The sequence below is a fragment of the Nitrosomonas sp. ANs5 genome (assembly GCF_050584665.1).
Lineage (GTDB): Bacteria > Pseudomonadota > Gammaproteobacteria > Burkholderiales > Nitrosomonadaceae > Nitrosomonas.
Map to the genome: position 1 here is coordinate 57,672 of NZ_JBEUDO010000002.1, position 57,671 is coordinate 115,342.

Genomic DNA, 57,671 nt, shown 5'->3' on the forward strand with positions numbered 1-57,671 from the left:
CGAACCGTTGAACTACTGCCCTGATTTAAAAGGGATTGAGACGAAAATGAGTTCGTTAAAGAGATTAATGAGAGTTGAACTACTGCCCTGATTTAAAAGGGATTGAGACATCAACAAAACGCGCTAACGAGCGATATAGTGCGTTGAACTACTGCCCTGATTTAAAAGGGATTGAGACTAGTTTTTTCATGTTTTTATTTCCTTAATAAATTGTTGAACTACTGCCCTGATTTAAAAGGGATTGAGACCTCGTTTTATTTTAAAAGCCTCATCAGTACGCCTGTTGAACTACTGCCCTGATTTAAAAGGGATTGAGACGAAGCAACTCCAGAGCATGTTCACATATCCTTAGTTGAACTACTGCCCTGATTTAAAAGGGATTGAGACTTGCAGCACCAATTGTTATATCGCGAGCCGTGGAGTTGAACTACTGCCCTGATTTAAAAGGGATTGAGACACCGTGTCGTTGTATTGCCTCTTCCAGCCTTTGTTGAACTACTGCCCTGATTTAAAAGGGATTGAGACTCATCTTCCTCGCTTAACTGAACACTCACTCTGGTTGAACTACTGCCCTGATTTAAAAGGGATTGAGACCTCCTCTCTCGTGTTCATATCAAGCCACCTGGTCGTTGAACTACTGCCCTGATTTAAAAGGGATTGAGACTTTCATCTGATCTTATTCCTACAAGACATGCGGTTGAACTACTGCCCTGATTTAAAAGGGATTGAGACTTTTTCCTTTTGTTTTTTATCTTAATTGGGTTGTGTTGAACTACTGCCCTGATTTAAAAGGGATTGAGACAAATAATACGCCTGCCCCATCTCCACATAACGTTGAACTACTGCCCTGATTTAAAAGGGATTGAGACTCGTCAGCGGCTTGAAGTCGCATTCGTAGTATGGTTGAACTACTGCCCTGATTTAAAAGGGATTGAGACTTATATTTTGTGGCGCATTAATCGGTCGGCTATGGTTGAACTACTGCCCTGATTTAAAAGGGATTGAGACTTCATTAAGCGCGTCGATGTCATCATGCTTGATCGGTTGAACTACTGCCCTGATTTAAAAGGGATTGAGACATCAATGGCGCAGCTACCTGGCGTAGCGTATTTGTTGAACTACTGCCCTGATTTAAAAGGGATTGAGACAATGCCAATAATGATGCTAATGCGATCGTGCTAGCGTTGAACTACTGCCCTGATTTAAAAGGGACCAAAATTCCGTCATCAGAATCGGTCAGAGCCATTGATGACGGTATTGCTCTGACTAAGGGCTCATTAATAACGAGCCCTTAGAAATGGGCGGTTATCCAAGAACGGATAGCCGGCAATTGGCAAGCTTGTCAGCCAGCAGACTGCGCCAGTATTTCTCTATACTCCCCTACTCTGCAGACAGGCCCATGGCGCCAACCAAATGGGTTGCCTCGCAAAGACGGCTGTCTGACTGTTACCCCCCATCCTGCCCAGAAGGGATTGGGATCTCAAAACCGGTCGCTTTTATTTCCATTTTTCAAACTATGAGAAAAAAACAGCAAAGGGATCCCGTATTGACAGCCATTAAATGGCTCTTCTTTCTGTGGCTCGTGATGCGCGTGACTACTGTTATCTTGATAATTATAGTATTGGGCAGAATTTATTTTGGTTGGCGCGCCATATTTCGGTAACTGCTGATCTGGTCCTGGCAGTCAAAACCAATATTTCTCTTGTAATTTCTTGGAGCAGGCATGCTGTGTCTGTATCTGATTTTTATCCGCTTGCCAGTGATGATAGTGACGGCCTGCATTTGCCTCGCCCTGATTTACCATTGATTATCAAGGCATTTCCTGGCAAAAAAAACGGCCGGACGGCTATCCGATGAGAGCGCACACCCGGCAAAATTGACAAGCTTGCCAGTCAACAGATAGCGCCAGCGTTTCTCTATACTTCCTTTCCATGCAGGCAGACAGCACCCAGCCACGCGAGAGCAACACAGAAGCAATTGCGCTGCTTACTTATTGCATGACTGGACTGATTGAAAAATGGGAGAGGAACGAAAGGGCGGACAGCAACCCGGCTTTCTTCCGCGCAACAGGTTCATAACGCAATAGCTGAACAAACCGAAATCGCTAAAGCACGCATCCTGGTCAGAATGGTTTGAAGGTCCGACTACAGCTATTGCAGCCAAATTTACGGAGAAAATTTTATGTTGCTTCTAGTATTGATTGTTGTTGTGGGTGTTTATGGTTTCATCTTCGGGTTCGACTCTGATGACGAGTAGTATCACGGGCCGGATCATGCCCCGGAGCTGATACCGGGCTGCCTTCTGAATGTTCGATATCATCAAGGCTGCCCGCAAAGAGCCGTATGAAGCAGTGTCTTGGCTTGCAAGAAGCGGCTAGGAGGCTGTCCGAGAATAGCGATCGTAGCGAGGGCGAAGCTGGCTGAGCGGGATTTTTAGATCATTTGAGGCGAATAGTTGTTCTATTCAACGAAAAGGATCGAAAAATCCAGCCTGGCAGGTTCGTCCACAGTAGATCAGTCTATTTTCGGACAGCCTCCTAAATGATCCTGTGGCAGGCAACATACCAGGCTATTGGCAAACTTGCCGGAAAAACCGCAAGCAATAAGATTCTGCTGCTGTAGCAGAAACCCGGTCAATTCATTCGAGCATATCGCCCATGAGTGCACGTACGGTGTATTTGATTTGTTATGACATATGCTGCCCGCGCCGGCTAAGAAAGGTGCATCGGTTCCTGCTCGGTTATAAAACCGGTGGTCAGAAATCATTTTATGAATGCTGGCTGACTCGGCAGGAATTACAGGCCGTGAGGGCGCATCTGGCTGAATTAATCGATGAGACAGAAGACCGCGTACATATCTTTCAGCTCGATCCGCGCATGAAGCCAGACTGCTTTGGTATCGCAGAGACCATGGCGGTAAACGCACCATTTATTGTGATATAGGAGATCCCCATGACCAGCCTTTATGTTGACAGACGCGGTGTCGAACTCGAACTTGATGGCGATGCGCTGGTTTTTCGCGAACAGGGCACCCGGACCGGAACTGTACCCATTGCACCGCTTTCCCGGGTATTTCTGAGGGGAGATGTGCGCTTGCAGACCAGTGTGCTGGGCAAGCTGGGCGAACGCGGGATTGGGGTCATCATTTTATCCGGGCGCAAGGCGGAACCTACCATGCTGCTGGCCAGGCCGCACAATGATGCAGCCAGGCGTGTGGCGCAGTATCGATTATCGGACGATGCGGCATTTTGTCTGGCCTTCTCGCGCTCGCTGGTGTTCGACAAGGTCAGCGCTCAGCGCGATTACGCGCAGGGCCTGCGGGAAATCGCGCTCGCGCACCGGTACGAGCTGACACTGGTTTTACGCACGCTGGACCAGATTTTGCCACGCATTGCGCAAATGCCCACCATTGCAGCCCTGAGAGGCATTGAAGGTGCCGCATCGGCTGCACATTTCAAGGGAATTGCCGCCATCGCCGCACCCCGGTTGAATTTCAGCCAGCGCAACCGCCGGCCACCCCGCGATCCACTGAATGCAGTGCTCTCGCTGGGCTATACCTTGCTGCACACAGAAGCTGTCCTGGCACTCCATGGCGCGGGACTCGATCCTTTTATCGGTTTTTATCACCAGCTTGATTTTGGCCGCGAGTCATTGGCCTGCGACCTTGTGGAGCCCATCAGGATCGAGGTGGATAGCTTTGCATTGCAACTCTTCCGCAAGGAAATATTAAAGCCGGAGTTTTTTACGACCTCCGAGAAAGGGTGTTTTATGGGCAAAAATGGGCGTGCGGCATTCTATGCCGAATGGGAACGCCAGGCGGAACGCCTCCGAAAAATACTGACAGCGCATATCACCAAACTGACGGAGAGGCTGACGCCCGCGCCATCCGGCATAACCCGCGACAACGGAGATATCTGAGCATGCTGTACTGGGTCATTGGCTACGACATCACCGATTCCATTCGCTTGCAGCGGGTTCACCGCGCTGTGCGCCGCCATGCCATCCCGCTGGAACTGAGTGTATTCCTGCTCACAGGCAGCGCAGCCGACAAGCAGCGCTGCATGCAAGAGATCAGCGCACTGATCGACCCGCGGCAGGATGACCTGCGCTGCTATCCTCTGCCCGCCCGTGGCCTCCAGGAACGCATCGGCAAAGCGACTTTACCTGCCGGCATACACTGGAGCGGGTTGCCAGCCGGGCAAAACAATCTGTGATCGCCTGAGAGTGCCTTTCCATATGCATCACAACAATATTATTGGAGAAAATATGAAATTCGATAGTCATCTCTGCTTGGTCTCCGCACAAGCGGCACCCAATCTCACGCCCGCGCTCGACCCGGCTTTTCGGCCCGCCAGTATCACACTGGCTGTCAGTACCGATATGCAGGAAAAGGCACGCTGGCTGGAAAGCGTACTCAAAGAACAAGGGGTGAAGGTGGAAAAACTGGATATCCAGAATCCATATGACTACTTCGAGTGCTGGGATAATTTTGCTGAATGGCTCGGTAACCAAACCAATGAAGCCGCCTTGAATGTGACCGGCGGCACCAAGGTCATGGCAATGGCCGCACAAGATGTTTTTCACGAAGAAAAGAAACCGGTTTTTTACGTCAATATCGAGAATGATGAAGTGATTCGTCTCGATAAACGGGGGGCGGGCTTTATATTGTCGAGCAAGATCAAGCTCAAGCACTATCTTGAAGCGCATGGTTACACCGTTTCACAATTATGCAAACCCGATATCAAGGGGAATATCCGCGATCTCGTTGACCGCCTTGCCTATGAAAGTGAACGGCTTGGCAGGGCATTGGGCAAGCTGAACTGGCTGGCCAGTCAGGCTGAAGAAGGCAGCCGGACCGGCACTTTCGTCACACCTGCACTGGATAGATATGACCAGGATAGCAAGGCATTTGACAGTCTGATTTCGATGTTCAAGGAAGAAAACATGCTCTCATTGGAAAAGAACAGGCTCGTGTTTCCTGATGATGCTGCGCGGCGATTCGTGAATGGAGGGTGGCTGGAATATCTATTCGCTCAATCGATCGCCAGCATCGCCCCCGCCGCTGACATCGTCGACTGGGGAATGAACATTGACGTATGCGCGCCCAATGGTAGCACCCGCAATGAACTCGATATTGCCTGCCTGGTAAAAAATACCCTGCATATTATCGAATGCAAATCCGCCAATCTGGCCGCCGATGGCAGAACCGGCGACAGCAGTGGCACAGATGCCATTTACAAGCTGGATGCCCTGCGCAGAATGGGTGGATTGCGCACCAAGGCGATGCTGGTCGATTTCCGCGGCAGTCTGAGCGAAAGCGATAAAAAAAGAGCGCGTCAAATGAATCTCGATATTCTCTCGGGCGCGCAGCTCCGGGATCTGAAAGGTGCATTGAAAACATGGTTAAAATGATGGCAACACCAGTACATTACCCGCGCCGCATTCTTCTGATCGTAACTGGCCTGACACCCCAGGTGGTCACTGAAACGCTGTATGCGCTTGCGGTCCAGGCGCAGGAAAAATTCATCCCGACCGAGATTCACGTCATCTCCACCGGGGAAGGCGTGGAACGCGCGCGACTTTCCCTGCTCGATCCCGCTACCGGTTTTTTCTTTGCATTGTGCAAGGATTACGGTTTACAGGGCATACATTTTACGCCCGAGAATCTGCATATTATCGAGGACGCTGCGGGCAGGCCGCTCTCAGATATCCGCACACCGGAGGATAACTTGCGTGCGGCCGATTTCATCATGCATTTTGTGCGCAATTTCTGCAGTGATGCGTCTTCCATGGTACATGTCTCCATCGCAGGCGGACGAAAGAGCATGGGATTTTTTGCCGGCTACGCGCTTTCCTTGTTTGGCAGATCCCAGGATCGTCTATCCCATGTACTGGTTAACGATCCTTTCGAATCCCTGCCCGATTTTTATTTTCCACCTCTCCAGGGAAAAGTGCTGTATTCGCGTCATAACAACAAACCCGTGCATACCACGGCCGCGCGCATCATGCTGGCCGATATTCCTTTTGTCAGGCTGCGTAACGGCATGCCGAGCAAGTTGCAGGAGAGACAAATATCTTTTCATGAAACTGTTGAAGAAGTGCAGTCCAATCTTCATTTTGTTTCGCTTTCGTTCGATTTACCCAATCAATCGGTTTGTTGCGGCGGAAAATCATTCAAGCTTCCTCCCTTGCTGCTGGCTTTCTATCTCTGGCTCGCACGCAGGCATGTCGCGGCATCCGGTCAAGGCGCCATTCATTGGCAGGAAGCCGATCCGCAAGAATTTCTGACGGTCTATACCGAAGTTGTCGGCCCCATGTCTGGATCCCTGGACAGAGTCAGGCAAGTGCTGAGCAACGGATTTGACAGACAGTACCTAGAGGAAAAAAAGGCCAAAATCAACCATAGGCTAGAAAAGGAATTGCCTCTGGAAGCAAGCTTCTATCAAATTGCGACATTTGGCGATAAACCCTTTACAAAATATGGCTTGCGACTATCGCCGGACAAGATTGCACTCTGACCATTTCCAGGCACAGCTTGGACAGACAATGCCCATCGGATTTTATGGTGCGCAAGCACACCCTTGCTCTTAATCCGTGCCAGGAGAGCATGCAAACTACGGATAACGGTTTGGGGACGCAGCAATCTAGCTCGGGTTGACAAGCAGCCGCGACAATCGATTCATAGCCCCTGGCTCACGATGGCTGCTGTCATTTCGGAGCGTGCGAACAGAAGTGCATAGTGCGGCCCGTAGTGACTGATCATGCGGCTGGCGGTCAGGCCGACCGCACTTGCCATGGCCTGCAGGGTGGTCAGGGTTTCAGGGTAGTCATGCGCATGGACATGTGTGCAGGCTTCTTCCAGCTGGCCTGCCGGTATCTCGATCCAGTTCTCACGCATCGATCGCAAGTAATCCCGCAGATAATTTTCCCTGCTTTGCTGTTCTTCCCGCACGACATCCACCATTATTAGCCAGCCATTTTCTGACAGGCAGCGTGCGGCCGCCTCGAAAAACCGCGCTTTTTCCTGTGGCATGAGATGATGCACGGCAAAACCGGTAAAAATCACATCCCAGGTTTTATCGGCCACCTCGATTGCGTCCAGCAGATCGCCCTGGGTCAACGCCACGGCAGTCTTGCATGCAGCCAGATAGCGGCTGGCCTCGGCCAGCGCGGCTTCGGATAAATCAATCCCCTGATACGAGGCAGGGGGAAATTGTTTCAGGCAGGAGGCAAGATAGCGGGCATTGCCACAACCCAAATCCAGCAGGCGGTATCGCCCGTGGTCCTGGCGCAGCCCTAGGAGTCTACCCACATCCTGATAAATCTCTTGGTGGAACATGTAATTATGTTCCGTGATCAGGTCATACAATGACCAGGTCTGTGTGAATAGCGTGGATGATTCGGTGGCTGTCATGGGAATTGATGGTGAAGAGACTGATAATACATTTGCGCCATGGCAAATGATCAACTGCCGGCTGCATGCATGCTTTCGGTGCCTCACGCTTTCTCCAGCAAAATGCGCAACGCCCCTTGCACGAGAAAATACGCGCTCGGATATTTCGGGCTATCGCCATGCGTGTATTGCTATATGATGTGAGCTGATCAGTCAAGTATTTTTGATCACTTTGTTTGTTGCCGCCCGCTGGGTGGGTTAAGCAGGCAGGACAACCCGAAGCGAACACCGCGGCAAGCCAACCGGCACGCGAAGTGAAGAGCGACATAATCACTGCGGTCAGCCGAACTCAAGTGGCATACCGATCTTCCTTCCGGCATATTGTGCGATGTGATTCTGGAGAAAGGAGAAACCTGATGAAACTCCGACTTGATTTGCCTAAACCCATCTTGGGCCTGGCCATTCTGATTACGTTCTCATTCCATACCCATTCGTTATGGGCAGAAAAGGCGCAGTGTGCCGATGTTTGGGATCGAGGTCATCTCAATGTGGTCACCATTAACCTGGCATTCTTTGAGATCGCACGGCGAGATGAGCGCCTGGAGCGCCTCGCCGATTTTGCTGACGCCAAAGCGCAGAGCGGGGAGCCGATTGATATATTCCTGCTTCAGGAAGGCACGGCCGGCAAGCTGATGGGGACCGGCGGCAGTCCGAAAGATCTGCAGGACAAGCTGCAAGCACGCGGGTTGCTTTACGATCAGCGCACGGCAGTAAGCACCGGTGTTCCCGGCATTTTGACCGTCGGTAATGCCATACTGAGCCGCTGCGAAATTGACTTCAGTGCCTCCAAGCTACTGCCCACCACATTCGAGCAAATCGAGATCGAGCAAGTTGGGCGCCTGGCCATGCCCATCACCCGGAACGTAATGATGGTGCGTCTGAAAATTCCTGGCGCCTCCCGGGATTACCGCAGAATCAATGTCTACAATACTCATCTGTGCACCGGTGGCAGCAGCAGTATTGTTTACGAGGGTGTCAGTATCAGTGCCAGTGGCTGTAGCGTCGATCAACGTCAGCACCAGCTGGCGAGCCTGTTGAAATTTGTCACGGCTGTGGAACGTGTCTTCTCCTTCTTTGGCGAGAAACCGCATATTTTGGGTGGGGATTTCAACATCGACAATTTCAGAGGTGGCGAGCCGGGCCAATTTGGTAACGAGAAGCCGCTCTATGACAGCGTGACCGGCGCGGGTTTTATCGATGCCTACGCCCAATCTCAAATGGATAAAGGCATTCCGCTGCAGGCGCTTTGCGTCCGAACCACGGATCCGTTTGCACCCTTACCAGATCATCCCGATCTCTATCAGGCATGGGAACCGGATGAGCACTGCACGACTGGTGTATCCTTCTTGGACCAGAGTGGGCCTTTCCCGGAGTTCTTCGACAGCACGCCAAGACGTATCGACTATGTTTTCACAAAGGGCTTCGGTGTGGAACAGGGTGAGGTCATCTTCAATCCCAATGCCAGCCCACCCAGACCGCTCGAACCCATAGTATCCGACCATGCCGGTGTCAGCGTCAGGCTATCGCTTCAGTAGCACGCGTCCATCGCTCCGATGCCGCAGACAAACCTGTACAGCCGGCCTTTATCACCACGCTTGGCATCGGAGCAAATGGATCAGCACTCACCCTGTACATGCCTGAAGCAGCATTACAATCAGCCTGGATACTTGCCCGCTATTCAACGGCCAACCCTGCCGCCTTCCAGCCCTGGATGCCGTCCCGGTAATAAAAGATGTGCCGCCAGCCCCACTCGACCGCTTTCTGGCTGGCCTTGGAACTGCCCAGGCAATGGGCGCCATTGCAGTAGAAAACGAGGGCCTCATGTTTGCTGATGATGGCCTGCAAATTGCTGGCGGTGAAATCCTCGCTGTTGACAGACAAGTGCTGCGCGCCCGGAATATGTGCGCTGTGGTAGTCTTCCGGTTTACGGACATCGACAAAGACATAACCGCGCGCCAGCAGCAGCCTGGCAGTGTCGGTATTGATGGTGGTTGCGCCCATGATATGCCGGGGGGCGATGTCTTCTGCCGCCGCCACTAAATTTGCCCACGAAACGACAATTATGGACAGGGTGATCAACAGGTATTTTTTCATCGTCTCGCTCCTGATCAGAGTGGATTAAATTAGACGTTGTTCAAGTACGGATGTGGCATTGACTTTCCGCTACTTTACCCCAAATCACGCGATGTGCGTACAGCCACCGACAAACCTGGCCCATCGACCCGCCCAACCGGCGATGGCTGGTTTAAGGTAGAATGCTGCTTGATTTTTGTATCCGCTATACCGGTGTATTAAGCCTCATCCCAGGAGCCTGCTCTCATGAAAATTCAAGAACTCTTGCAACAACGCGGCAAGGAAAATTTTTCGTTGCATGACCGTTATCTCAACAGCCAGATGGTCAGGGTGCTTAAAACCATCGGTTTTGACCGCCATTATGTCAGAGCCGAGGGCGCCTATTTATATGATGACAAGGATAACCGCTATCTGGATCTGCTGAGTGGTTTCGGTGTATTTGCGTTGGGACGGAATCACCCGGAAATTGTGGAGGCGCTCAAGGATGTATTGGAGGCGGAAGCGCCCAATCTGGTGCAACTGGATGTATCGTTGCTGGCCGGGGTGCTGGCAGAAAAGCTAGTAAAACTGGCGCCGCCTGGCTTGAATCGGGTATTTTTCGCCAATTCGGGAACGGAAACAATCGAGGCTGCCATCAAATTCAGCCGTTATGCGACCGGCAAATCGAAAATCATTTTCTGCCGGGGCTGCTATCACGGCCTGAGCCTCGGTTCGCTGTCCGCCACCGGGGATGATCACTACAAGAAGGGTTTCGGGCCGCTGGTACCAGATTTCATCGAGATTCCCTTCAACGACCTGGCCGCTCTGGAAGCAGCGCTGGCGCAAAACGATGTGGCGGCATTCATTACCGAACCAATCCAGGGACATGGCGTCTGGATACCGGATGATGATTATCTGCCGGGCGCGGCCGCGTTGGCTCGCAAATATGGTGCGCTGTTCATTGCCGATGAGGTACAGACCGGACTTGGACGCACCGGCAAGTGGTGGGCAGTCGAGCACTGGTCGGTCGAGCCCGACATTCTCTGCATGGCCAAGGCTCTTTCGGGCGGGTTTGTCCCGGTTGGCGCACTGGTCTGCAAGGAATGGATTTTTGACAAGGTTTTCAATCGCATGGATCGCGCTGTGGTGCACGGCAGCACTTTCGGCAAAAACAATCTGGCCATGGCGGCAGGCTTGGCGACGCTCGAGGTGATGGAGTCCGGAAATCTGATCGAACACGCGGCCCAGGCCGGCAAAACCATTCTCGATCGGCTGCAGCCCATGGTTGATGAATACGAATGCCTCAGCGAAGTACGCGGTCTGGGCATGATGATCGCGCTCGAATTCACCGAACCCAAAAGCCTGTCGTTGCGGCTGTCCTGGAAAATGCTGGAAGCTGCCAACAAGGGGCTATTCTCGCAAATGATCACGGTACCGCTATTCAGGCGGCACCGGATTCTGTCGCAAGTGGCGGGTCATGGGATGAATATCGTCAAGTTCATTCCGCCGCTGATTCTGACGGAATCGGATATTGAATGGCTGGTGGGCGCGGTCAGAAACGTCGTGACGGATGCGCACCGTGGCCCCATTGCAGTCTGGGACCTGGGCAAGACCCTGGCTACTCAGGCCATGCGGTTCAAGGCAGGCACATAAACCTCAAAGCGCGCCGTGCTTTCACTCCCGCCCGGTGCCCGCCGGGTCGCTGTGCGCCCATAAGCAATTGTCACGGCTTTCGCTTTTGATGCGTTCAAGCAGTTGCTGATGCGACTCGAGCTCCTGGTCGCTCGCGGGCGGCACGACCAGCGTCAGTTTCTGCAGATCAATCGCCATATCGGCAGCCGACTGCGGCGATGCATCCAGCTCCAACAGCAGGCTTTCCTGCCCCCGCGTCATGGCCAGATAGACTTCAGCTAGCAATTCGGCGTCGAGCAAGGCTCCGTGTAGGGTTCGCCTGGCATTATCGATTTGATAGCGCTCGCACAATGCATCCAGATTGTTACGCTTGCCCGGATGCAACTCCTTGGCCAACACCAGCGTATCGCTCACTTCGGCACAGTAATGCGACAGTGGCTGAAAATTGATCAGATTGAGTTCATGATCGATAAAGCCCACGTCGAATGGTGCGTTGTGAATGAGGATTTCGGCATCACCAATAAATGCCAGGAACGTCTCACAGATACCCTGGAACTTGGGTTTATCGCTCAGAAACGCCCGGGTCAGGCCATGGACCTGGAGCGCACCTTCATCGCTGTCCCGCCCCGGATTGAGATAGTGGTGAAAATGACGGCCAGTCAGGCGCCGGTTGTACATTTCAACCGCCGCAATTTCAACGATGCGGTGGCCCAGCGCCGGTTCGAGACCGGTGGTCTCGGTATCAAGAAATATCTGTCGCATAGTAGAGTCCCTAGGTAATGGAATGGACGCCCACTACCCAAAACGGCATCAAAGTGCCAAAGTAGTGGTGCAATAACCACTCAACTAGATAGGAGCGTCCGACATGAAGATTACAACAATAGGTATTGATTTGGCAAAAGAGGTGTTTCAGATCCACGGTGTGGATAAGCATGGCAAGACTGTGCTGCGTAAGCAGTTACGCCGCAGTAAGATGGCGGAGTTCTTTGCTAATCTGGAGCCTTGCTTGATTGGTTTAGAAGCGTGCGGTAGTTCCCATCACTGGGCGAGGAAGCTGGGTAGCTTTGGGCATACTGTCAAGCTGATGTCTCCACAGTTTGTCAAACCTTATGTAAAGACTAACAAGCATGATATGGCCGATGCAGAAGCGATTTGTGAAGCAGTTACTCGGCCCAATATGCGCTTTGTCCCGATCAAGAATGTTGAGCAACAGGCCATTCTATCAGTGCATCGCGCCCGACAGGGGTTCGTTAAGGCAAGAACCGCCCAGGCAAATCAGATACGTGGCCTACTTTCTGAGTTTGGTATCGTTATTCCTCAGGGCATCCAATCGATTGGCAAACGCATACCTGACATTCTGGAAGATGCCGAAAATGATTTGCCAGGAACAATGCGCCGATTGCTGGAAAGATTGAATGACCACCTGAAGGAACTGGATCGGCAAGTGAACGAATTAGAGTTGCAAATCAATCTTTGGCACAAGGAGAACGAAGCCAGCCAAAGATTGGAAGCCATTCCTGGTGTTGGCCCGATCACGGCGAGTGCAATTGTGGCAACCGTGGGAAATGCGACGGAGTTTAAGAACAGCAGACAATTAGCGGCATGGCTAGGATTGGTGCCCAAGCAACATTCCAGCGGTGGTAAGCAAACATTACTTGGTATCAGCAAACGCGGCGATACTTATCTTCGCACTTTGCTGATCCACGGAGTGCGAGCAGTCATCCGCTTTGCCGAGAAGAAGACTGGGTCAGGAAGTTGGCTGTACAAGCTGATAGCGCGGCGCAATAAGAACATTGCTGCTGTTGCCTTGGCAAATAAGAACGCCCGTATCATATGGGCATTGCTCACCAAAAAAGCGACATTTCATCCCGATCATGCTACGGTAGTAACTGCTGCAACTCATTGATCATGATGGATGAATAGAAGCTTATTGGTTATGTTGCATTAAAGCGAGTTTAAAGAAGAAGATTACCACCAATTGCACAGGCAATCATGACATGATGGCGAGTTTGGTCAGACCGTGAGTAGTTGAACCTGAAACAGCCTCAGTGCATAAAGCACGTCTAGGTGATAAGGTGCTACTCAGCAAATTCCATCAGGGACAAAGGTGATTTACCTTACTTAAAGTCCGGATGTATGGCTGCAATCTTTACCTTCTTGAAATCATAGATTGAAGGCTTTGCAAAAAAGTGGGCGTCCATGTAAGGCTGTCCGAGAATAGCGATTACCCGGAACCATGGCGCATAGATTGCACCCCGTCCGGGACGAGATCAGCTTCATCACTGCGTCCTGCCGGTTTACCCGGCGCAGCTCCCCGCTTCGGCCAGAACCGATTCCACGCCACGATTGGCCAGCCGGTCAGCTCGTTCGTTGCCATCATGCCCATTGTGCCCCCTTACCCAGAACCACTCGACTTGATAGCGTTCGGACAATTGATCGAGCTCCTTCCATAGGGCCTCATTCTTGACCGGCTTCTTGTCGGCAGTTCGCCAGCCGCGCTTTTTCCAGCCATGAATCCATTCACTGATTCCTTTCTGCACATATTGCGAATCCGTGTGCAGCTGCACCCGCCAGGGCTGCCCGGCCGATGGCAATGATTCCAGTGCCTGCAGGGCACGAATCGCGGCCAGCAACTCCATGCGATTATTGGTTGTCATGGCCTCGCCCCCGGAAAATTCCTGGGCATCGCCATTGAAACGCAGCACAACCCCCCAGCCGCCTACGCCTGGATTACCTTTGCACGCGCCGTCGGTAAAAATCTCCACCAGTCCCGCGCTGTTTGTCTCTTGCACGCTTACACTCCTGTTTGTCTGTTGCATGATTGCTATTTTGAAAGTTTGGCCTGAACACTGGATCGGCCGTACCCGGGGCAAATCCCGATATCCGTTTCAGCCAATTCTACTGGGCTTAAGGCCATCATGACCGGGGCATTGATTTCACCGCCGCACCAGCTGTCAGCATGGCCCGACTCACCTTCCGTTGCAAGCATCTCATTGCTGGCAGCCTGGCGGATTCTTGGGATTATGAATCTTGCCGCCCTTTTCTATTTGCGCGACGGGTGCAGCGCGCTTCTTGGTTTTGGGGACATTTTCCCAGCAGGGTTTAATAATGCGCATGCCACACTCATGCTTGACCGCTTGCAAATAATAAACGCCACCCGCAATCGGCCACCAGCGATCGCCGGCATCCTCCATGAAACGAAGTCGGGAGAGCCACGTCTCCCGCTCGCATGGAGGCACATAACACCCCAACCGGCCTGCTATGGTTTCAAAATTGAGCAATTCCAGCCAGTCCTTCAAGCGCGGCAATGCGATAAAACGGCCGCACCATGGAAAATCGGTCTTGGATGAGGTCATCCGCTGATGCAGCCCCCATAAACTGAATGGGTTGAAGCCGCTGATGACCACATGCCCCTCTGGAATCAGGATGCGGTGCACTTCGCGCAGAATCTGATGCGGACAGGTATTGAATTCAAGTGTATGCGGCAATATCACCAAGTCGGTACTGCCGCTGCCTATCGGCAGCGAGTGCGGCATGGCATAAGCAGAACAACCTTGCTCGAGGCCCATCACGAACTTGAAAGGCATTCGATTGTTGCGCAGAAAATCATATTGGGGAAATCCAATCTGGGCAGCGTTGTAGCCAAAAACATCCGCCACCACCTGATCGAAATAACGCTGCTCCTGGTCCAAAACATATTGACCAAGAGAAGATTCCAACCATTGCTGCATACTTTGTTGCCGTGCAGAATTAAGCATAATGTTAGGATGGTTGTTATGATGATTCATCAATCTACCGCCATGCGCTAAAGGAGAAGAAATGATCGACGTTTTCCCCGTGCGGGCCTTCAAGGATAACTATATCTGGGTCATCCACAACCAACGCTTTGCAGCCATAGTAGACCCTGGCGACGAAGCGCCTGTCATCGCTTTTTTAAGACAACAAAAACTGCAGCCCGTTGCCATACTGTGCACTCATCATCACCATGACCATACGGGCGGGAACGTTGCGTTGCAGCAGATGTTCTCCGTTCCGATCTATGGCCCTGCCAATGAAACCATACCAGGGCTGACCCATCCCCTCAAGGAAGAAGACACCCTTCAGCTTGAGGAGTTGGCAATCGAATTGACTGTTCTTGAGGTGCCTGGACACACTGCAGGCCATATAGCCTATTACGGTCATGGCCGGCTGTTCTGCGGCGATACATTGTTTGCATGCGGTTGCGGACGGGTTTTCGAGGGCAGCGCGCAGCAGATGCATCACTCACTCAGCAAGCTGGCTGCCTTGCCAGATGATACGCTGGTTTATTGCGCGCATGAATATACATGGACCAATATTCGTTTTGCCAAGGCAGTCGATCCCGGCAACCCTGCCTTGAACGAGCTTGAGGCCGAAGCAGAGAAACGGCTTGCACGGCATATGCCTACCCTGCCTACTCACATGGCGATAGAGAAAGCGGTCAACCCTTTCTTACGCTGTAGCCAGCCAGCCATTATCCACAGTGCCAGCCAATATGTACGACAGCAGCTGAGCGATCCAGTCAGTGTCTTTACGGTGATCCGGAACTGGAAAAACCATTTTTAATCTTCACGACTGCGCCAAGCCGGGTACCTAGGAGGCTGTCCGAGAATAGCGATCGTAGCGAGGGCGCGGCGGGTTGAGTTGGATTTTTCGATCATTTGAGGCGAATAGTCGTTCTATTTAACGAAAAGGATCGTAAAATCCGGCCAATCAGGCTCGTCCGCAGTAGATCAGTCTATTCTCGGACAGCCTCCTAGTAGCGGCATCAGGTCCGGCAACCCTCGGCGTCACAGCCTGTCTGTGTGGCTGCCCCATCCTTTTCGGTAATTGTTGTTGCGCCCGCCTGCGCCGCCTGTCCAGGGATTTCCTCAGCCAGCAGCGTCCCGATCGATACCCCCAAATGCAGATCGCTCACATGACCAAACTGATGCAGCCGCAGATACCCTGCTTTATCGATTAGAAGCGTGGTCGGCGTGCCTTGCATGCGATAAGTCATCATCGTATGTGGCACAACTTGCTGCGGATTGGGTTTATCAATGCCGATCGGGAAACGCAGGCGGTATTCATAAGCAAACACTTCCAATGCCTCGCGCCCCATCACAGCATGATGTTCGAAAACGGTGTGCAGGCCAAGCACCGCTACCCGCTCGGAATCGAACTCATCGAAAATCCGTTGTGTTTGTGGAATCCCCTGCTGCACGCATCCCGGGCACAACATTTGAAAAGCATGCACTAGCACCACTTTTCCGCGTAAGGAAGCAAGCGTAATGGGTTCCAGCGTATTCAGCCAACCAGAAGTCTGCAACTCTGGCGCCTTGATTTTTTCTACAGCATCGTTGGTTGTCATTGCTAGGTTTGTGCTCATAACAAATAAAGAAAAGGGCAATTCATTTTGCGCAAACGATCATGCGCAAAACAAAATGCCCCAGAGTAGTCAACGCAAGGCTTTTCCTCGCATCAACTTGTCATCTTGCTTGGTTTATTTGCCAGGTTTGGCAGCACGCAGTACTGGGTAGTGCTGGGTGAAGACATTATCCTCAGCGGCATTGTCTTTATGGCAAACGTTGCAAGCTTCTTCTGGCTGTTTCGCGCCACTTTTGCTTTCATAGCTTTCAAAACCGAAATAGGCCCAGTTATTGTGGCTATCGGCAAAGCGCTTGGAATCCTTGACGGTTGCAGCGATACCCAGGAATTCTCCCTGGAAATAACCGTGGCCACTCGCAGATTCTTTGGTTCCTACGCTGACCAACTCCTTGACGATAATCGTGCCGTCACGGAATTTGCCGGTTTTTTTCCAGTGTGCAAAGCTGACGGGATCAATGTAGACATTGTGGAATTCAGGAAATGCAGGGTTACCGTCATTCATGTCTTTTGGCGTAACGGGCGCACCCACGAAAATCCATTCACGATAGTTTCTTGGCGTGAGCAGATCACCGTCTTTATTGAAATGTGCGTATGACTTAGCGTGTTTATCATGCTCACCGGCAACCGCAGCAGTTGTTACCTGCGCAGCCAGCATGCCCGACAACAATAATGGCGCAAAGCCACCTAACAACGTTCTTTTTAACTGTGCCATAAGTGAATCCCTTAAGTAGTTAAGTTAAATTGCATAGAAAACAGTCAACACAAAGCCAACCATTTTCGCGCCTAATCTTAGTCAGCGCGCCCCATTCCGTCAAGGCAAGAATACTCTAGGAGGCTGTCCGAGAATAGACTGATCTACTGCGGACGAGCCTGATTGGCCGGATTTTACGATCCTTTTCGTTAAATAGAATGACTATTCGCCTAAAATGATCGAAAAATCCAACTCAAACAGCCTCGCCCTCGCTACGATCGCTATTCTCGGACAGCCTACTAGTACTCCGTTCCGTCAATTAGCTTACAAATGAAATCGATGGATTAGCCTGCCAGGCTAGGCGCAAACCGCAGTCATAGCCGTAGCTATGGCGAGGATTTGCAACAACGCATGACAGGCGAAGACGCGATTTCATGTAAGCGGTTTGGCGGAACGGAGTACTAGCACACCATACTGCCCAAAGTGCCGGTCGCCGGCAACCCGGCACCATATGCCAGATAGGCGCAAATGCACTGCGACAATACCGGCCACAGACCTCAAGGGGATGAGACGAGTTTTTGATCATACTTGTCCCACGTGACATTTAGATGATACTTGTCCAGCATGACACCTGACATTCAAAATCTGATACTTTAGACAGCTCTACATGCGGATTCTGTCATTCCCAACCAGACACCATCAAAATCATACTAACCAAGGAAGCTGAGAATGAAACTTGAAACATTGGCCCTGCATGCCGGCTACCAACCAGACCCCACCACCAAGGCCGTTGCCGTTCCCGTTTATCAGACGACTTCTTACGCCTTTGACGATGCGCAGCATGGCGCGGATTTGTTCGATCTCAAAGTCGCCGGCAATATCTATACCCGCATCATGAACCCCACCACGGATGTATTGGAGCAACGCATGGCGGCGATGGAAGGTGGGGTGGCGGCACTGGCAGTCGCCTCCGGCATGGCCGCAATCACTTACACCATCCAAACGCTGGCGGAAACCGGCGACAACATCGTTTCAACCAGCGAGCTGTACGGCGGCACCTATAACCTGTTCGCTCACACACTGCCGCGCCAGGGGATCGAAGTCCGCTTTGCCAACAAAGAGGATTTCGCTGCGATCGAAAGCAGAATCGATACCCGCACCAAACTCATATTCTGCGAATCCATCGGCAATCCGTCCGGCAGTATCGTCGATTTGGAAGCACTGGCCAAGCTGGCCCACCGCCATGGCATTCCGCTGGTAGTCGACAATACCGTACCCAGCCCAGCCCTGTGGCGGCCAATCGAACAAGGTGCCGATATTATCGTCACCGCCGCGACCAAATATATTGGCGGTCACGGCAACTCCATAGGCGGCGTGATTATCGACTCGGGCCAATTTCCCTGGGCCGATCACCAAGAACGCTTTCCACTCCTCAACACCCCCGATGTCTCCTACCATGGCGTCGTCTACACCGAAGCTTTCGGTCCCGCCGCTTTTATAGGCCGCTGCCGTGTCGTGCCGCTGCGCAACATGGGGGCTGCCCTGTCCCCGATGAACGCCTTCCTGCTTTTGCAGGGACTGGAAACCCTCACCTTGCGCATGGAACGCATCTGCCAGAATGCACGCAAGGTTGCAGAATACCTGCAGACTCATGATGCCGTGTCCTGGGTCAATTATGCGGGCCTGCCCGGCCATAAGGACCATGCGCTAGCACAGAAATATATGCAAGGCCAGGCATCGGGCATTCTCAGTTTTGGCTTGAAGGCAGGACGTGAAGCGACACGCCGTTTCTATGATGCCTTGCAGATTTTTCTGCGGCTGGTCAACATCGGTGATTGCAAATCACTGGCCTCTATTCCAGCAGAAACCACCCATCGCCAGTTGAACGATGAAGAGTTGAAATCGGCAGGGGTTCTGCCCGAGATGGTGCGTTTATCGATTGGCATCGAGCACATCGATGATCTGATTGCTGATCTGGATCAGGCCTTGCGCAAGATCTGATCAATCCAAGCGTTTTGATCAGATCGATGCAAAAAGCGATCGTCAGGATGGGCAATGGAGGTATACGGCCATGCTGCAGCATTTTTTGCCGCGCCACGCGATCATACAGCCAAACAGGCAGATTCAGCCAAACGATATTGCCACACAGGGATATCGCTTGCATGAATGCCGGATTTACTTGTTATACTGCATAGTTCTGAAAATAAAAACTGTTAACCAAATTCCTAGTGGAGGACTTGAATGGATGTTTCAAGCATAGCGGTCGGATTCCTGGCAGGCGCCGCAACGACCTATCTTGCAAGCTACTTCTTGAAATCTAAAACAGCAGCGACAGCGACAACCCAAACCGCTTTCGCCAGCTCAGTCAACTTGCCAGACCAATTATGGCAAGCGCATGAAAAACTGCTAACGGAAATGAAACAGGATCTGGACAATCCGGAATTTCAGTTCCATCGCGAATTCTACGTGATGAAAAAAGGCTGGGGGTGGAGCCGTTGGGGATTCCATCGCAAGGGTCCCTGCCTGGCCTATTTCCTGGATGATCACGACAATCTATTGCAACAGCTCGATACTCTCGCTGCGCATGGCCTGATCAGCAACCAAGGCGAAACCGACAAAAATACGATCAAATTCCGCTTGAATGATAAATTCGTGGAATTGCTGCGTGGCAGGAAAGACTGAAAGCACTCTGCAATTTCCACGAATTACCGGACCTACAGCAATAAATTTTCCAGCGTCAACCGGTATATTCTGGACAATCGCTCGATATCTGCAATGTCTACACATTCATTGAGTTTGTGTATCGTCGCATTGCGTGGACCAAACTCCACCACCTGACGGCAAATATCAGCAATGAAGCGGCCATCGGATGTGCCGCCAGAAGTCGAAAGTGCGGGTTCAACTGAAGTCACGGTTCGAACCGCGGCACTGAGTGCTTCGGCCAGTTCTGCTCTGGGCGTGAGATATGGCTTTCCGGAAAGTGACCAGGTCAGTGCATACTCCAAACTATGTCGGTCGAGGATTTCATGTACGCGCGCCTTGAGCGATTCAACTGTACTAGCGGTAGAAAAGCGGAAATTGAACAACAAATTCATTTCACCCGGAATGACATTGGTTGCGCCGGTACCGCCATGGATATTGGAAACATGCCAGGTGGTCGGGGGAAAATATTCATTGCCTTCATCCCATGCGGTTTGGGCAAGCTCGGCGATGGCTGGCGCAGCCAGATGGATGGGATTTTTAGCCAGATGGGGATAGGCGATATGGCCTTGCACACCCTTGATAGTCAGATTCCCGGACAGACTGCCACGACGGCCATTTTTGATAGTGTCTCCCAGGGTATCGGTGCAAGTGGGTTCTCCAACAATGCAGTAATCTATCTGCTCTCCCCTTGCCTGAAGCGCTTCCACAACCTTGACAGTACCATCGATTGCCGGACCTTCCTCGTCTGAAGTGATCAAGAGCGCAATCGACCCTTTATGGTCGGGATGCGCCTCGACAAATGCTTCGATAGCGGTAACGAAAGCGGCAAGCGAGGTTTTCATGTCGGCGGCACCGCGTCCGAAAAGCTTGCCATCGCGAATCGTCGGCGTGAACGGATCGCTATCCCACTGGGCAAGCGGCCCTGTCGGGACAACATCGGTATGCCCGGCAAAACATACCACCGGTCCGTCAGTCCCGCGGCGCGCCCACAGATTATCAACCTCCCCATGGCGCATCGGCTCGATATGAAACTCAAGGTCAGCAAGGCGGTTCATCAGGATTTTCTGACAGCCATCATCGTCAGGCGTCAGCGAGCGGCGCGCAATCAACATTTGCGCAAGTGTCAGAGTGTCATTAGACATATAGGATTTCCTCGATTTGAATTCCCGATCGAAATGTTCGGCAATGTAGGGATTAATTCTTCTGGAGCATGCGCAAAGCGTTACGGCCACGCGCTCCCAGAAAAAAACTTTCAATGAATGGATGCTCAACAGCAATCACGGCAGGAATGGATCCCAGGGCAATGATGCGGCGCTCTGCCAGCACTGCGACCCGGTCGGATATCGCCACCAGTGTATCCAGATCATGGGTCACCATGACGATGGTCAAAGTGAGCTCCTTGCGCAACGTTTGAATGAGATCGACAAAGCTTTCGCTCAACGCGGGATCAAGGCCTGCAGTCGGCTCATCCAGAAACAAGAGTTCGGGATCAAGCGCCAGGGCCCGCGCCAGCGCCACTCGCTTGATCATGCCGCCTGAAAGTTCTGCCGGCATTTTATAGGCGTGCCGGGCTTCGACCCCCACCATATCGAGCTTCAGCATAACCAGATCGCGAATCAGGCTCTCGCGCAGATTGCGCAGCTCCCGCAGCGGTAGAGCAATATTGTCATACACGTTCAACGCGCTGAACAAAGCGCCCCGCTGAAACAGTACCCCAAGACGGACTCGTAATTTTTTTTGGTCCTCATGGCTGCAATCATAGCGCGAAGCGCCAAGCACCCGCACGCTGCCTTGTGCGGGCGCCTCGAGGCCAAGCATCTGACGCAGCAAGGTGGTCTTGCCACTGCCGGATCCACCCACCAACGCCAGCACTTCTCCACGCAGCACGGTGAGGTCGATATCCTCATGGACCACATGCTGACCAAAGCGGGTATGCAAGCCGCAAATCTCGATCACCCAATCGGGGTTTTGCATCAGCCAACGATCCTCAGACCTACGTTGGAGAACACGACTGCGAAAATGGCATCGATGATGATTACGGCAGTAATCGAAACGACCACCGAATTGGTCGTACCCTCCCCCAAGCTTTCGGTATTCGGCTTGATACGCAAACCAAAATGACAGGCGATCAATGCAATGGTCATACCGCAGACCAGGCCTTTGCCCAGCGCCAGCCATAAATTGACAACCGGCACAGCGTCCGGCAGGCTGGTCAATGCATAACGAAAGCTCAATCCTATTTGCAGGTCTGCAGCCATGATGCCTCCCAGCAGTGCAATGGCGCTGGTCCAGACGACAATCAGCGGCAAGGCGATGCCTAGGCCGATGATTTTTGGCAGGATCAGCCGCACACTATAGGGAATACCCATCACGGTCAAAGCATCCAGCTCCTCGGTCACTCGCATGACGCCAAGCTGGGCAGTCATGGAAGAGCCCGAACGGCCAGCCACCAATATGGCCGCCAGCATCGGACCGAGTTCACGAATGATGCTCATACCGAGAATATTGACGATAAAAATATCCGCCCCGAACATATGGAGCTGTTCGGAAGAGAGATAGCTCAGCACGATGCCGATCAAAAATCCGACTATCGCCGTAATACCCAGCGCTTGCGCACCAGTACGAAACAAGTTGGCGGAAATTTCGCGCACCGGAATTTTACTGGGATGCGCGATCAAATACAGAATATCCAGCGCGACCTGACCGGATAAGGCAATAATACCGCCCACATGACTCAGAAACAGAAAAAACTGCCTGCCAAGCATGGTAACCGGCAAAAATGCGCTGGAATGAGGTGATACCGGCAAAGGTACGGCCTTTTCCAAACGCATGAACATTTTCTCTTGTTCGGGCCGCAACGACAAATGCTTTGGACGCTGCCCGCCCCAAGCCTGCCAGAGCATCGCCGCCCCGGTATAATCCATTTGCTGGATGCCTGTCAGATCCCAGTGGACACCGGATTGTGCAGCCAGGCGCGTCAATTCACGCGCCAATCCTGGTAGCGAGCGGTCCAGCGTCATCAAAGTGTAACTGCCGGCAAGCTGTACACAAGTGCGCTCGCCCTGAACGACAAGTCGATACCAAGTATCGTCGGTCCTGGTTGATGGGTTGAAAGACATCGGTATTTTATTCCAAGATGTGACGGATCACGGCCGACCACCATCCAAGCTTTAAAGCTACTGGCCTCCTACATGTGGCTCGATCGGCCACCATGACGATAAGACCAGACCAATAGCGCCGCACCCGCAATAATCATCGGCAACGACAGCCATTGCCCCATGCTGATACCCAAAGTCATGATGCCTAGGAATCCATCATCCGGCTCGCGGTAAAATTCGACGAACGAACGAAACACACCATAGCCGATGAGGAACACGCCGGAAACGGCACCCAATGGCCTTGGTTTGGCGGAGTAAACCCAGACCAGTATGAACAGGGCCAGACCCTCCAGGGCGAATTCATATAATTGTGAGGGATGGCGCGGCAAATTATCCACATGCGGAAATATCATTCCCCAAGGCACATCGGTAGGACGTCCCCACAATTCGCCATTGATGAAATTGCCTATCCGGCCCGCACCCAGACCAGGCGGAATCAGAGGCGCGATAAAATCAGTAATCGACAGCCAGGACAACTGATATTTTCGTGCCAGCCAGATCATCGCCACGACGACACCGAGAAAACCGCCATGGAAAGACATCCCGCCTTGCCAAATAAAGAAAATTTCCAGGGGATGCTGCAGGTAATAGTCCGGTTGATAAAACAGGACATGACCTAGCCGACCGCCAATGATGACGCCGAGCACGCCATAGAACAACGTATCGTCGAGTATTTCCCGGGTGAAAACACTGCCGGGCCGTTGCTTGATGCGATAGCGCCCGAGCAAGATGAACAACAGGAAGCCAAGCAGATACATCAGCCCATACCAGCGAATGGCCAGCGGACCGATGGAAAGCGCAATCGGGTCAAATTGTGGGTGAACGAGCATAGGTAGCGGTCTGACTTACGGTAAAATAGCTATTATACGGCAACGCTTGCTGACCGCAGTAGCCATCCAGTTTGAATCGTAAACATATTTAAGGAATCATTATGCCAGATAATCGACGTAGCCAGGCTATCACCCAAGGTGCCAAACGTACTCCCAATCGCGCCATGCTGAGAGCAGTCGGGTTCGGAGATGGCGATTTCGACAAACCGATTGTTGGAATTGCCAATGGATTCTCCACCATCACGCCATGCAACATGGGGCTGGACACCCTCACCCAATGTGCGGAACACGCACTCAAGACTTCCGGCGCCATGCCCCAGGTGTTCGGCACGATTACGGTATCGGACGGCATCTCCATGGGTACCGAAGGCATGAAATACTCACTCGTTTCACGCGAAGTGATTGCCGATTCAATCGAAACTGCGGTGCAGGCGGAGAGCATGGATGGGGTGATCGCTATCGGTGGCTGCGACAAAAACATGCCGGGCGCCGTGATTGCGCTGGCCAGAATGAATGTGCCGGCCATTTTCGTCTATGGTGGCACCATCAAACCCGGCCATTACCGTGGCCGCGATTTGACGATAGTCAGCGCCTTCGAGGCGGTCGGCCAATATACGGCTCACAGGATCGATGAACAGGAATTGCTGGAAGTCGAACGCCATGCCTGCCCGGGTGCGGGTTCCTGCGGCGGCATGTATACCGCCAACACGATGTCATCCGCGATCGAGGCAATGGGATTGAGTCTGCCCCATTCGTCGACGATGGCGGCCGAGGACGAAGAGAAACGGATCAGTGCCGCGCGTTCGGCAGAAGTGCTGGTGGAGGCGATCAAGAAACAGATTCTATCCCGCGACCTTATCACCCGCAAAGCATTGGAAAATGCCGTATCGGTGGTCATGGCCGTAGGCGGGTCGACCAACGCCGTCTTGCATTTGCTGGCCATTGCCCATGCGGCAGAAGTCGACTTCTGTATCGATGATTTCGAAGCGATCCGTGCGCGCGTGCCAGTATTGTGCGACCTGAAGCCATCGGGCCGCTATGTCACAACCGATCTGCACAAGGCGGGCGGCATTCCGCAAGTCATGAAAATGCTGCTCGACCACGACTTGTTGCATGGCGACTGCCTGACCATCAGCGGGCAGACGGTTGCGGAAACCCTCCGGGATATTCCGGCTCAGCCCCGCCCCGATCAGGATGTCATCCGGCCATGGGACCATCCGGTCTATGCTCAGGGCCATCTGGCAATCCTGAAAGGCAATCTATCTCCCGAAGGCTCGGTTGCCAAGATATCTGGCATCAAAAAACCGGTCATTACCGGCCCTGCCCGCGTATTCGATTCCGAAGAGGCCTGTATGGCAGCAATCCTGGAGCGCACAATTCAGCCCGGCGACGTTGTCGTCATTCGTTACGAAGGCCCGAAAGGGGGGCCAGGGATGCGGGAAATGCTCTCCCCCACCTCAGCATTGATCGGCGAGGGACTGGGTGACTCTGTCGGACTGATTACCGATGGACGTTTCTCCGGGGGCACCTATGGCATGGTAGTGGGCCACGTCGCACCGGAGGCGTTTGCAGGCGGTGTGATCGGATTGGTGGAAGAAGGCGACTCGATCACGATTGACGCCCACCAGCGCCTGCTGCAACTCAACGTAACCGAAGATGAACTGGTGCGCCGCCGCGCTGCCTGGCAACCGCCTGCCCCACGCTATACGCGCGGCGTACTGGCAAAATATGCCAAACTGGTGTCTTCGGCCAGCCGCGGTGCGGTAACCGATTAATCGCCATCGAACGGTCTTTCAATGCCCAATCGCCTCATTGCGGAAACCAGTCCCTACCTGTTACAGCATGCCGACAACCCAGTGGATTGGCATCCCTGGGACGATGTGGCATTGAACATGGCACGCGTTCAGGACAAGCCGATCTTGCTTTCGATTGGCTACTCCGCGTGCCATTGGTGCCATGTCATGGCCCAGGAATCGTTCGAAGATCCGGCAGTGGCGGCCATCATGAATCGGCATTTTGTCAATATCAAAGTTGACCGGGAAGAGCGCCCCGATCTTGACCAGATTTATCAGAATGCACATTACATGCTGAATCACCGTTCAGGCGGCTGGCCACTAACCATGTTTCTGACGCCCGAGCAAAAACCCTTCTTTGGCGGTACCTATTTCCCCAAAACAGCGCGCTACGGCATACCCGGCTTTCTGGAACTGTTGCCAAAAGTAGCAGCAGTCTACCGCGACCGCAAACCCGATGTCGCGCAACAGAATGCTGAATTGCTGAAGCTATTTGCACAATCGCTGCCTGCAAAAAGTGCGAACGCCTTGCCATTAGCCCGGGAGCCGATTGAACAGGCGTGGTGGCAGTTACGCCACCTTTTCGATGCAACCCATGGTGGCTTTGGCGATGCCCCCAAATTTCTGCATCCGGTCGAACTGCAGTTTTGCCTGCGTCGCGCTGTACTCGAGGAAAATGCAGAGGCCTTGCACGTTGTCACCCACACCTTGGAAAAAATGGCCACAGGCGGCCTCTACGACCAACTCGGTGGCGGATTCTACCGCTATAGCACGGATCGTTATTGGCGTATTCCACATTTCGAGAAAATGCTGTATGACAACGCATTGTTGCTCCATCTCTACACAGAAGCATGGCTGGTCACCGGAAACCCGCTGTTCCAGTGTATCGTGGAGGAAACCATCGCCTGGGTGTTGCGCGAGATGCAACCGGGGACAGACCAGAGTCATGGTTATTATTCCTCACTCGACGCTGATTCGGAGCATGCAGAAGGCAAATACTACGTCTGGAGTCAGCAAGAGATCAAAGCCATGCTGTCACCCGACGAGTACGCAGTGATGGCGCCTTACTACGGCCTGGATCGCCCTCCCAATTTTGAGGACGAGTACTGGCATCTCGAGGTCGTGCAGCCGGCACCAGTTGTTGCCATGCGAAATGCCATCGATGTGCAAACTACACAACAGCAGATTGCAGCAGCGCGCCGGAAATTACTGAACAAGCGCAACGACCGCACCCGGCCCGGGTGCGACGAAAAAATCCTGACGAGCTGGAATGCCTTGATGATCAAAAGCATGGCACGTGCCGGTCAGGTATTCGAGCGTCCCGACTGGATTTTTTCAGCGATGCGGACCATGGATTTTATCCAGGCTAACCTGTGGAAAAATGGTCACCTGCTTGCCAGTTATAAGGCTGGCAAAGCACACTTGAATGCCTATCTGGATGATTATGCTTTTTTACTGGATGCTTTGTTAACCCTCATCCAGGTTGAATTCCGACAGAGTGACCTAGATTTTGCCATTGACCTGGCAGAAGTACTACTGAGCCAGTTTGAAGACCCGACTGCGGGTGGCTTTTTCTTTACCAGCGAGGACCATGAAACACTCATCCACCGCCCCAAGAGCGGCCATGATGATGCGATTCCCGCCGGCAACGGGATTGCGGCAATCGCGCTGCAGCGGCTGGGACATTTACTGAATACACCACGCTATCTTGCGTCAGCCGAGCGCGTCCTCGATGTGTTTTCCACAACCCTAACGCAACATGCGCACACCCATTGCAGCTTGCTGATGGCGTTGGAAGAACACCTGGAACCCGCACCATGGGTGATACTGCGCGGAGATAAAACAGCCTTGCAAACATGGCTGCCGGCACTGATTCCTTACTCTCTGACATCAATGCCGATTGCGCTACCATTGGAACTTTCCGGATTGCCCGAGTGTCTGAGAAAGCAGCCTTCCCCAGATGGAACGGTCAATGCCTGGGTATGTGCAGGCAGGCGCTGCCTGCCTGTGATTCATGAATTAAAGGAATTACTGCAAGTCTGCAAGGTTCGGGGTAAAATAGTGGCCCCTTTATCATTCAAAAAAGGAAAAATATGATGAAAACAGCTTGGTTAGGCACTTTCGCCGCTTCAGCTCTGTTAGTGACAAGTTTCGCTCAGGCAGATGCCGAACTGGCGAAAAAAAGCAATTGTACCGCTTGTCACCAAATGGACATCAAAACCGTCGGTCCTGCACTGAAAGACATCGCCGCTAAATATGCTGGCGAAGAAGGTGCGTCGGACAAACTGGCAGGAAAAATCAAGAATGGTAGCAGCGGTGCTTGGGGCCAAATCCCAATGCCACCTAATGTCAATGTCAGCGAAGAAAATGCCAAAATTCTGGCAGAATGGATTTTGTCGCTCAAATAAGCTGATTTATTGAGCATAAAATCAGGCCGATACCGAATTACGTATCGGCTTTTTTATTATATGCATAGGCCTTGATCTGTCTCTAAGCCGGATGCATGCAGTTATGGACAATCCCTCGTCAGTCTTAGTGCGTCAACGCACCCCCTATGCACGATGGCTGCGGCCCCTGCATAGGTGCTGGACGCATGGCATGCACCACTCTGAAACCGACAATAGCCCAGAAGCCTATTGATCAGGTAACGGCGAAACTTCAAAGCACGTCGCTTATAAACATATCTTCACGTCGCAAGGATTGATCGATGACGATCGAACACATCATATTTGGCGCAGGCTGTTTTTGGGGCGTGGAAGCCGTGTTTCGGCGCGTGCCAGGCGTCACCGATGCCATCTGTGGCTATGCTGGCGGACATGCCGCCAATCCCGACTATCGGGCTGTTTGCAGCGGCACAACAGGACATGCCGAAGTTGTACGGGTCACATACGATTCAATGATCGTATCCCTGGAAAAATTGCTCGAAGCATTCTGGAACTGCCACGACCCGACTACTCTCAACAGACAGGGCCCAGACATCGGCTCCCAGTATCGATCCGCCATTTATTTCTTCACGGCCGCTCAGGAATCAGCAGCACAACGATCCCGAGCGCAAGCCCAGCAAAGCGGGCGCTGGCCGGATCCCATCGCCACAGAAATTCTCCCCGCCAGCCAGTTCTATCCAGCGGAGGATTATCACCAGCATTATTTTGAAAAACACGGCCTTCAACATGACTGACTGCTGAGGCGCGCGCGGATACGGAATTTCTTTGCTATGATTGATCCAAAATCCAATATAATAAATAAATGAGTTGTTTATTCGTGATTAGTGCGCCATCCGGCGCGGGTAAAACCAGTGTTGTCCATGGCCTTCTCCAGACTGATGTAGCGGTGAGCCTGTCAATTTCCTATACGACCCGCCCACCCAGAGAGAATGAAGTGAATGGCCGCGATTATGCATTTGTCGACCAGGCCATGTTCAGGAAAATGCTCGAAGGCGGGGAATTTTTGGAAAGTGCCGAAGTCTACGGTAATTTTTATGGCACATCCCGACGCTGGATCGAGGAAACCATGGCAGCAGGACAGGATGTATTGCTGGAAATAGACTGCCAGGGCGCTCAGCAGGTGCGCCAGCTCTATCCGCAATCGACATCGATTTTCATTCTGCCGCCCTCACTGGAGATTCTCGAGCAACGCCTGAGACAGCGTGGCCTGGATGAAAACAGAATTATCGAGCGCCGCCTATCGGCGGCACGTGACGAAGTCGGCCATTTAAACAAATTCGATTATGTGGTCGTTAACCACAGACTGGAACAAGCCGTGCAGGAAGTCGCCTGCATCGTGCGTGCAGAACGCTTGAAAACGATGCGCCAGCTTGTCAGTCAGCGCAAGCTGATAGCACAATTCGCTTGAGGGCACCTCTAAAAATTCAGCGTTTTAAACAAGACGAGGCGAGAACAAAAAATGTTGACGCAGCATATGATGGATGTGTAAGGAGACATTTTTTGTGAACAACGACGTATTGTGACGAAATATGGATTTTTAGAGGTGCCCTTGATTTTGTATTTCTGAAAGATAGTCAATCTGGAGTTTATTCACTATGGCACGTATTACTGTTGACGATTGTCTGAAAATGATACCCAACCGCTTTAACATGACGTTGGCAGCGACTGCCCGGGCGCGACAAATCTCGGTCGGCTCCACGCCGATGGTCGACGCGGAGCGTGACAAACCGACCGTCATTGCCTTGCGCGAATTGGCACAAGGCAAATACGGCGCAGAAATTATCAATTCAACCCGCTAATCGAACTCCCTGATTGCACCCGCAGCGCTTGTCGCATAGACCATCACATTCGCTGCAAATTTTCATTTTATCGGGCCAAGCCGTCACGTCCTCACGCAACACATGGCCTGGCTTCATTTCCCCGGGATTTATAGATTCAGGTGGCAAGCACAATTGGCTGCCATCGGCCTCTGTCCCACCTGCTGTTCACAAAACGGCGCTATAATTCTCGTTTTTGCTATAAACGGGTAAACATTTATGACCACGATAGTATCAGCACGGCGCGGTCGACAGGTAGCGCTGGGCGGCGATGGCCAAGTAACACTTGGCGCGGTAGTGGCCAAAGCCAGTGCGCGTAAGGTACGCAGGCTATACCATGAAAAAATTCTGGCGGGATTCGCGGGGGGTACAGCAGATGCATTCACCCTGTTCGAACGTTTCGAAGGTAAACTGGAAAAACATCAGGGCCATTTGATGCGGTCTGCAGTCGAACTCGCCAAGGACTGGCGCACTGACCGTATCTTACGCCGCCTGGAAGCCATGCTTGTCGTCGCCGATCACGAAGTAACGCTGATCATCACTGGTGCCGGTGATGTCATTGAGCCCGAGCAAAGCCTGGCAGCAATCGGCAGTGGCGGTGCCTATGCGCAGGCTGCCGCCCGTGCGTTATTGGAAAATACCGATTTGAGCGCTCAGGAAATCGTCGCCAAGGCGTTGGCCATTGCTGGGGATATTTGCATCTACACCAATCAGGCGCATGTCATCGAGCAGCTTGACTGACACCAACAATAACCCACAGCCAGGAAAATTCATCATGTCACACATGACTCCACAGGAAATCGTCCACGAGTTGGACAAACATATCATCGGCCAAGAGACAGCCAAGCGTGCTGTCGCCATTGCTCTCCGCAACCGCTGGCGTAGACAGCAGGTAGATGAACCACTACGCCAGGAAATCACACCCAAAAATATTTTGATGATTGGCCCGACTGGTGTCGGCAAAACCGAAATCGCCAGACGGCTGGCGAGACTGGCTGATGCACCCTTCATCAAGATCGAAGCAACCAAATTTACCGAAGTGGGTTATGTCGGACGCGATGTCGATTCCATCATTCGCGATTTGGTAGAATCCGCCATCAAACAAGGGCGCGAACGCGAGATCAGCAAGAACCGGCCGCTGGCGGAAGACCGGGCGGAAGAACGAATCCTCGACGCATTGTTGCCGCCTGCGCGCGATCCTGATTTCCGCTCGGATCAGCATGAAGAAAGCAGTGCAACCCGCCAGAAGTTCCGCAAAAAATTGCGCGAAGGCGATCTGGATGACAAGGAAATCGATATTGAAGTTGCATTGACACAAGCCAGCATGGAGATCTTCGCCCCACCTGGCATGGAGGAGTTGACTTCCCAGATCCAGAGCATGTTCCAGAACATGGGTACGAGCAAAAAGAAAACGCGCCGGCTCAGCATCCGGGAAGCCAAGAAACTGCTCACCGAGGAAGAAGCTTCCCGTCTGGTCAACGACGAGGAATTAAAGCTGCGCGCCACCCAGAATGTCGAGCAGAACGGGATCGTATTTCTTGATGAAATTGACAAGATCACCAGCCGCTCGGATACTTCCGGTTCCGATATCTCGCGCCAGGGCGTGCAACGGGATTTACTCCCATTGGTGGAAGGCACCACGATCTCCACCAAATACGGCATGATCCGCACTGATCATATCCTGTTCATTGCGAGTGGCGCATTTCATCTGGCCAAACCCTCCGATCTCATTCCTGAATTGCAAGGGCGCTTCCCGATCCGGGTGGAACTGGACAGTCTCAGCGCCAAGGATTTCGAGCAAATCCTCACCAATACCGATGCCTGCCTCATCCGACAATACCAGGCATTGCTCAAGACCGAAGGCATAGAACTGAAATTTTCAGAAGATGCGATCAAACGCCTGGCCGAAATCGCTTCCCTGGTCAACGAGAAAACCGAGAATATCGGTGCGCGCAGATTACATACTGTCATGGAAAAGCTGCTGGAAGAAATGTCTTTCAACGCGACCCGGCACAGTGGTACTACCCTGGTTATCGATGCCGCTTATGTCGACCAACGTCTTGGAGAACTCTCGCAAAGCGAGGATCTGGCTCGCTACGTGCTATAAGCCCCGATTATGCGAGAGGTTGTCGTCCTGAGCGGCGCCAGAACCGCCGTCGGCAGTTATGGCGGAGCGCTCAAAGATCTGGCACCTGCCACCCTTGCCAGCCGGGTGGTGATGGAAGCGGTCGCCCGGGCCAGAATCGATCTGGCAGCCATCGGTCATCTGATCGCCGGTCATGTCATTCCCACCGAAGCACGCGACATGTATCTAGGACGAGTCGCCGCACTCGAAGCGGGCCTGCCACAGTCGATCGCGGCGCTGACCCTGAACCGTGTCTGCGGCAGCGGTTTGCAGGCAATCATTTCCGCCGCCCAGGCCATCCTGCTGGGTGACACCCAGGCGTCGGTGGCCACAGGCACGGAATCGATGAGTCGAGGCGGCTATCTCCTGCCCACGCTACGCTGGGGGCAGCGCATGCAGGACAGCACTGCCGTCGATCTGATGGTGGGTGCGTTGACGGATCCATTCGATCGTGTTCACATGGGCACGACCGCCGAGAATATCGCCCAGAAATGGGGCATCACCCGCGCGCAGCAGGATCAGTTTGCACTCGAAAGCCACCGACGCGCCATACATGCCATCGAAAACGGTTATTTCCGCGAACAAATCGTACCCATAGAAGTGCCTGCGCGGAAAGGGATCAAGCGGTTCGAGGTGGACGAGCATCCCCGTGATAACGTGAGCATGGAATCCCTGGGCAGGCTGGAGCCTGTTTTCCAGGAACATGGCACAGTCACGGCTGGCAACGCCTCCGGCATTAACGATGGCGCCGCTGCATTGGTGCTTGCAGAAGCAAACTGGGCGCGCCAGCAGAATCTGGAACCTATCGCACGTCTGGTCGCCTATGCGCATGCCGGTGTGGACCCTCGTTACATGGGTATGGGTCCGGTGCCTGCAGTCGAACGGGCTCTGAATCGTGCCGGGCTCAAATTGGCCGACATGGATGTGATCGAATCCAACGAAGCTTTTGCCGTTCAAGCCTGCGCGGTCGCGCAGGCGCTCGATTTCGATTTGGACAAGACCAACCCGAATGGCGGTGCGGTGGCATTGGGACACCCGGTTGGTGCCACCGGCTGTATCCTGGCTATCAAGGCCATTTTTGAGCTGAGGCGCCGTGGCGGACGCTATGCCCTGGTCACTTTGTGTATTGGTGGCGGGCAAGGCATTGCTGCAGTTTTTGAGCGACTCTAATAACATTTTTTTCATCTCGAGAAGACATGTCTAAACTGACCCAATCGACAGCATGGCTGGCCCTGGCCGCGCATCAGCAGGCCATGGCGGGTCGTCCACTGCACACGCTATTTGCCGAAGATCCCCAGCGCTTCGACAAATTCTCTCTGCAATTCAAGGATATTTTGCTGGACTACAGCAAACAGCCGGTTAACGAGACAACCATTCGCTTGTTGCTCGCGCTCGCGCGCCAGCAACACCTGGAAAAGTGGATGCAGCGCATGGCCAATGGTGAAAAAATCAATACCACTGAGAACCGTGCAGCCTTGCACATGGCATTGCGTGCCAATTCTCCCGTCTATGTGGATGGCGTAAACGTCATGCCCGAGGTCAAACATGTCCTCCAACGCATGGAACAGTTCGTCACAGCGGTTCGCAACGGCGCCCATCAGGGCTACAGCGGATTGCCCATTGCCGATGTCATCAATATTGGAATCGGCGGCTCCGATCTGGGACCGGCCATGGTAGCGGAAGCGTTGCGCCCCTATTGTTCACCCGAATTGCGGGTCCATTTCGTTTCCAATGTCGATGGCGCGCATCTTGCCCATACCTTACAAGGCCTCAATCCGGCAACAACGCTGTTCATCATCGCCTCCAAGACTTTCACGACCCAGGAGACACTGACCAACGCACAATCTGCACGCGCATGGTTCCTGGCTGGAGGCGGCAGCGAGCGGGATATCGCTCGGCATTTCGTTGCAGTTTCCACCAACAGTGATGCGGTAGCCCGCTTCGGCATTGCCATCGACAATATGTTTGAATTCTGGGACTGGGTCGGCGGCCGATATTCGCTCTGGTCAGCGATCGGTTTGCCCATTGCGCTAGCCGTTGGCATGGAAAATTTCCACGCGCTATTGACTGGCGCGCGGGAAATGGACCATCATTTCCTGAGTGCGCCATTGGAACATAATCTCCCTGTCCTGCTGGGGTTGATTGGCATCTGGCAGATCAATTTTCGTCATGCGACCAGCCATGCAATCCTGCCTTACGATCAATCCCTGCAGCGTTTTCCCGCCTATCTGCAGCAGCTGGAAATGGAAAGCTGCGGCAAGCAGGTCACCCGAAACGGGGAAACAGTCGATTACAGCACAGGCGTGGTGGTATGGGGCGAACCGGGCACCAACGGTCAACATGCTTTCTATCAATTGCTGCATCAAGGGACGCAAACATTCACAGCCGACTTTCTGGCGCCTTGTCTGTGCCAGCATAGTTTCCCGGCGCACCAACCCATCCTGTTGGCCAACTTCTTTGCACAGACCGAGGCGCTCATGCGAGGCAAGAATGAGCAAGAGGTGCGATCCGAATTAACCGATCAGGGAATACCACCCGAGGTTTTGGAACGCTTGTTGCCGCACCGGATCTTTCCGGGCAATCAGGCCTCCACTTCGATTTTGTTCAGAAAACTGGATCCCGCAACACTGGGAGCATTGATTGCACTCTATGAACACAAAGTGTTTGTACAAAGCGTCATTTGGGATATCAATCCGTTTGATCAGTGGGGCGTAGAACTGGGCAAGCAGCTGGCCGGCAAGATTCTTGCTGAACTGACCCTCGATCAGCCCGCCACATCGCATGACACATCAACCAATGGCCTGATCAATTTTTTTAGACTGCAACAATAATACTTTTCCCCTATCAATCAATTTCAGTTCAATAGTATATGTCCGTGTCTTCCCCTCATTCTCGTCAAAGACCCCGTGTACTATTCATTACGCCGGAGGTATTCCCTTTATGTAAAACCGGAGGCCTCGGTGATGTGAGCGCCGCGCTGCCGATGGCATTGCGCGATCTAAAAGTGGATGTGCGACTGCTGCTGCCCGGCTACCCTTCAGTATTGTCAGCGCTTAAATATAAGCGCAAGCTTGCAACATTCGATCTTTCACCACATTTTCCTGCAGCCACCCTGCTCTCTACCAAATTACAAGTGCATGAGCCCGGCCATGTGCCTGCCTATATCATCGACTGCCCTGTCCTCTACCAGCGCCGCGGCGGGCCTTATGTGGATGATACCGGTCGTGACTGGCCGGATAATGCGTTGCGCTTCGGGCTGCTCTCCAGGATTGGCGCCATTCTAGCCAGCGATGCCAGCCCGCTGGACTGGCGGCCGGATGTCGCTCACTGCAACGATTGGCAAAGTGGTTTGACGCCGGCTTATCTGCATTTTCATCCACGGCAAAAAGCTGCAAGCCTGATCACCCTGCATAATCTGGCCTTCCAGGGCTGTTTTCCGCCTGCAGAAGTGACGCGATTGGGGCTGCCTGCTGAAAGTTACAATGTGCACGGTGTGGAATACTACGGCACGATGTCGTTTATCAAGGCCGGAATCTATTACGCAGACCGCATCACTACTGTCAGCCCCAGCTATGCGCGCGAGATTCAGTATGAAGCACTCGGGTTTGGCTTGCAGGGGTTATTGGCCGAACGCAGGGATGATATCAGCGGCATTATCAACGGTATCGATACCACGGTCTGGAATCCCACCACTGACCCATATATCGCCAAGAAATATACCAGCAAGACCTTGGCGGCAAAAACTGTCAACAAGCTTGCTCTGCAGCAGACCATGGGACTGGAAAAGAACGAGGCCATTCCTTTATTTGCCGCGATCAGCCGCCTCAGCCACCAGAAAGGATACGACCTCATGCTGCAGGTGGCGCCCAAGCTGACAGAGCTCCCCGCCCAACTGGTGTTATTGGGAAGCGGCGATCCCGTGTTGGAAAAACAGCTGATCGCCCTGGAACAAGCCTTTCCCACCAAGATAGCGGTCCGCATCGGACATGATGAAGCCTTGTCTCATCTGATCGAGGCCGGAGCTGACTGTTTTCTAATGCCCTCCCGCTTTGAGCCATGCGGGCTGAATCAAATGTACAGCCAGCGTTATGGCACACCGCCACTGGTACATGCCACAGGGGGACTGCTCGATACAGTGGTTGATCTAACGCCCAAAACCCTGGCGAATGATCGTGCCAGCGGTTTTTATTTCCATGAAATGACGGCCGAAGCATTTCTGACCGGTATCAAGCGTGCGGCCAGGGCCTTTCACAACCGGCGGTTATGGCGAAGCCTGCAAAGAAACGGGATGCGCAAGGACTTTAGCTGGCAAGCCAGCGCCTCAGCTTACCGGACGATCTATCTGTCCTTAATGCAGAAATAGGTAATCGCGCAAAGCGGCTGTCTCCCGGGTCAAACGGAATAAAATCGCTGCCGCTGTACTCAGTCTCCCTTGATCAGTGTGCCGACGCCTTCATCGGTCAATATTTCCAGCAACAGTGCGTGTTGCACACGCCCATCGATGATATGACAGGATTTGACGCCATGCTTGACTGCATCCAGAGCCGAACCTATCTTGGGCAGCATCCCGCCGGAAATCGTCCCGTCTGCGAACAACTCATCCACTCGTTTGGCAGTCAAGCCGGTCAACAAACGGCCATCCTTGTCCAGCACACCCGGCGTATTGGTCAGCAATATCAGTTTTTCAGCATTGAGTGTTTCGGCAAGCTTCCCAGCCACAATATCGGCATTGATATTATATGATTCGCCATCCTCACCCACACCGATCGGTGCAATCACCGGAATGAAATCACGGCTATCAAGCAGCGCAATCAGCGAAGGATCAATCTGCTCGATCTCACCGACCTGACCGATGTTAATCCATTCCCCCGCTTTTTCTTTATCCTGCATCAACATTCTTTTCGCCCGGATAAACATTCCGTCCTTGCCGGTCAGACCAACAGCCTGCCCGCCATGCCGGTTAATCAGATTGACAATTTCCTTGTTGACCAGTCCGCCGAGCACCATCTCGACCACGTCCATGGTTTCGGCATCCGTCACCCGCATCCCTTGTATGAACACGCCTTCCTTACCGACCCGCTTCAGCATGTGATCGATCTGCGGACCGCCGCCATGAATAATGACCGGATTCATCCCGACCAGTTTCAGCAGCACGACATCGCTGGCAAAGCTATGCTTGAGTGTTTCCTCGATCATCGCATTGCCACCATACTTGATGACGATAGTCTTGTCGTGAAAACGACGAATATAAGGCAATGCTTCAGCCAGTATCCTGGCTTTCTCCTGGGCGGTAGATGGCGATAACATGTTTCTTGAAAACTTGAGAAGTTAAATGAATTTTACTGAATGCAGTCTCAACCCTTATTGGGAGCAAGGACGTGACTGGGGCGGATCAATTCTCGGACAGCCTCCTAGGGTGAAATATCAAGCATGTTAATATCAGGCAAGCGATCCTTCCGATTACCTGGCAATCTGCAAGAAAGACTCGAGTCGCAACAAAATGGACGGGTTCAACCTGCGCCAAGTTCGGCCTTGCCGATCATCATACACACCCGACACAAAAGGTCGCACATCCTGATGGTCAGACTGGCAGGCAAACTCCGATAAATGTCTGAAGCCCAGCATACTGTCCGCCAGTATGGCACAATTCACACCCCAATGAGGCGCCATCAGGAGCGCGCGCGTCTTCGCCCCGACCAGACTGGCATCCCCGCCCATATATTGCGCAAGATCACATAAACCATAAAACCCGGACCGAACGCGTATGACCCCCCTGAACCACGGATGCGTCAAATAGACAGGAATAATTCTGGGGACGGGCAACACCTCGCCGAGATCTCGCAAGGAAATCAGCCAGCGCTCTCCACCGATCATGGCCCCCAGGACTGGAAGTGTCGCTGACATGCTTTCAGCCTGATCTGTCGGCGGCTCAATTTCAACCGACGCGCCGGGAAATCCGCTATCTATAATTGTCATGGGAATCGTACGGCATTCAACGACTCGAATGGTAACGCTTGTTTTTTAGCCTGCAGAGCAGACCGCCACAATCCAGCATGGTTACTGCTCTGCTCTGAAACCGCGAAATGTGTTGTTCGGCTGGCGGCAATCGCCCGATATAGCCGCACCTGGGATGCTGTCCGAGAATAGACTGATCTACTGCGGACGAGCCTGATTGGCCGAATTTTACGATCCTTTTCGTTAAATAGAACGACTATTCGCCTCAAATGATCGAAAAATCCAACTCAACCAGCCTCGCCCTCGCTACGATCGCTATTCTCGGACAGCCTCCTAGAATCGATTGTTCTTGCCACCCACCACTGTGGCGTTAGCGGAAACAGAATAGGCCTATTGTATCCGATTTGCCTGCGTCATAAACAAACAGGATTCAGTCTTGGGATAAGTTAATCCAGTGTAGACTATATATGCGGTATGCTTGTCGCGCCGTGCCGGCTTTAATTATAAATACCTTGATGCTTCGGCTGGACGCTTATTTTGATCCCTATTCTTTTTGTATGTTTAAATAGCTATGAATAATCATTCTGTTAGTTTGTTGTCGTTGTGGATATTCACACTGCTGCTGATATCCGGCTGTGTGCCCATGGTTCTAACCGGGGTCGGCGTCGGCGCCGGTACCGGCGCGCTGATGGTAGAGGATCGGCGCAGTAGTGGTATATTTATCGAAGATGAGCGGATTGAACTCAGAACCAGCCGCAGAATAAAAGAAAGCCTAGGTGACAAAATACGTGCCAATGTGACAAGCTATAATCGCAATGTCCTATTAACCGGCGAAGCAGTTGATGAATCCACGAAGAAAGAAGCTGAAAAGCTGGCTATGAGCGTGGAAAATGTCCGGAATGTTTTTAATGAAATCAGCGTTGCCGAACGAAGCTCATTGGCTTCGCGCAGTAATGATGCTTTGATCACGTCGAAGGTCAAGACGCGCTTTCTCAACAACGGTGTCTTTCAAGTCAATCATGTTAAGGTGGTCACGGCTAATAATGTGGTCTACCTGCTAGGCATGGTTACGCGCGAAGAAGCGGATGCAGCAGCCCAGATTGCCAGCACGACCGCCAGCGTGGCGAAAGTGGTCAAGGTTTTTGAATATCTGGATTGAATTTCTATCGCCTGCCTTTATTCTGTTCTTTCTCCCTCATGCTACCTGCTGCATTTATCGAGACACTGCTTGACCATATCCCGGCCGATCGTGTTTTTACCGATCCGGTGGATTGCTACGCATATGCCTACGACAACAGCAGAAAAATCTTTCCACCCGAATGCGTCATCTTTCCATTGACCACGGATGAAGTGGTACAGGTGATTCGGTTATGCATGCGCTTCAATATCCCTGTCACCCCGCGTGGACGCGGGACCGGCACAGCCGGTGGCAGTCTTCCCGAGCAAGGCGGCATAGCCCTGTCACTGGAACGCATGACACAAATCCGGTCGGTCGATGCGGCCAATCGAGTGATGAGAGTCGAACCCGGTGTCCTGAACGAAACCGTGCAGGCTGCAGCCAGACCCCATGGTTTTTTCTGGCCTCCCGATCCTTCCAGCGCCAGCTATTCAAGCGTGGGTGGCAATCTTGCGACTTCCGCCGGTGGCCCACATGCGGTTAAATATGGCACGACGCGTGATCATGTTCTGGGCCTGACCGCGGTTACCGGCACAGGAGAGATTATCCAGACCGGCTGCTATACCACCAAGGGCGTGGTCGGGTACGACCTCACTCGCCTGCTAATCGGTTCCGAAGGCACGCTGGCCGTAATCACCGAAGCCACGCTCAAACTCACGCCCTTGCCTGCGGCCAAAGGCGGACTGACAGCCCATTATCGGGATCCCGCCAGTTGTGCTCAGGCCATCGTCGCGATCATGAAGGCATCTCAGGGGCCCAGCGCCCTGGAATTTCTGGATGCGGGTTCACTTGATCTCATCCGCAGCAAGCATCCCGAGATGCTCCCTGGCGATTCATCCGCCATGCTAATGATAGAAGTTGACGGCAGCGAACATGAAATAGCGGAGACGGTAACCCAATTACTGGCTGCCTGCCGAAATCCGGGGTTACTGCACGCAGCAGCCACCCAAAATCTCGATGACTTATGGCAGGCCAGGAAGCGGCTTTCTCCACTCCTGCGCGACATTGCACCCAAGAAAATCAATGAGGATATCGTTGTACCGGTAGACAAGATTCCGGTCCTACTGGCTGAGTTAAGTAAATTGAGTCAGCAATACCAACTTGCCAATGTCAATTTCGGTCACGCCGGTAACGGCAATATCCATGTCAATTTACTCGTGGATCCCGATATTGACAGCGAACGGGCGGAGAAATGCCTCAATGAAATTTTCGATTTGGTGATCAGGTTGAATGGCACGCTCTCGGGGGAGCATGGAATAGGCTCTGAGAAAAGAGCCTATATCGAGAAGGAAATCAGCGCCGCCACGCTCGCGATGATGAAAGGGATCAAACAGGTGTTTGATCCCAACCATATTTTGAATCCGGGCAAGCTCTTTCCCTAGTACTCCGTTCCGTCAATTAGCTTACAAATTAAATCGATGGATTCGCCTGCCAGGCTAGGCGCAAACCGCAGTCATAGCCGTAGCTATGGCGAGGATTTGCAACAACGCATGACAGGCGAAGGCGCTATTTCATGTAAGCGGTTTGGCGGAACGGAGTACTAGTGGTCAAGTTGCTGCCATGAGGTCAAGCAGCCTGCCGGCCTCAAACCAGCGCCTAATTCCAGATATAGAAGTAATGATCGACCAGCAACGCGGTGAACAGCAGTGCCAAATACAAAATGGAAAAACGGAAGGCAGCTCGTGCAATTTGATCGCTGTAATGCAGGTATATCTTAATGGCGTAGTACAGGAATATGGCATCGAGAACCAACACACTGATCAGATAAATCAGTCCGCTCATCTGCGTCAGGTAAGGCAATACCGTTACGACACATAATATGATTGTATATAGCAATACATGCAGGCGAGTGAATGCATCACCATGCGTAACCGGCAGCATAGGCATGCCGATCTTCGCATAGTCTGATTTGCGGTACAGTGCCAGCGCCCAAAAATGCGGAGGGGTCCAGGCAAAAATGATAAGAAATAACAACAATGCATCCGCCGATATTTCTCCCGTGACGGCCGCCCATCCCAGGACCGGTGGCATAGCACCCGATGCACCACCAATCACGATATTTTGGGGAGTCAGCGGTTTCAGTATGAGTGTATAAATAATCGCGTACCCGACGAATGTGCCCAGCGTCAGCCACATCGTCAACGGATTGACCCACTGATGGAGAATAAACAGACCCGATCCGCCAACCAAGATCAAAAAGAATAACGTCTCGGGAACACTCACTTTCCCTTGTGGCAAGGGTCTTCCCTGGGTGCGCGCCATGATTGCATCAAATTTATATTCGACCAGGCAGTTCAAAGCCGCAGCAGCACCTGCTACCAGTGAAATACCGATGGTGCCCAAAATCAGGATATCAAATGGCACAGCACCGGGTACGGACAGAAGCATGCCGATGACTGCAGTAAAAACGATCAATGAAACGACACGCGGCTTGGTCAGCCGGTAAAATTGCTGCACGCGCTCAGATGTTTGTTGCCATGACAAAGAATAAGATGCCATCACACACTCCTTACTTGAATCATTATAAAAACAGGACGAAGAAATGTTTAATTTATGATTTCAGAAAAATCACTCTCTTCATCTCTTGACTAATACCCCTGACTATCCAGCGTACTTCAGGTAGCAAGAAAACTCTGCTAGGAGGCTGTCCGAGAGACTGATATACTGCGGACGAGCCTGATTAGCCCTTCGCGCACACTCTCATAATTTGCTCAATGTTCCATGTGCGAGAGTTTCAATAACCTTTTAATGTCATCGACCATTTTTTTGGGTTCAGGATCTCTGGGATATCTCATCATCAAATTACCCATGGGATCGATCACATAGATATGATCCAGCTGACTCTCCACAGCAGGAAACTCCTCGAGCAGCGTCCGCCCCTTGGCCAGTACCAATCTGGTGCCTTCATATTGATGCATGATCTCGGCATCAGGCTGAATATCGTCATTAATCAACCAGACCCGCTCGACCCTATCCTTTTCGGTATGCTGGGCCAAGCGTACTTGCCTCATCAAGTAGAGTTTCTTCTGACAATGTTGATCGCATTCACCAGAATCAATAGTCAACAGGGTCCACTGCCCCCTCAATTGTCGACTTCTGAAAATAGTGTTATCAGACAAATTTGTGGCAGCGCCTTGAAGGGCCTTAACCTCGATCAATTCTCCATAATTAACCGTGCTATCCGGGCGGATCTTGAATGTATGCAGAAAGTAAGACGCTACGACTGGCGACAAAATCACAAGCATTAGCAGGATAAGCTTAAATCTGCTAATTAGAACCTTTTCGTTTGACATTTAATACCAAATAGATAATCAACGTTGCCACAGCCAGGGAAAACCACTGGAAAGCGTAACCAATATTTCTGGAAGAACCCGAATCCGGCTTTTTCCACTGACGCATCAGTCCGTCTGCAATTTCACTGTCCTGTTGCAGCAACAATAAAGGTTGGAGAGTAAGACTGGTCTGACTCTGATAAAGATCCAGGTCAAAGTTTTGCCACACATTCGCTGTGACCTGTTCGTCCGAAAGTGACAAGGCCTTGATCCAGGGAGAATCCACAACACCGGTGATGACAACCTGTTCAGTCGGCGTAAAAACCTCAGGCAGTATGGATCGGTCGCTGCCCCCCGCTACCCAGCCGCGGTTGATCATCACATGCATCGAACTGTTCACAAGTTGCAGCGGCGTCAGTACGTGATAACCCACAATGCCTTGATGCAATTTGTTATCCAGGAAAATAGTATGCTCAGCGACGAAGCTTCCGCGTACTTCGACCTGCCTGTATAGGTAATCATCCAGCTTGACGCTCGTGGCTGGAATTGAAACAGGTGGCTGTTTTGCATACTGTTCCAAAAGCGCGAATTGCGTCTCTTTTTCTTCAGCTCTGGATAGCTGCCATGTCCCCAGTTTTACAAACAAGATGATTGCCAATATTGTGACCAAAGTCAGCGATAATCTTGGTTTGAATTGATATCCCAAATTAATTCCTGATTGACGTCACACATTCTGATTAGGCTTTATGTAGCAGGACTCGGTTCTGCCTAAAGCTGAATCGAGTCCTGACTATTGGGAATTGTGACTATATCTACTTATAGTAGATAAACAAATATAAACAAGCCCAACCAGACAACGTCTACAAAGTGCCAATACCAGGCAACCCCCTCAAAACCGAAATGATTCTCGGGTGTGAAATGGCCGGCTGCACATCTGAAGAAAATCACGATCAACATGATCGTACCCAGCGTCACATGGAAACCATGGAACCCGGTCAGCATATAGAAGGTCGAGCCATACGCGCCGCTGGTTAATCTGAGGTTTAAATCAGTATAAGCATGGCTGTATTCGTATATCTGGAAGCCCAGGAATGTCACGCCCAGTGCAATGGTGGCAAACAACCACAACTTGAGTGCGCCGCGATCATTTTTCTTCAATGCCCAGTGCGCCAGCGTAATGGTGACGCCGGAGCTCAGGAGCAAGAAAGTATTCAATGCGGGAATACCCCATGCGCCCATCGGGGTGAACTTGTCCTCAAAACCCGGTCCAGCCGTCGGCCATCCACCCGCGAAATCGGGCCAGAGCAATGTATGTTCATTATCTGCCAGCCAGGGTATGGACAGCACTCGCATGTAGAACAGCGCGCCAAAGAAAGCGGCGAAGAACATCACTTCAGAGAAAATAAACCAGCTCATTCCCCAGCGGAAGGATTTATCCTCCTGCGCACGATATTTGCCGCTTTCACTTTCACGTGCCACATCCCCAAACCAGCCAAACAGCATGTAAATCAGTATGGCAAAACCTATTGCCAGCATACCGTATCCCAGCGGGATCTTGTTCATGGTGAAAGCCGCGCCAAAGCCCATGAAAAACAGTGCCGATGACCCAACGATCGGCCATTTTGACGGAGCCGGTACGTAATAATGACCCGTTCCTTGACTCATATAACCCTCCTGAATTGATATTTTATTTAACCTGTTACAAATCTAACTACCAGCAAAATGCACAAAACAAATATCGCGGCACCAATCAGGCCACCAATAATCGCCTGTAACGGCGTTATTCTGGCCGCATCACGTTCCAAATCACCTTGTTTCCGAATACCGATAAAGGAAAAAAAGACTGCCTTGGCTACCTGAAGCACAGATGCTTTTTCCGGCTTGGTCTTATCCGGCGTTGATTGCTTCTCATCATATTTATGCATCGCCCAGTGGCCCTATTATTCCTTCTTCAATGAAAAGAAAGTGTAGGAAATCGTAACTGTGCTGATATCCGTGGGGATTTCCGGATCAATAACAAATTTAACCGGCACTTGCCTGACTTCTCCAGCCTTGAGCTCCTGTTTAGTAAAACAGAAACACTCGAATTTACGCATATAGCGCTCAAGATTTCTGGGCGTATAGCTTGGAATTGCCTGGCCGATCTGATCGCTGTCCGATTCGTTACTGATTTCGTATATCACCTCAACAGACTGGCCGGGATGCATACGAACACTAGACTGCAAAGGCTTGAACTTCCAGGGAAGTCCACGAACGTTGGCATCCAATTGCACATTGATCAGCCTCGATTCATCCACCTTGACAGTTTTGCTCAATGCATCCGGGCGTTGCAGCTCAGTGATGCCTGTCACTTCACAAAACTTCTCGTAAAGTGGCACAAGCGCGTAACCAAAACCAAACATGATTACGCTGAAAATCAATAATCTCTTCAGTAATTCTGTATTGGTATTGGTCACGTCTTGTTTCATCCTTTGAATATCAGTGTTGTGATATAAACGACCACTATCATGAGTAACAGTAGGAATCCAGTACGTAATTTCTTACGCCGCAACTCTTTATCTTTGTCCTCATTCATATTGGTATCCGCTTATTTGATCACAGGTGGTGTTTCAAAGCTGTGATATGGAGCGGGCGAAGGTAAGTGCGTCCATTCCAGGGTTGTTGATCCTTCCCAAGGGTTGTCAGCCGCTTTTTCACCACTGCGTACACACTTGACGATAATGTATACGAAGAGTAACTGAGAAAGCCCGAAACCAAATGCACCGATACTTGAAATCATATTGAAATCAGCAAATTGCAGCGCATAATCAGGGATACGGCGAGGCATGCCTGCCAGCCCCAAGAAATGTTGCACGAAGAAGGTTACGTTGAAGAAAATCATCGATAGCCAGAAGTGCCATTGACCGAGTTTTTCATCATACATACGACCGGTCCATTTCGGCAGCCAGTAATAGGCACCCGCAAACAAGGCAAACAGCGCACCGGATACCAATACATAGTGGAAATGTGCGATCACGTAGTAGGTGTCTTGTACTTGAATATCGATTGGCACAATTGCACAAACGACACCACTGAATCCACCGATGACGAACAGGAAGATAAAACCGATCGAAAACAGCATCGGCACTTCAAAAGTCATTGCGCCTCTCCACATGGTGGCTGTCCAGTTGAATACCTTCACGCCGGTAGGCACGGCGATCAACATCGTGGCATACATGAAGAACAATTGGCCGACTGCTGGCATCCCTGCAGTAAACATGTGATGCGCCCAAACGATGCAGGACAGAATCGCGATGGAAGCAGTTGCATAAACCATCGATGAATATCCAAACAGCGGTTTACGTGAGAACGTAGGAATGATCTCGGAAACGATACCGAAGGCAGGCAAGATCATAATATAGACTTCAGGGTGCCCAAAGAACCAGAAAATATGCTGGAACAGAACAGGATCCCCACCACCGGCAGCGTTAAAAAAGCTGGTACCGAAATGACGGTCGGTCAACAACATGGTGACGGTACCTGCCAGCACCGGCATGACCAGAACGAGCAGGTAAGCAGTGATCAGCCAAGTCCAAACAAACATGGGCATTTTCATCAATGTCATGCCCGGTGCGCGCATATTGAGAATGGTAGTAATGATATTGATCGCACCCATAATGGATGAAGCCCCCAGAATATGGATTGCGAAAATCATCATATCCACACCCAGACCACCCTGCGTGGACAACGGCGGATAGAATGTCCAGCCACCTGCAGCAGCGCCGCCAGGCACAAAGAATGACGTAATCAGCAACAGGCCGGCTACCGGCAGCAGCCAGAAGCTCCAGTTGTTCATACGCGCGAAGGCCATATCCGGCGCGCCGATCATCATGGGCACTTGCCAATTAGCAAAGCCGACGAAAGCTGGCATGATCGCGCCAAACACCATGATCAAGCCATGCAACGTGGTGAATGAATTGAATAATTCAGGTTCAAGTATCTGGATGCCCGGCATGAAAAGCTCTGCCCGAATACCCATTGCCAGAAAGCCGCCCACGAACAACATGGTCAGACTGAAGCACAAGTAAAGCGTACCGATGTCTTTATGGTTCGTCGTAGTGATCCAGCGCATGATGCCGGTAGGGTGGTCATGGGAATGACCATGCACATCTTGTATTACTGCCATTATTTTCTCCTTTAGACTAGCTTTGCTTAATTTCCAGATACATTAATTCTTGGATGACTGATCTTCAGCTGTCTCAGCAAGTGCGGTATTGACGATTGCTGCAGAAGCTTTTTGCTTTTCGGCAACCCATTGCGAATATTTCTCTTGCTCGACCACCTCTACTACGATAGGCATAAAGCCGTGCTCTTTACCGCAAAGTTCAGCGCATTGTCCACGATATACACCCGGATTATCGGCGGTAAACCATGAATCACGAATGAAGCCCGGGATGGCATCCTGCTTAACGCCCAGGGCAGGCACCCACCAAGCATGAAGCACGTCATTGGCTGTCATCAGAATCCTGATTTTTTTACCTACCGGCACCACAACCCGATTATCCACTTCCAACAGATAATTTTCCCCTTTAGGAGCTTGATTGCGAATTTCATCCTGGGTCGTTGCAAGTTGGCTATAGAAGCTAATCCCTTCCCCTTCCCCCTGCAGATAATCATAGCCCCACATCCATTGGTAGCCTGTAGCCTTGATAGTGATATCGGATTCACTGGTATCTTTCATAGCAATCACAGTCTTGGTGGCCGGCCACGCCATTCCAATCAATATCAAGACAGGAATTGCCGTCCATATAACTTCCACCATTGTGCTGTGATGAAAGTTTGCTGCCTTATGGCCAACTGATTTGCGGTGCTTGAGAATGGAATAGCCCATCACACCGAAGACCACAACGAAAATCGCCAGACAGATCCACAGCGCCATAATATGCTGATCATAGATCTGCTGGGCGATGGTGGATTGCGGTTCAGGAAAGTTATATTTACTGGAAACTGCCGCGCCTGAATAAAAAACGAGGACCATAATCCCCGTCAGGACCGCCATCAACTTACTGCTCATATTTAATCCCCCACGTTAATCACTAAATCATTGCTTTAAAATAATTTACTTCTTACCAAAAATCTAAATCAACGACCCTAGGCCGAATCATACTGTTTTTTTCTTATCATCATTGCCATAGCAGCTCAGTTGCAGGCATGACTCTGTGAATGTCTTCGTAAAAGCTTTTTTCCAGCATCTCCAGCCGAATATCCACTTGGGGCATCGTATTAAAATTAAAACGTAGACAGCTGTTTCAGCTTTCGGTTCCAATTTTAGGCCTGAAGATGAACATCCGAATTTTCTAGCCACCCTCTGGCTGAGCAACAATTCAGCCGAAAACAGGCGACAAAATGGGCGCGTCCAAGACACTTTCCCCTGTCGAGAATTCTAGCATCCCGGCACCGAGCTAGCAAGGGAAAATCATGATTTTTATAGGAAAATTACCCTAGTCCTGCCATGGTAATTACCCATTCCAGCCTTCGGATCATGCTTTCCTCAAGTCAAGTCAACACCCCCGCTCGCCCGCTAATCTACACCCGACAACCCTTACATAATTTGATTTAGTTCAACTACTGAATGAAAATATATCCCATACTTCAGTCATGGTTATTATCCGATCGGGCACACTTGACCACCGATACCCAGCAATACAAGAAAATGCATTGCAACTTTCATCTGGCCACGGTAGTCTAGCCAGATACTTATAAAACCAATCAAGAAGGAACAATACATCATGCGATCTCATTTGAAATATGCGACTACGGCGGCCCCAACACTTGATTTGGGTATACGCAATAAAGTCCTGAGGAATACCTATTTGATGCTTGCATTAACCATGATCCCGACCGTCATCGGAGCTGTCATCGGCACAAGCACCAATTTTGCATTTCTGGCCCAGTCCCCCATTGTGGGTTCCCTGGTCATGCTTGCCTTAATGATAGGATTGATGTTCGGTGTCAGCGCGACCCGCAACAGCATCTGGGGCATTGTGCTTCTGTTTCTGTTCACATTTGTAGCCGGCTGGTGGCTCGGCCCCATGCTTCAATACGCATTGAATTTCAAAAATGGCTCACAATTGATTGGGCTGGCAGCCGCTGGTACGGGCGCCATTTTTTTCACGCTGGCAGGCGTCGCTACGGTCACGCGCAAGGATTTCGGCTTCATGCGCAACTTCTTGCTGGTCGGGCTGGTACTGATAATCCTGGCATCTTTAGCCAACTTATTCTTTGCCATACCGGCAGTCTCGCTTGCCATATCGGCTGCTGCGGTCCTGATATTCTCCGGTTTCATTCTGTTTGATGTCAGCCGCATTGTAAACGGCGGGGAAACCAACTACGTCATGGCCACGCTCGGCATTTATTTGAGCATCTACAACCTGTTTATCAGCCTGCTGCAGCTGCTGCTCGCGTTTTCCGGCGAAAGAGACTAAGCATCTGATCGACTGAAATTGAATACATCCACACTCAAAGCACTCGAATTACCTATTGAGGGGATGACCTGCGCTGCATGTGCCGCACGAATTGAGAAAAATCTCAACAAACTACCTGGTGTCGTGCATGCAGCCGTGAATTTCGCCAACGAAAAAGCACTCGTTGAGTTCGACGATGGCATTGCGCATCCCGAGGATTTGATTCAATCGATTGAGAAAGCTGGTTTCCAGGTCGCAGCACGAACCGTGCAATTGCAAGTTACCGGCATGACATGCGCCGCCTGTGCGGACCGCATCGAAAAAGCGCTGAACAGCCTTCCCGGTGTCAACGCGAGCTTGAATCCCGCCAACGAAATCGCCCGCGTCAGCTTTAATCCAGCCATCACCCGGGTAGAGGATTTGATTGCGGCTGTCAGCAAAACCGGTTATGGCGCCAGCGAAATCAGTGACAGCAGCCGTAGCGAGGAAAAAGCTCGCCGACTGGCGGCCTATCACAAGGAGTTGCGCCTTTTCTGGATTTCAGCGGCCCTCGTATCGCCATTCATGCTGGAAATGGGCATGATGCTGACCGGTGATCATGCTGTTTTTCTGCCACGCTGGCTGCAATGGCTGCTGGCCACGCCCATACAGTTCTGGGCGGGCAAACGCTTTTATATCGGCGCCTGGCACGCGCTGCGGGGCGGTGGCGCGAATATGGATGTGCTGGTGGCATTGGGGACAAGCATGGCCTATTTTTTCAGTGCCATCGTGACCGCTTTCCAGTTGGATCAGCACATCTATTTTGAAGCCAGTGCGATGATCATCACCTTGGTATTACTTGGCAAGTTAATGGAAGCTCGCGCCAAAAGGAAAACCTCCGCCGCGATTGAGTCACTGATCAAGCTGCAACCCAAAACGGCCAGAATCGAACGTAACGGAGAAATGATCGAAGTTGATGTCAACTCGATAGTACCCGGCGATATTTTTCTCGTTCGGCCTGGAGAAACACTCCCGGTTGATGGCGTTGTGACCGAAGGCAAGTCCAGCGTCAATGAAGCGATGCTGACCGGTGAGAGCCTGCCTGTCACGAAGCATGCGGGCGAAAAAGTCTATGCCGCCACGCAAAACCAGCAAGGCCTACTGAAATGCCGCGCCACCGGCGTCGGTGCAAACACACAGCTGGCTGCGATTATCCGGCTCGTGGAAAGCGCGCAGGGTTCCAAGGCTCCCATACAACGCATGGCCGATACCATTTCCGGTATTTTTGTACCAATAGTGGTCGCCATCAGCATCGTGACGCTGGGAGTGAGCTGGTGGTGGACCGGTCAATTTGTCATGGCCCTGATCAATGCAGTGGCCGTCCTCGTCATTGCTTGTCCTTGCGCCCTGGGTCTGGCAACACCGACCGCAATCATGGTAGGCACTGGACGAGGCGCACAAGAAGGCGTGCTGGTTAAGAATGCCGCAGCACTGGAACTGGCCGAGAAAATTCGGGTGCTGGTCGTCGATAAAACCGGCACCCTCACCGAAGGCAGGCCGGTCGTCACCGATATCGTCACGGATCAATCCATCGACACACAATCCTTGCTGCAAATTGCTGCATCACTGGAGCAGGGTTCGGAGCATCCGCTTGCCAAGGCTATATTGCAGCATGCTGCGGCACGGGGCGTCCAGCTACTTGCAATCAGCGATTTCATGTCGCTTACGGGCAGCGGCATCACCGCCAGCATCCGGGATACAGCCTACCTGCTGGGCTCGCCCAAATATCTGGCCGAACAGGGTGCCACGCTTGACTCATCCCGTATCACGGCACTGCAGGCAGAAGGCAAAACCGTGGTCGGTGTCGCGGCCCAGGTTAATGCAATTAATGCAACGTTACAGGTACTGGGTTATTTTGCTATTGCCGATCCTTTACGCACCACCTCTATCAAAGCGGTCAGACGGTTGCAACAAATGGGCATCGAAGTCATGATGCTGACCGGCGACAACCCATTGACGGCTGCAGCTGTTGCCAGACAGGCTGGGATTGCAACCTTTCAGGCCGAAGTTCTGCCAGGCGCAAAAGCAGCCGAAATCGAAAAAATCAAGGCCAGCGGCCGATTTGTCGGTATGGTTGGCGACGGCATCAATGATGCGCCCGCACTTGCAACCGCCAATGTCAGTTTTGCCATTGGCGCCGGCTCCGATGTCGCAATCGAAGCAGCCGATATCACATTGATGCGGAACGATCTGATGAGTGTCGCCGATGCCATTTCACTGTCGCGCACAACGCTGCGTAAAATTCGCCAGAATCTGTTTTTTGCTTTTTTCTATAATTCGCTGGGCATACCCTTGGCAGCGATTGGCATGCTGAATCCCATTATCGCCGGGGCAGCCATGGCAATGAGCTCGGTATCGGTTGTCAGCAACTCGCTGTTACTGAAACGCTGGCAGGCGGGTAGCTAGGAGGCTGTCCGAGAATAGCGAGGGCGAGGCTGGTTGAGTTGGAATTTTCGATCATTTGAGGCGAATAGTCGTTCTATTTAACGAAAAGGATCGTAAAATCCGGCCAATCAGGCTCGTCCGCAGTAGATCCGTCTATTCTCAGACAGCCTCCCAGCACTCGATTGTCGCCCCGCCTTCATCAGGAGAAAATAAATGTCAACATCCGTGATTCCTGTCAAAGGAATGTCTTGCATGGGATGCGTCAACAGCATCAAGTCCGTATTGGAAAAAATTCCGGGCGTCACCAGCGTCGAAGTCTCTCTCGACCAGGCACAAGCCACGATTCATCATGAACCATCCCTCAGTGGCCATAATATATTCAGGCAAGCGATAGAAGAAGCTGGCTTTGAGGTTCCCGAATAATAAACAACCCGCTTTTCCTCCAAAGCATCCTTCCGTCAATGACCAGTGTGCATGCATGCTACATGCACTGGCCATTGATTGGCAGCAATTTATTAATCACCCCCTGCAAAGCCTTTAGGCATGAACAATCCGGGTTAGATCCTGTATCATCCCGCTTTTAATCAAATCAGTTTTCATGAAAACCGTCTTTCTAGATTTTGAAAAAGGTATTGAGGAGTTTGAAGCAAAAATCGAACAGCTTCGCTATGCCCAAGATAATTCCGCACTGGATATTTCCGCAGAAATTACGCGCTTGCAAGCAAAAAGTCAGGGGCTGACAAAAAGCGTCTACGCCAAACTGACACCTTGGCAAATTTCACAAGTCGCGCGCCATCCGCAACGCCCCTACACGCTCGATTACATTCAGCATCTGTTTACCGATTTTGAAGAACTGCATGGCGACCGGAATTTTGCGGATGATCCAGCAATTGTCGGAGGACTGGCACATTTCTGCGGCCAAACGGTCATGGTGATCGGTCACCAGAAAGGGCGGGATACGAAGGAAAAGATTTACCGCAATTTCGGCATGCCCAAGCCCGAAGGATATCGCAAAGCACTCCGCTTGATGCGGCTTGCCGAAAAATTCTCCATTCCGCTGATCACCTTCATCGATACACCAGGCGCTTACCCAGGAATCGATGCCGAAGAACGCGGCCAATCCGAAGCCATTGGCAAGAATCTGTATGTGATGGCGGAGTTAAAAATCCCCATTATCTGCGTCATCATCGGGGAAGGCGGATCGGGCGGTGCCCTGGCAATCGCCGTCGGCGATACCAGCCTGATGCTGCAGTATTCGACCTACTCGGTCATTTCGCCCGAGGGCTGCGCTTCCATTTTATGGAAAAGCGCGGACAAGGCATCCGATGCAGCCGAAATTCTAGGCATCACTGCCGACCGCCTCAAGGAAATGGGGTTGATCGACAACATCATCCCCGAACCGATCGGCGGTGCGCACCGCGACCATCCGGCCGTCATGCAGTCTGTCAAACAAGCTTTACAGGAATCCCTGCGCAAACTCCAGGATACTCCACTGGATGGGTTGCTAAAAAAGCGTTTCGATCGACTGATGGGATATGGCAAATTCAAGATCCAGCCACCCGAGCAGCATAACTGATTACGTTCAGCGCAACCTGTGCACACAGGTTCAGGCCGGCGAGCATCTGGTTGTCGCCTTGAGCGGCGGAGTAGACTCGGTTGTACTGCTGGATTTGCTTGCAAAAATTTCGCCACCCATGGGGCTGAAGCTGTCAGCAGCACATGTTGAACATGGCATCAGCCCCCATGCAGGTCAATGGAGCGCCTTCTGCCAGACCCTGTGCGACAAGCTGGGCATACCACTGGTAATATACCGGCTGCAAATCTGCAAACGTGCGCAAGAAAGCCTGGAAGCCGCTGCGAGACAAGCCCGCTATCAGGCTTTTGAACAAATCCAGGCCGACTGCATCGCGCTCGCGCAACATCAGGACGATCAGGCCGAAACCTTGTTGCTCCAGTTGCTGCGCGGTGCGGGCGTCAAAGGACTGAGCGCCATGCCCCGCATTCGGCCGCTTAAGCCAGGCGCCTCGATCAGACTGCTACGCCCCCTGCTCGACATTTCACGTTCTGCCATTCTGAATTACGCCAGACAGCAGAACCTGTCATGGATCACCGATGAAAGCAACAGCGATACACGTTTCGATCGCAATTTTCTGCGCCACTGCATTCTGCCGCTGCTGGAACAACGCTACCCTGCCTGCCGCAAAACGATCGCCCGGGCCAGCCAGCATCTTGGAGAAGCTTTTCATTTGCTTGATGAGCTCGCCCAAGTCGATGCCCAGACGGTCGTCCGCGCTGATAAAATCCAGCTGGCTGGATTACGCAGTCTCAGCCTCGCCCGCGCTAAAAACTTATTGCGCTATCTGCTGGCACAACATATGGTCAGCTTGCCGAGCACAGCCAAGCTCGAGGAAATTCTTCGCCAGTTATATGGCGCGCAGCCTGATACACGGCTGCGCATTGTGGTTGATACGCTAGAAATCCGCTGCTATCGCGGACATATCGAATTTTTGCGCGCTCATTCAGCATCCTCCCCCATCACGCCTGTCACCTGGCAAGGCGAGCAATGGTTGCACCTCTCCCCGCCTCACAACAAACTCGAATTCACCTATCAAAGCGGCACAGGCATCGACCCTGGGAAACTGGCCCAACAGACTGTTACAATACGTTCAAGGATAGGAGGGGAGCGTTTCCAGCCCGATTGCAGACGGCCACGCCGCAGCCTGAAAAAAATCCTGCAAGAAGCCGCGCTTCCGCCATGGAAGCGCGGCATGCTACCGCTCCTCTTTTGCGGTGAGCAGCTTGTCTGGGCAGCAGGGATCGGGGTTGACTGCAGTTTCCAGGCACAACCGGGCCAGACCGGATTAGTGGTAACATGGCACACCCATCAAACAACATAGTCTTCAATTCATTGATATATCCATGATTCTGATAACAGGGGGCGCTGGCTTTATCGGCACCAATTTCATCCTAGACTGGGTCAGGTATTCCGACGAGGTGATCATCAATCTTGATAAGCTCACCTACGCAGGCAATTTACAAAACCTGACATCGCTAGCCGACAATCCACAGCATATTTTCACACATGGGGATATATGCGATCGAGAGAAAGTCACGGCATTGCTGAACCGCTATCAGCCGCGCGCCATCATTCACATGGCAGCGGAGAGCCATGTCGACCGCTCGATTCATGGTCCCGAAGATTTCGTTCAGACCAATATCACGGGCACATTCCGGTTGCTGGACGCTACGCACCATTACTGGAAAAATCTAACGCCGCCGCAAAAGATAGATTTCCGCTTCCTGCATGTCTCAACCGATGAAGTCTTCGGCTCGCTCGACCAGCAGGCACCTGCCTTCACCGAAAATCACTGCCTGCGGCCCAACAGTCCCTATTCGGCCAGCAAGGCTGCCAGCGATTGTTTGGTACGCGCCTACTTTCATACCTACGGCCTACCGGTACTGACGACGCATTGTTCCAATAATTATGGCGCATATCAGTTCCCTGAAAAGCTGATTCCGCTGATGATTGCCAATGCATTGGCCGGAAAACCATTGCCGGTTTATGGAGACGGCCAGCAAATCCGGGACTGGCTCTATGTCAACGACCATTGCAGCGCGATTCGCTGCGTGCTGGAACAAGGCCAGCCTGGAGAAACCTATAATATCGGCGGATGGAATGAAAAACCGAACCTTGAGATTGTTCATACCATTTGCGACATTCTGCAAACATACCAGCCGGCAGATTACCATGCGCTGATCACTTTTATCACCGACCGCCCCGGGCATGATCGCCGATATGCGATCGATGCACGCAAGATAGAACGTGAACTTGGCTGGAAGCCTGCCGAGACCTTCGCCACAGGCATCGAAAAGACCGTGCGATGGTATCTGGAGAATCAGGATTGGGTTGCAAATGTTCAATCCGGTGATTACCGGAAATGGGTCGAGATCAACTATGACGGACGCTCAATCCAGTGAAAATTTTACTCTTCGGAAAAAATGGCCAGGTCGGATGGGAGCTGCAACGCAGCCTGGCCCCGCTGGGCGAAGTGATTGCACTGGACAAAATGGATCATGCACACTGCGGCGATCTGACTGACCAGGTAGGCATTGCCCGGACACTCCAGACTATTCAACCCGACATCATCATTAACGCCGCGGCGTACACCGCCGTAGACAAAGCAGAAAGCGAAGCGGATCTGGCATTTCGCATCAATGCCGAAGGGCCCGGCCTCTTGGCGCAGCAAGCCAGACGCCTTGGTGCATGGCTGATCCATTACTCCACGGACTATGTGTTTGATGGCAAGGGAAATCGTTCCTGGACTGAAACCGATCCCACCTCACCGGTCAATGTCTATGGTTTAAGCAAGCGTCAGGGAGAGGCGCTGATCCAGCAAGCAGGCTGCAAACACATTATTTTGCGTACCAGCTGGGTATACGCTGCCCAGGGGCAGAATTTCGCAAAAACCATCTTGCGCCTGGCGCGCGAACGCACGCAATTAACGGTCATCGACGACCAGATCGGCGCACCGACCGGCGCCGAATTGCTGGCGGATGTCACGGCACAGATCGTCCCGCGACTCCTTGAACAACCCGAATTATCGGGTTTGTATCATGTGACGGCCAATGGCGAGGCTTCCTGGTACAACTATGCCTGTTTCGTGTTGGATTTTTGCCGCGAGCACTGTCTGCCAATCAAGGTGCAACCCGATGCAATCATTCCCGTCCAGACCGAGGCCTTTGCCGCTGCAGCCAAGCGCCCGCTCAACTCGCGCCTCAATACGGAAAAATTCCGCCATACCTTCCAGCTGCACTTGCCGCCTTGGCAAACCGGAGTCACTCGCATGCTGACCGAACTACTCCCCCCACAATAAACAGAATGGCCTGATTTTCTCTATCGCAGGCGCAGTTCTCCACTGGTTTCAGCCAGCAAGCTGGAAGCCACGACCCGACCAAAGCGTCTGGTAAAGCGTTCCATCAACCCTTCCCTCGCAGTGAAATCGACGACACGCTCGGCCTGAATGATTTCCCGGGCAACATAGTCGGCACTGCCGAGTGCATCGACCAGACCCAATTCGATGCCTTGCTCGCCGGTCCAGATCATGCCACTAAAAATATCGGGATGATCCTTTAAACGGTCACCCCTTCCCTGCTGCACAACCTGAATAAACTGCTGATGAATCTCCCGCAGCATTGACTGGGCATGTTCTCTCTGTCTAGGATTGGCAGGCAGAAAAGGATCGAGAAATCCTTTGTTTTCTCCAGCTGTCAACAAACGACGCTCAACACCCAGTTTTTCGAGTGTGCCGGTGAAACCGAACCCGTCCATGATCACGCCGACCGAACCGACGATGCTCGCCTTGTCCACAAAAATTTTATCCGCCGCAACCGCCACATAATAACCGCCTGAAGCACAGATATCCTCGATGACTGCATACAACGGCGTTTCCGGATAAAGTGCGCGCAACCTGACAATCTCATCATTGATCAATCCGGCCTGAACCGGGCTGCCACCTGGACTGTTGATCCGCAGAATAACGCCGGCAGTATTGCGATCCTTGAATGCTTTTTTCAGGCTGGCTTTGATATTATCCGCACTGTTCAAGCTATCGGGCGTAATCTCTCCGCGCAAATCGACCACTGCCGTATGTTTTTCTGTCACGCCCACGGTTTCGGTATCCAGCCAGCCCAACCCCCAAAAAAGCAGGATAAACAAGTAGGAAAAGGTCAGTAAACGAAAAAAAATACTCCAGAGACGTGCCCGGCGTTGCTCTCTCAAGGAAGTGAACACCAATTTCTGCAGCGTTTCTTTCTCCCATTGATCCTTATTCGAATTGTCTGAGTCAGTCATAAGCGGAAAACATTCATCCTTAAAATTCAGTCGGCCCAAAAACCCAATCAGTTGTTGGGTGTTTCGTTAACAAAAATTTCAACCCGTCGATTTCTGGCACGATTGGCTGGCGTGTCATTCGGGGCGACGGGCTGATATGAACCCCGACCATCGACCTGGATACGCTGATAGGGCACACCCCGGCTGACCAGATAATCACGGGTACTGCCCGCACGGTTGAAGGACAACGGATTGTTGACGGCATCGGTGCCGGTGCTATCGGTGTGGCCAATAATCGTGACTTGAGTGCCGCGATTATTCAGCAGGCTGGTAGCAAAGCTGTCCAGAATTGGCTGAAAATTCGGCTTGATCCGGGCGCTGCCAGTATCGAATGAAATATCGCTGGGAATATTCAGCATCAAACGGTTATCCGGTGTCTGCGAAACCATAACGCCGGTGCCCGCTGTCGCGGCCGCCATTTGTCTTCTC

General features: G+C 52.1%; 55 protein-coding genes and 1 CRISPR repeat array (2 of these 56 cut by a window edge). Of the genes, 32 read left to right on the forward strand and 23 right to left on the reverse strand.

Going from position 1 to position 57,671, the window contains the following annotated elements; translation table 11 throughout:
• Window positions 1–1,219: direct repeats of the CRISPR family, unit length 36 nt; unit sequence GTTGAACTACTGCCCTGATTTAAAAGGGATTGAGAC; it begins 269 nt to the left of the window's first position.
• 341 nt (window positions 1,220–1,560) lie between these two features.
• The 6 genes from ABTW62_RS00900 to csm6 all read left to right on the forward strand — a co-directional run bounded on the left by ABTW62_RS00900 (window position 1,561) and on the right by csm6 (window position 6,516).
• On the forward strand, window positions 1,561–1,857 hold the full coding sequence (locus tag ABTW62_RS00900; RefSeq protein WP_430902693.1) for a hypothetical protein: 297 nt from the start codon (window positions 1,561–1,563) through the stop codon (window positions 1,855–1,857).
• A 799-nt stretch (window positions 1,858–2,656) separates the two neighbouring features.
• The gene (cas2, locus tag ABTW62_RS00905; protein WP_090412894.1) at window positions 2,657–2,941 is read left to right on the forward strand and encodes a CRISPR-associated endonuclease Cas2; all 285 of its coding nucleotides are present in this window, start codon (window positions 2,657–2,659) and stop codon (window positions 2,939–2,941) included.
• A 9-nt stretch (window positions 2,942–2,950) separates the two neighbouring features.
• Window positions 2,951–3,916 carry a CRISPR-associated endonuclease Cas1 gene (cas1, locus tag ABTW62_RS00910; protein ID WP_430902694.1) on the forward strand — a complete coding sequence of 322 codons (966 nt, stop codon included), beginning with the start codon at window positions 2,951–2,953 and terminating at the stop codon, window positions 3,914–3,916.
• A 2-nt stretch (window positions 3,917–3,918) separates the two neighbouring features.
• Window positions 3,919–4,212 carry a CRISPR-associated endonuclease Cas2 gene (locus tag ABTW62_RS00915; RefSeq protein WP_090412900.1) on the forward strand — a complete coding sequence of 98 codons (294 nt, stop codon included), beginning with the start codon at window positions 3,919–3,921 and terminating at the stop codon, window positions 4,210–4,212.
• A gap of 52 nt (window positions 4,213–4,264) precedes the next feature.
• Window positions 4,265–5,410: a Card1-like endonuclease domain-containing protein gene (locus ABTW62_RS00920; protein WP_430902695.1), complete on the forward strand. Its 1,146-nt coding sequence runs from the start codon at window positions 4,265–4,267 to the stop codon at window positions 5,408–5,410.
• Window positions 5,410–6,516: a CRISPR-associated ring nuclease Csm6 gene (csm6, locus tag ABTW62_RS00925; RefSeq protein WP_430902696.1), complete on the forward strand. Its 1,107-nt coding sequence runs from the start codon at window positions 5,410–5,412 to the stop codon at window positions 6,514–6,516. Before ABTW62_RS00920 ends, csm6 begins: the two co-directional genes overlap by 1 nt.
• 161 nt (window positions 6,517–6,677) lie before the next feature.
• Here the strand turns inward: csm6 and ABTW62_RS00930 are convergent, their stop codons facing one another.
• Window positions 6,678–7,412: a class I SAM-dependent methyltransferase gene (locus ABTW62_RS00930; RefSeq protein ID WP_430902697.1), complete on the reverse strand. Its 735-nt coding sequence runs from the start codon at window positions 7,410–7,412 to the stop codon at window positions 6,678–6,680.
• A 395-nt stretch (window positions 7,413–7,807) separates the two neighbouring features.
• On the opposite strand from ABTW62_RS00930, the gene ABTW62_RS00935 reads away from it, so the two are divergent.
• Complete coding sequence (locus ABTW62_RS00935) at window positions 7,808–8,986, forward strand: endonuclease/exonuclease/phosphatase family protein (protein WP_430902698.1); 1,179 nt, start codon at window positions 7,808–7,810, stop codon at window positions 8,984–8,986.
• 139 nt (window positions 8,987–9,125) lie between these two features.
• On the opposite strand, the gene ABTW62_RS00940 is transcribed toward ABTW62_RS00935, so the two are convergent.
• A complete protein-coding gene (locus ABTW62_RS00940) occupies window positions 9,126–9,545 on the reverse strand; it encodes a rhodanese-like domain-containing protein (protein ID WP_430902699.1) in 420 nt (139 codons plus the stop codon).
• A 225-nt stretch (window positions 9,546–9,770) separates the two neighbouring features.
• Between ABTW62_RS00940 and ABTW62_RS00945 the strand changes: the two genes are divergently transcribed.
• Window positions 9,771–11,156: an aspartate aminotransferase family protein gene (locus ABTW62_RS00945; RefSeq protein WP_430902700.1), complete on the forward strand. Its 1,386-nt coding sequence runs from the start codon at window positions 9,771–9,773 to the stop codon at window positions 11,154–11,156.
• Window positions 11,157–11,177: 21 nt separating this feature from the next.
• Here the strand turns inward: ABTW62_RS00945 and dnaQ are convergent, their stop codons facing one another.
• Window positions 11,178–11,897, reverse strand: a complete 720-nt coding sequence (gene dnaQ / locus ABTW62_RS00950) for a DNA polymerase III subunit epsilon (protein ID WP_430902701.1) — start codon at window positions 11,895–11,897, stop codon at window positions 11,178–11,180.
• A 103-nt stretch (window positions 11,898–12,000) separates the two neighbouring features.
• Between dnaQ and ABTW62_RS00955 the strand changes: the two genes are divergently transcribed.
• Entirely contained in the window at window positions 12,001–13,041 is a 1,041-nt protein-coding gene (locus ABTW62_RS00955; RefSeq protein ID WP_430902702.1) for an IS110 family transposase, read from the forward strand.
• A 391-nt stretch (window positions 13,042–13,432) separates the two neighbouring features.
• Here the strand turns inward: ABTW62_RS00955 and rnhA are convergent, their stop codons facing one another.
• Both rnhA and ABTW62_RS00965 read right to left on the reverse strand, forming a co-directional pair.
• Window positions 13,433–13,927, reverse strand: a complete 495-nt coding sequence (gene rnhA / locus ABTW62_RS00960) for a ribonuclease HI (protein ID WP_430902703.1) — start codon at window positions 13,925–13,927, stop codon at window positions 13,433–13,435.
• A 198-nt stretch (window positions 13,928–14,125) separates the two neighbouring features.
• Window positions 14,126–14,893, reverse strand: coding sequence for a class I SAM-dependent methyltransferase (locus tag ABTW62_RS00965; protein WP_430902704.1), 768 nt, complete (start codon window positions 14,891–14,893; stop codon window positions 14,126–14,128).
• Window positions 14,894–14,954: 61 nt separating this feature from the next.
• Here ABTW62_RS00965 and gloB point away from each other — a divergent pair, with 61 nt between their 5' ends.
• Window positions 14,955–15,719 carry a hydroxyacylglutathione hydrolase gene (gene gloB / locus ABTW62_RS00970; protein ID WP_430902705.1) on the forward strand — a complete coding sequence of 255 codons (765 nt, stop codon included), beginning with the start codon at window positions 14,955–14,957 and terminating at the stop codon, window positions 15,717–15,719.
• Between the two features lie 202 nt (window positions 15,720–15,921).
• On the opposite strand, the gene ABTW62_RS00975 is transcribed toward gloB, so the two are convergent.
• Together ABTW62_RS00975 and ABTW62_RS00980 are read right to left on the reverse strand one after the other, a co-directional pair.
• Window positions 15,922–16,521 (reverse strand): peroxiredoxin family protein, encoded by a 600-nt coding sequence (locus ABTW62_RS00975; protein WP_430902706.1) that lies wholly within the window; start codon window positions 16,519–16,521, stop codon window positions 15,922–15,924.
• 114 nt (window positions 16,522–16,635) lie between these two features.
• Window positions 16,636–17,232: a cytochrome P460 family protein gene (locus tag ABTW62_RS00980; protein ID WP_430902707.1), complete on the reverse strand. Its 597-nt coding sequence runs from the start codon at window positions 17,230–17,232 to the stop codon at window positions 16,636–16,638.
• A 708-nt stretch (window positions 17,233–17,940) separates the two neighbouring features.
• Here ABTW62_RS00980 and ABTW62_RS00985 point away from each other — a divergent pair.
• Both ABTW62_RS00985 and ABTW62_RS00990 read left to right on the forward strand, forming a co-directional pair.
• Window positions 17,941–19,212, forward strand: a complete 1,272-nt coding sequence (locus ABTW62_RS00985) for an O-acetylhomoserine aminocarboxypropyltransferase/cysteine synthase family protein (RefSeq protein WP_430902708.1) — start codon at window positions 17,941–17,943, stop codon at window positions 19,210–19,212.
• A 240-nt stretch (window positions 19,213–19,452) separates the two neighbouring features.
• The gene (locus tag ABTW62_RS00990; RefSeq protein ID WP_430902709.1) at window positions 19,453–19,893 is read left to right on the forward strand and encodes a hypothetical protein; all 441 of its coding nucleotides are present in this window, start codon (window positions 19,453–19,455) and stop codon (window positions 19,891–19,893) included.
• 32 nt (window positions 19,894–19,925) lie between these two features.
• On the opposite strand, the gene dapE is transcribed toward ABTW62_RS00990, so the two are convergent.
• The 4 genes from dapE to lgt all read right to left on the reverse strand — a co-directional run bounded on the left by dapE (window position 19,926) and on the right by lgt (window position 23,902).
• A complete protein-coding gene (gene dapE / locus ABTW62_RS00995; protein ID WP_430902710.1) occupies window positions 19,926–21,056 on the reverse strand; it encodes a succinyl-diaminopimelate desuccinylase in 1,131 nt (376 codons plus the stop codon).
• Window positions 21,057–21,108: 52 nt separating this feature from the next.
• A complete protein-coding gene (locus ABTW62_RS01000; RefSeq protein WP_430902711.1) occupies window positions 21,109–21,888 on the reverse strand; it encodes an ABC transporter ATP-binding protein in 780 nt (259 codons plus the stop codon).
• A complete protein-coding gene (locus tag ABTW62_RS01005; RefSeq protein ID WP_430902712.1) occupies window positions 21,888–23,033 on the reverse strand; it encodes an ABC transporter permease in 1,146 nt (381 codons plus the stop codon). The genes ABTW62_RS01000 and ABTW62_RS01005 overlap by 1 nt, the downstream gene beginning before the upstream one ends.
• A gap of 68 nt (window positions 23,034–23,101) precedes the next feature.
• On the reverse strand, window positions 23,102–23,902 hold the full coding sequence (gene lgt / locus ABTW62_RS01010; protein ID WP_430902713.1) for a prolipoprotein diacylglyceryl transferase: 801 nt from the start codon (window positions 23,900–23,902) through the stop codon (window positions 23,102–23,104).
• Between the two features lie 101 nt (window positions 23,903–24,003).
• Between lgt and ilvD the strand changes: the two genes are divergently transcribed.
• The 11 genes from ilvD (at window position 24,004) to glgA (ending at window position 36,444) form a co-directional block, all read left to right on the forward strand.
• Entirely contained in the window at window positions 24,004–25,677 is a 1,674-nt protein-coding gene (gene ilvD, locus ABTW62_RS01015) for a dihydroxy-acid dehydratase (RefSeq protein ID WP_430902714.1), read from the forward strand.
• 21 nt (window positions 25,678–25,698) lie between these two features.
• Entirely contained in the window at window positions 25,699–27,792 is a 2,094-nt protein-coding gene (locus ABTW62_RS01020; RefSeq protein WP_430902715.1) for a thioredoxin domain-containing protein, read from the forward strand.
• Window positions 27,792–28,103: a c-type cytochrome gene (locus ABTW62_RS01025; RefSeq protein WP_430902716.1), complete on the forward strand. Its 312-nt coding sequence runs from the start codon at window positions 27,792–27,794 to the stop codon at window positions 28,101–28,103. The genes ABTW62_RS01020 and ABTW62_RS01025 overlap by 1 nt, the downstream gene beginning before the upstream one ends.
• Before the next feature lie 299 nt (window positions 28,104–28,402).
• Window positions 28,403–28,873: a peptide-methionine (S)-S-oxide reductase MsrA gene (msrA, locus tag ABTW62_RS01030; RefSeq protein ID WP_430902717.1), complete on the forward strand. Its 471-nt coding sequence runs from the start codon at window positions 28,403–28,405 to the stop codon at window positions 28,871–28,873.
• A gap of 68 nt (window positions 28,874–28,941) precedes the next feature.
• Entirely contained in the window at window positions 28,942–29,547 is a 606-nt protein-coding gene (gene gmk, locus ABTW62_RS01035; protein WP_430902718.1) for a guanylate kinase, read from the forward strand.
• Between the two features lie 187 nt (window positions 29,548–29,734).
• Complete coding sequence (gene rpoZ / locus ABTW62_RS01040) at window positions 29,735–29,938, forward strand: DNA-directed RNA polymerase subunit omega (RefSeq protein WP_430902719.1); 204 nt, start codon at window positions 29,735–29,737, stop codon at window positions 29,936–29,938.
• 237 nt (window positions 29,939–30,175) lie between these two features.
• Window positions 30,176–30,697, forward strand: a complete 522-nt coding sequence (gene hslV / locus ABTW62_RS01045; RefSeq protein ID WP_430902720.1) for an ATP-dependent protease subunit HslV — start codon at window positions 30,176–30,178, stop codon at window positions 30,695–30,697.
• 34 nt (window positions 30,698–30,731) lie between these two features.
• The gene (gene hslU / locus ABTW62_RS01050) at window positions 30,732–32,063 is read left to right on the forward strand and encodes an ATP-dependent protease ATPase subunit HslU (protein ID WP_430902721.1); all 1,332 of its coding nucleotides are present in this window, start codon (window positions 30,732–30,734) and stop codon (window positions 32,061–32,063) included.
• 9 nt (window positions 32,064–32,072) lie between these two features.
• On the forward strand, window positions 32,073–33,251 hold the full coding sequence (bktB, locus tag ABTW62_RS01055; protein ID WP_430902722.1) for a beta-ketothiolase BktB: 1,179 nt from the start codon (window positions 32,073–32,075) through the stop codon (window positions 33,249–33,251).
• Between the two features lie 26 nt (window positions 33,252–33,277).
• Complete coding sequence (gene pgi / locus ABTW62_RS01060) at window positions 33,278–34,912, forward strand: glucose-6-phosphate isomerase (protein ID WP_430902723.1); 1,635 nt, start codon at window positions 33,278–33,280, stop codon at window positions 34,910–34,912.
• A 38-nt stretch (window positions 34,913–34,950) separates the two neighbouring features.
• Window positions 34,951–36,444, forward strand: coding sequence for a glycogen synthase GlgA (gene glgA, locus ABTW62_RS01065; protein WP_430902724.1), 1,494 nt, complete (start codon window positions 34,951–34,953; stop codon window positions 36,442–36,444).
• A 59-nt stretch (window positions 36,445–36,503) separates the two neighbouring features.
• Here glgA and argB read toward each other — a convergent pair whose 3' ends face one another.
• Both argB and ABTW62_RS01075 read right to left on the reverse strand, forming a co-directional pair.
• Complete coding sequence (gene argB, locus ABTW62_RS01070) at window positions 36,504–37,388, reverse strand: acetylglutamate kinase (RefSeq protein WP_430902725.1); 885 nt, start codon at window positions 37,386–37,388, stop codon at window positions 36,504–36,506.
• Window positions 37,389–37,541: 153 nt separating this feature from the next.
• Window positions 37,542–38,057, reverse strand: a complete 516-nt coding sequence (locus tag ABTW62_RS01075) for a chemotaxis protein CheW (protein WP_430902726.1) — start codon at window positions 38,055–38,057, stop codon at window positions 37,542–37,544.
• Window positions 38,058–38,607: 550 nt separating this feature from the next.
• Between ABTW62_RS01075 and ABTW62_RS01080 the strand changes: the two genes are divergently transcribed.
• Together ABTW62_RS01080 and ABTW62_RS01085 are read left to right on the forward strand one after the other, a co-directional pair.
• Window positions 38,608–39,195, forward strand: coding sequence for a BON domain-containing protein (locus ABTW62_RS01080; protein WP_430902727.1), 588 nt, complete (start codon window positions 38,608–38,610; stop codon window positions 39,193–39,195).
• A gap of 38 nt (window positions 39,196–39,233) precedes the next feature.
• Complete coding sequence (locus ABTW62_RS01085; RefSeq protein WP_430902728.1) at window positions 39,234–40,595, forward strand: FAD-binding oxidoreductase; 1,362 nt, start codon at window positions 39,234–39,236, stop codon at window positions 40,593–40,595.
• A 214-nt stretch (window positions 40,596–40,809) separates the two neighbouring features.
• On the opposite strand, the gene cyoE is transcribed toward ABTW62_RS01085, so the two are convergent.
• The 8 genes from cyoE to coxB all read right to left on the reverse strand — a co-directional run bounded on the left by cyoE (window position 40,810) and on the right by coxB (window position 47,538).
• The gene (gene cyoE / locus ABTW62_RS01090) at window positions 40,810–41,712 is read right to left on the reverse strand and encodes a heme o synthase (RefSeq protein ID WP_430902729.1); all 903 of its coding nucleotides are present in this window, start codon (window positions 41,710–41,712) and stop codon (window positions 40,810–40,812) included.
• Between the two features lie 212 nt (window positions 41,713–41,924).
• Window positions 41,925–42,278 (reverse strand): hypothetical protein, encoded by a 354-nt coding sequence (locus ABTW62_RS01095; RefSeq protein ID WP_430902730.1) that lies wholly within the window; start codon window positions 42,276–42,278, stop codon window positions 41,925–41,927.
• A gap of 202 nt (window positions 42,279–42,480) precedes the next feature.
• Entirely contained in the window at window positions 42,481–43,131 is a 651-nt protein-coding gene (locus ABTW62_RS01100) for an SURF1 family protein (RefSeq protein WP_430902731.1), read from the reverse strand.
• 170 nt (window positions 43,132–43,301) lie between these two features.
• Window positions 43,302–44,150 carry a cytochrome c oxidase subunit 3 gene (locus ABTW62_RS01105; RefSeq protein WP_430902732.1) on the reverse strand — a complete coding sequence of 283 codons (849 nt, stop codon included), beginning with the start codon at window positions 44,148–44,150 and terminating at the stop codon, window positions 43,302–43,304.
• A gap of 26 nt (window positions 44,151–44,176) precedes the next feature.
• Window positions 44,177–44,410 carry a DUF2970 domain-containing protein gene (locus tag ABTW62_RS01110; RefSeq protein WP_090413950.1) on the reverse strand — a complete coding sequence of 78 codons (234 nt, stop codon included), beginning with the start codon at window positions 44,408–44,410 and terminating at the stop codon, window positions 44,177–44,179.
• A gap of 15 nt (window positions 44,411–44,425) precedes the next feature.
• Window positions 44,426–44,953: a cytochrome c oxidase assembly protein gene (locus ABTW62_RS01115; RefSeq protein WP_090413952.1), complete on the reverse strand. Its 528-nt coding sequence runs from the start codon at window positions 44,951–44,953 to the stop codon at window positions 44,426–44,428.
• A gap of 119 nt (window positions 44,954–45,072) precedes the next feature.
• Complete coding sequence (gene ctaD, locus ABTW62_RS01120) at window positions 45,073–46,650, reverse strand: cytochrome c oxidase subunit I (protein ID WP_430902733.1); 1,578 nt, start codon at window positions 46,648–46,650, stop codon at window positions 45,073–45,075.
• A 42-nt stretch (window positions 46,651–46,692) separates the two neighbouring features.
• Window positions 46,693–47,538 (reverse strand): cytochrome c oxidase subunit II, encoded by an 846-nt coding sequence (gene coxB / locus ABTW62_RS01125; RefSeq protein WP_430902734.1) that lies wholly within the window; start codon window positions 47,536–47,538, stop codon window positions 46,693–46,695.
• A gap of 715 nt (window positions 47,539–48,253) precedes the next feature.
• Here coxB and ABTW62_RS01130 point away from each other — a divergent pair.
• The 7 genes from ABTW62_RS01130 (at window position 48,254) to rfbD (ending at window position 56,226) form a co-directional block, all read left to right on the forward strand.
• Window positions 48,254–48,949, forward strand: coding sequence for a Bax inhibitor-1/YccA family protein (locus ABTW62_RS01130; RefSeq protein ID WP_430902735.1), 696 nt, complete (start codon window positions 48,254–48,256; stop codon window positions 48,947–48,949).
• An 18-nt stretch (window positions 48,950–48,967) separates the two neighbouring features.
• Window positions 48,968–51,373 (forward strand): heavy metal translocating P-type ATPase, encoded by a 2,406-nt coding sequence (locus ABTW62_RS01135; RefSeq protein WP_430902737.1) that lies wholly within the window; start codon window positions 48,968–48,970, stop codon window positions 51,371–51,373.
• 192 nt (window positions 51,374–51,565) lie between these two features.
• Window positions 51,566–51,775, forward strand: a complete 210-nt coding sequence (locus ABTW62_RS01140; protein WP_430902738.1) for a heavy-metal-associated domain-containing protein — start codon at window positions 51,566–51,568, stop codon at window positions 51,773–51,775.
• Window positions 51,776–51,950: 175 nt separating this feature from the next.
• On the forward strand, window positions 51,951–52,928 hold the full coding sequence (locus ABTW62_RS01145) for an acetyl-CoA carboxylase carboxyltransferase subunit alpha (RefSeq protein ID WP_430902739.1): 978 nt from the start codon (window positions 51,951–51,953) through the stop codon (window positions 52,926–52,928).
• Entirely contained in the window at window positions 52,888–54,249 is a 1,362-nt protein-coding gene (gene tilS / locus ABTW62_RS01150) for a tRNA lysidine(34) synthetase TilS (protein WP_430902740.1), read from the forward strand. Before ABTW62_RS01145 ends, tilS begins: the two co-directional genes overlap by 41 nt.
• A gap of 22 nt (window positions 54,250–54,271) precedes the next feature.
• Complete coding sequence (rfbB, locus tag ABTW62_RS01155) at window positions 54,272–55,330, forward strand: dTDP-glucose 4,6-dehydratase (protein ID WP_430902741.1); 1,059 nt, start codon at window positions 54,272–54,274, stop codon at window positions 55,328–55,330.
• Window positions 55,327–56,226, forward strand: coding sequence for a dTDP-4-dehydrorhamnose reductase (gene rfbD, locus ABTW62_RS01160; protein ID WP_430902742.1), 900 nt, complete (start codon window positions 55,327–55,329; stop codon window positions 56,224–56,226). Before rfbB ends, rfbD begins: the two co-directional genes overlap by 4 nt.
• Window positions 56,227–56,246: 20 nt before the next feature.
• Here the strand turns inward: rfbD and ABTW62_RS01165 are convergent, their stop codons facing one another.
• Together ABTW62_RS01165 and ABTW62_RS01170 are read right to left on the reverse strand one after the other, a co-directional pair.
• Window positions 56,247–57,203, reverse strand: a complete 957-nt coding sequence (locus ABTW62_RS01165) for a S49 family peptidase (protein ID WP_430902743.1) — start codon at window positions 57,201–57,203, stop codon at window positions 56,247–56,249.
• A 47-nt stretch (window positions 57,204–57,250) separates the two neighbouring features.
• Window positions 57,251–57,671, reverse strand: partial view of an OmpA family protein gene (locus ABTW62_RS01170; protein ID WP_430902744.1) — the 3' portion only. 233 nt of this gene lie beyond the right edge of the window; 421 of the gene's 654 nt are visible here — the last part of the coding sequence; its start codon lies off the right edge, out of view; it ends in the stop codon at window positions 57,251–57,253.

Bases quoted from the DNA above. Each gene is read 5' to 3' on its own strand.
- ABTW62_RS00900 (WP_430902693.1), top strand. From the start codon at position 1,561: ATGGCTCTTCTTTCTGTGGCTCGTGATGCGCGTGACTACTGTTATCTT.
- cas2 (WP_090412894.1), top strand. From the start codon at position 2,657: ATGAGTGCACGTACGGTGTATTTGATTTGTTATGACATATGCTGCCCG.
- cas1 (WP_430902694.1), top strand. From the start codon at position 2,951: ATGACCAGCCTTTATGTTGACAGACGCGGTGTCGAACTCGAACTTGAT.
- ABTW62_RS00915 (WP_090412900.1), top strand. From the start codon at position 3,919: ATGCTGTACTGGGTCATTGGCTACGACATCACCGATTCCATTCGCTTG.
- ABTW62_RS00920 (WP_430902695.1), top strand. From the start codon at position 4,265: ATGAAATTCGATAGTCATCTCTGCTTGGTCTCCGCACAAGCGGCACCC.
- csm6 (WP_430902696.1), top strand. From the start codon at position 5,410: ATGGCAACACCAGTACATTACCCGCGCCGCATTCTTCTGATCGTAACT.
- ABTW62_RS00930 (WP_430902697.1), bottom strand. From the start codon at position 7,412: ATGACAGCCACCGAATCATCCACGCTATTCACACAGACCTGGTCATTG.
- ABTW62_RS00935 (WP_430902698.1), top strand. From the start codon at position 7,808: ATGAAACTCCGACTTGATTTGCCTAAACCCATCTTGGGCCTGGCCATT.
- ABTW62_RS00940 (WP_430902699.1), bottom strand. From the start codon at position 9,545: ATGAAAAAATACCTGTTGATCACCCTGTCCATAATTGTCGTTTCGTGG.
- ABTW62_RS00945 (WP_430902700.1), top strand. From the start codon at position 9,771: ATGAAAATTCAAGAACTCTTGCAACAACGCGGCAAGGAAAATTTTTCG.
- dnaQ (WP_430902701.1), bottom strand. From the start codon at position 11,897: ATGCGACAGATATTTCTTGATACCGAGACCACCGGTCTCGAACCGGCG.
- ABTW62_RS00955 (WP_430902702.1), top strand. From the start codon at position 12,001: ATGAAGATTACAACAATAGGTATTGATTTGGCAAAAGAGGTGTTTCAG.
- ABTW62_RS00965 (WP_430902704.1), bottom strand. From the start codon at position 14,893: ATGCTTAATTCTGCACGGCAACAAAGTATGCAGCAATGGTTGGAATCT.
- gloB (WP_430902705.1), top strand. From the start codon at position 14,955: ATGATCGACGTTTTCCCCGTGCGGGCCTTCAAGGATAACTATATCTGG.
- ABTW62_RS00975 (WP_430902706.1), bottom strand. From the start codon at position 16,521: ATGAGCACAAACCTAGCAATGACAACCAACGATGCTGTAGAAAAAATC.
- ABTW62_RS00980 (WP_430902707.1), bottom strand. From the start codon at position 17,232: ATGGCACAGTTAAAAAGAACGTTGTTAGGTGGCTTTGCGCCATTATTG.
- ABTW62_RS00985 (WP_430902708.1), top strand. From the start codon at position 17,941: ATGAAACTTGAAACATTGGCCCTGCATGCCGGCTACCAACCAGACCCC.
- ABTW62_RS00990 (WP_430902709.1), top strand. From the start codon at position 19,453: ATGGATGTTTCAAGCATAGCGGTCGGATTCCTGGCAGGCGCCGCAACG.
- dapE (WP_430902710.1), bottom strand. From the start codon at position 21,056: ATGTCTAATGACACTCTGACACTTGCGCAAATGTTGATTGCGCGCCGC.
- ABTW62_RS01000 (WP_430902711.1), bottom strand. From the start codon at position 21,888: ATGCAAAACCCCGATTGGGTGATCGAGATTTGCGGCTTGCATACCCGC.
- ABTW62_RS01005 (WP_430902712.1), bottom strand. From the start codon at position 23,033: ATGTCTTTCAACCCATCAACCAGGACCGACGATACTTGGTATCGACTT.
- lgt (WP_430902713.1), bottom strand. From the start codon at position 23,902: ATGCTCGTTCACCCACAATTTGACCCGATTGCGCTTTCCATCGGTCCG.
- ilvD (WP_430902714.1), top strand. From the start codon at position 24,004: ATGCCAGATAATCGACGTAGCCAGGCTATCACCCAAGGTGCCAAACGT.
- ABTW62_RS01020 (WP_430902715.1), top strand. From the start codon at position 25,699: ATGCCCAATCGCCTCATTGCGGAAACCAGTCCCTACCTGTTACAGCAT.
- ABTW62_RS01025 (WP_430902716.1), top strand. From the start codon at position 27,792: ATGAAAACAGCTTGGTTAGGCACTTTCGCCGCTTCAGCTCTGTTAGTG.
- msrA (WP_430902717.1), top strand. From the start codon at position 28,403: ATGACGATCGAACACATCATATTTGGCGCAGGCTGTTTTTGGGGCGTG.
- gmk (WP_430902718.1), top strand. From the start codon at position 28,942: ATGAGTTGTTTATTCGTGATTAGTGCGCCATCCGGCGCGGGTAAAACC.
- rpoZ (WP_430902719.1), top strand. From the start codon at position 29,735: ATGGCACGTATTACTGTTGACGATTGTCTGAAAATGATACCCAACCGC.
- hslV (WP_430902720.1), top strand. From the start codon at position 30,176: ATGACCACGATAGTATCAGCACGGCGCGGTCGACAGGTAGCGCTGGGC.
- hslU (WP_430902721.1), top strand. From the start codon at position 30,732: ATGTCACACATGACTCCACAGGAAATCGTCCACGAGTTGGACAAACAT.
- bktB (WP_430902722.1), top strand. From the start codon at position 32,073: ATGCGAGAGGTTGTCGTCCTGAGCGGCGCCAGAACCGCCGTCGGCAGT.
- pgi (WP_430902723.1), top strand. From the start codon at position 33,278: ATGTCTAAACTGACCCAATCGACAGCATGGCTGGCCCTGGCCGCGCAT.
- glgA (WP_430902724.1), top strand. From the start codon at position 34,951: ATGTCCGTGTCTTCCCCTCATTCTCGTCAAAGACCCCGTGTACTATTC.
- argB (WP_430902725.1), bottom strand. From the start codon at position 37,388: ATGTTATCGCCATCTACCGCCCAGGAGAAAGCCAGGATACTGGCTGAA.
- ABTW62_RS01075 (WP_430902726.1), bottom strand. From the start codon at position 38,057: ATGACAATTATAGATAGCGGATTTCCCGGCGCGTCGGTTGAAATTGAG.
- ABTW62_RS01080 (WP_430902727.1), top strand. From the start codon at position 38,608: ATGAATAATCATTCTGTTAGTTTGTTGTCGTTGTGGATATTCACACTG.
- ABTW62_RS01085 (WP_430902728.1), top strand. From the start codon at position 39,234: ATGCTACCTGCTGCATTTATCGAGACACTGCTTGACCATATCCCGGCC.
- cyoE (WP_430902729.1), bottom strand. From the start codon at position 41,712: ATGGCATCTTATTCTTTGTCATGGCAACAAACATCTGAGCGCGTGCAG.
- ABTW62_RS01105 (WP_430902732.1), bottom strand. From the start codon at position 44,150: ATGAGTCAAGGAACGGGTCATTATTACGTACCGGCTCCGTCAAAATGG.
- ABTW62_RS01110 (WP_090413950.1), bottom strand. From the start codon at position 44,410: ATGCATAAATATGATGAGAAGCAATCAACGCCGGATAAGACCAAGCCG.
- ABTW62_RS01115 (WP_090413952.1), bottom strand. From the start codon at position 44,953: ATGAAACAAGACGTGACCAATACCAATACAGAATTACTGAAGAGATTA.
- ctaD (WP_430902733.1), bottom strand. From the start codon at position 46,650: ATGGCAGTAATACAAGATGTGCATGGTCATTCCCATGACCACCCTACC.
- coxB (WP_430902734.1), bottom strand. From the start codon at position 47,538: ATGAGCAGTAAGTTGATGGCGGTCCTGACGGGGATTATGGTCCTCGTT.
- ABTW62_RS01130 (WP_430902735.1), top strand. From the start codon at position 48,254: ATGCGATCTCATTTGAAATATGCGACTACGGCGGCCCCAACACTTGAT.
- ABTW62_RS01140 (WP_430902738.1), top strand. From the start codon at position 51,566: ATGTCAACATCCGTGATTCCTGTCAAAGGAATGTCTTGCATGGGATGC.
- ABTW62_RS01145 (WP_430902739.1), top strand. From the start codon at position 51,951: ATGAAAACCGTCTTTCTAGATTTTGAAAAAGGTATTGAGGAGTTTGAA.
- tilS (WP_430902740.1), top strand. From the start codon at position 52,888: ATGGCAAATTCAAGATCCAGCCACCCGAGCAGCATAACTGATTACGTT.
- rfbB (WP_430902741.1), top strand. From the start codon at position 54,272: ATGATTCTGATAACAGGGGGCGCTGGCTTTATCGGCACCAATTTCATC.
- ABTW62_RS01165 (WP_430902743.1), bottom strand. From the start codon at position 57,203: ATGACTGACTCAGACAATTCGAATAAGGATCAATGGGAGAAAGAAACG.